The organism is Bacillus suaedaesalsae (genome assembly GCF_016890225.1).
In the GTDB taxonomy this organism is placed as follows: Bacteria; Bacillota; Bacilli; order Bacillales; family SA4; genus Bacillus_BS; species Bacillus_BS suaedaesalsae.
The window spans coordinates 1-44,152 of sequence record NZ_JAFELM010000026.1 but is presented as its reverse complement, the minus strand read 5'-3'; the positions used below and the strand labels follow the sequence as shown (position 1 = coordinate 44,152).

General features: G+C 37.4%; 42 protein-coding genes, 12 tRNA genes, 1 rRNA gene and 1 pseudogene. 48 read left to right on the top strand and 8 right to left on the bottom strand.

Annotated features, from left to right (window positions below; all coding sequences use genetic code 11):
• The 4 genes and pseudogenes from JR050_RS08610 to JR050_RS08595 all read right to left on the bottom strand — a co-directional run.
• Positions 1-1,183 (bottom strand): annotated as a pseudogene (locus JR050_RS08610) (IS1182 family transposase); the annotation flags it as partial.
• Between the two features lie 313 nt (positions 1,184-1,496).
• A complete protein-coding gene (arsC, locus tag JR050_RS08605; protein WP_204203098.1) occupies positions 1,497-1,916 on the bottom strand; it encodes an arsenate reductase (thioredoxin) in 420 nt (139 codons plus the stop codon).
• A 13-nt stretch (positions 1,917-1,929) separates the two neighbouring features.
• A complete protein-coding gene (locus tag JR050_RS08600; RefSeq protein ID WP_204203097.1) occupies positions 1,930-3,225 on the bottom strand; it encodes an arsenic transporter in 1,296 nt (431 codons plus the stop codon).
• An 18-nt stretch (positions 3,226-3,243) separates the two neighbouring features.
• Positions 3,244-3,579, bottom strand: a complete 336-nt coding sequence (locus JR050_RS08595; protein WP_204203096.1) for an ArsR/SmtB family transcription factor — start codon at positions 3,577-3,579, stop codon at positions 3,244-3,246.
• A gap of 622 nt (positions 3,580-4,201) precedes the next feature.
• On the opposite strand from JR050_RS08595, the gene JR050_RS08590 reads away from it, so the two are divergent.
• The 9 genes from JR050_RS08590 (at position 4,202) to JR050_RS08550 (ending at position 14,422) form a co-directional block, all read left to right on the top strand.
• Positions 4,202-5,587, top strand: coding sequence for an L-cystine transporter (locus tag JR050_RS08590; protein WP_204203095.1), 1,386 nt, complete (start codon positions 4,202-4,204; stop codon positions 5,585-5,587).
• A gap of 130 nt (positions 5,588-5,717) precedes the next feature.
• The gene (locus tag JR050_RS08585) at positions 5,718-7,007 is read left to right on the top strand and encodes an MDR family MFS transporter (RefSeq protein WP_204203094.1); all 1,290 of its coding nucleotides are present in this window, start codon (positions 5,718-5,720) and stop codon (positions 7,005-7,007) included.
• A 229-nt stretch (positions 7,008-7,236) separates the two neighbouring features.
• On the top strand, positions 7,237-8,115 hold the full coding sequence (locus JR050_RS08580) for a nuclease-related domain-containing protein (protein ID WP_204203093.1): 879 nt from the start codon (positions 7,237-7,239) through the stop codon (positions 8,113-8,115).
• A gap of 453 nt (positions 8,116-8,568) precedes the next feature.
• Positions 8,569-9,888 (top strand): APC family permease, encoded by a 1,320-nt coding sequence (locus tag JR050_RS08575; RefSeq protein ID WP_204203092.1) that lies wholly within the window; start codon positions 8,569-8,571, stop codon positions 9,886-9,888.
• Between the two features lie 79 nt (positions 9,889-9,967).
• Positions 9,968-10,438, top strand: a complete 471-nt coding sequence (locus JR050_RS08570; RefSeq protein ID WP_204203091.1) for a DinB family protein — start codon at positions 9,968-9,970, stop codon at positions 10,436-10,438.
• 75 nt (positions 10,439-10,513) lie between these two features.
• Positions 10,514-10,840 (top strand): metal-sensitive transcriptional regulator, encoded by a 327-nt coding sequence (locus JR050_RS08565; RefSeq protein ID WP_204203090.1) that lies wholly within the window; start codon positions 10,514-10,516, stop codon positions 10,838-10,840.
• A gap of 11 nt (positions 10,841-10,851) precedes the next feature.
• Positions 10,852-11,058: a copper chaperone CopZ gene (gene copZ, locus JR050_RS08560; protein ID WP_204203089.1), complete on the top strand. Its 207-nt coding sequence runs from the start codon at positions 10,852-10,854 to the stop codon at positions 11,056-11,058.
• 91 nt (positions 11,059-11,149) lie between these two features.
• Positions 11,150-13,561 carry a heavy metal translocating P-type ATPase gene (locus JR050_RS08555; RefSeq protein ID WP_204203088.1) on the top strand — a complete coding sequence of 804 codons (2,412 nt, stop codon included), beginning with the start codon at positions 11,150-11,152 and terminating at the stop codon, positions 13,559-13,561.
• 12 nt (positions 13,562-13,573) lie between these two features.
• Complete coding sequence (locus JR050_RS08550) at positions 13,574-14,422, top strand: hypothetical protein (RefSeq protein ID WP_204203087.1); 849 nt, start codon at positions 13,574-13,576, stop codon at positions 14,420-14,422.
• Between the two features lie 34 nt (positions 14,423-14,456).
• On the opposite strand, the gene JR050_RS08545 is transcribed toward JR050_RS08550, so the two are convergent.
• Entirely contained in the window at positions 14,457-15,683 is a 1,227-nt protein-coding gene (locus tag JR050_RS08545) for an MFS transporter (protein ID WP_204203086.1), read from the bottom strand.
• Positions 15,684-15,823: 140 nt separating this feature from the next.
• On the opposite strand from JR050_RS08545, the gene JR050_RS08540 reads away from it, so the two are divergent.
• The 7 genes from JR050_RS08540 to JR050_RS08510 all read left to right on the top strand — a co-directional run bounded on the left by JR050_RS08540 (position 15,824) and on the right by JR050_RS08510 (position 23,510).
• Entirely contained in the window at positions 15,824-16,774 is a 951-nt protein-coding gene (locus JR050_RS08540) for an AAA family ATPase (protein WP_239454218.1), read from the top strand.
• Complete coding sequence (locus JR050_RS20680) at positions 16,771-17,949, top strand: DUF58 domain-containing protein (RefSeq protein ID WP_204203085.1); 1,179 nt, start codon at positions 16,771-16,773, stop codon at positions 17,947-17,949. Before JR050_RS08540 ends, JR050_RS20680 begins: the two co-directional genes overlap by 4 nt.
• Positions 17,943-19,151 carry a hypothetical protein gene (locus tag JR050_RS08530; protein WP_204203084.1) on the top strand — a complete coding sequence of 403 codons (1,209 nt, stop codon included), beginning with the start codon at positions 17,943-17,945 and terminating at the stop codon, positions 19,149-19,151. The genes JR050_RS20680 and JR050_RS08530 overlap by 7 nt, the downstream gene beginning before the upstream one ends.
• The gene (locus tag JR050_RS08525; protein WP_204203083.1) at positions 19,148-20,044 is read left to right on the top strand and encodes an NAD-dependent epimerase/dehydratase family protein; all 897 of its coding nucleotides are present in this window, start codon (positions 19,148-19,150) and stop codon (positions 20,042-20,044) included. Before JR050_RS08530 ends, JR050_RS08525 begins: the two co-directional genes overlap by 4 nt.
• Positions 20,045-20,195: 151 nt before the next feature.
• Positions 20,196-21,281, top strand: coding sequence for a D-alanine--D-alanine ligase (locus JR050_RS08520; RefSeq protein WP_204203082.1), 1,086 nt, complete (start codon positions 20,196-20,198; stop codon positions 21,279-21,281).
• A 124-nt stretch (positions 21,282-21,405) separates the two neighbouring features.
• Positions 21,406-22,776, top strand: a complete 1,371-nt coding sequence (locus JR050_RS08515) for a UDP-N-acetylmuramoyl-tripeptide--D-alanyl-D-alanine ligase (RefSeq protein WP_204203081.1) — start codon at positions 21,406-21,408, stop codon at positions 22,774-22,776.
• Between the two features lie 29 nt (positions 22,777-22,805).
• Entirely contained in the window at positions 22,806-23,510 is a 705-nt protein-coding gene (locus JR050_RS08510) for an alpha/beta fold hydrolase (protein ID WP_204203080.1), read from the top strand.
• Between the two features lie 9 nt (positions 23,511-23,519).
• Here the strand turns inward: JR050_RS08510 and JR050_RS08505 are convergent, their stop codons facing one another.
• Positions 23,520-24,392: a DegV family protein gene (locus JR050_RS08505; RefSeq protein WP_204203079.1), complete on the bottom strand. Its 873-nt coding sequence runs from the start codon at positions 24,390-24,392 to the stop codon at positions 23,520-23,522.
• A 308-nt stretch (positions 24,393-24,700) separates the two neighbouring features.
• On the opposite strand from JR050_RS08505, the gene cshA reads away from it, so the two are divergent.
• The 4 genes from cshA to JR050_RS08485 all read left to right on the top strand — a co-directional run bounded on the left by cshA (position 24,701) and on the right by JR050_RS08485 (position 29,280).
• Positions 24,701-26,233 (top strand): degradosome RNA helicase CshA, encoded by a 1,533-nt coding sequence (gene cshA, locus JR050_RS08500; RefSeq protein ID WP_239454217.1) that lies wholly within the window; start codon positions 24,701-24,703, stop codon positions 26,231-26,233.
• Between the two features lie 134 nt (positions 26,234-26,367).
• Complete coding sequence (uvsE, locus tag JR050_RS08495; protein WP_204203077.1) at positions 26,368-27,333, top strand: UV DNA damage repair endonuclease UvsE; 966 nt, start codon at positions 26,368-26,370, stop codon at positions 27,331-27,333.
• A gap of 62 nt (positions 27,334-27,395) precedes the next feature.
• Positions 27,396-27,872 carry a PH domain-containing protein gene (locus JR050_RS08490; protein WP_204203076.1) on the top strand — a complete coding sequence of 159 codons (477 nt, stop codon included), beginning with the start codon at positions 27,396-27,398 and terminating at the stop codon, positions 27,870-27,872.
• Complete coding sequence (locus JR050_RS08485) at positions 27,865-29,280, top strand: PH domain-containing protein (protein ID WP_204203075.1); 1,416 nt, start codon at positions 27,865-27,867, stop codon at positions 29,278-29,280. The genes JR050_RS08490 and JR050_RS08485 overlap by 8 nt, the downstream gene beginning before the upstream one ends.
• 79 nt (positions 29,281-29,359) lie before the next feature.
• On the opposite strand, the gene JR050_RS08480 is transcribed toward JR050_RS08485, so the two are convergent.
• Positions 29,360-30,085, bottom strand: a complete 726-nt coding sequence (locus JR050_RS08480) for a rhomboid family intramembrane serine protease (RefSeq protein ID WP_204203074.1) — start codon at positions 30,083-30,085, stop codon at positions 29,360-29,362.
• Positions 30,086-30,190: 105 nt separating this feature from the next.
• Between JR050_RS08480 and acpS the strand changes: the two genes are divergently transcribed.
• The 14 genes from acpS to JR050_RS08410 all read left to right on the top strand — a co-directional run bounded on the left by acpS (position 30,191) and on the right by JR050_RS08410 (position 41,735).
• Complete coding sequence (gene acpS, locus JR050_RS08475) at positions 30,191-30,550, top strand: holo-ACP synthase (RefSeq protein WP_204203100.1); 360 nt, start codon at positions 30,191-30,193, stop codon at positions 30,548-30,550.
• A 79-nt stretch (positions 30,551-30,629) separates the two neighbouring features.
• A complete protein-coding gene (locus JR050_RS08470) occupies positions 30,630-31,640 on the top strand; it encodes a LolA family protein (protein ID WP_204203073.1) in 1,011 nt (336 codons plus the stop codon).
• Positions 31,641-32,054: 414 nt separating this feature from the next.
• Positions 32,055-33,221, top strand: coding sequence for an alanine racemase (alr, locus tag JR050_RS08465; RefSeq protein ID WP_204203072.1), 1,167 nt, complete (start codon positions 32,055-32,057; stop codon positions 33,219-33,221).
• A 286-nt stretch (positions 33,222-33,507) separates the two neighbouring features.
• On the top strand, positions 33,508-33,798 hold the full coding sequence (locus JR050_RS08460; protein ID WP_239454215.1) for an antitoxin endoai: 291 nt from the start codon (positions 33,508-33,510) through the stop codon (positions 33,796-33,798).
• A gap of 4 nt (positions 33,799-33,802) precedes the next feature.
• A complete protein-coding gene (gene ndoA / locus JR050_RS08455; RefSeq protein WP_149221176.1) occupies positions 33,803-34,153 on the top strand; it encodes a type II toxin-antitoxin system endoribonuclease NdoA in 351 nt (116 codons plus the stop codon).
• A gap of 333 nt (positions 34,154-34,486) precedes the next feature.
• Positions 34,487-35,326 carry an RsbT co-antagonist protein RsbRA gene (locus JR050_RS08450; protein WP_204203071.1) on the top strand — a complete coding sequence of 280 codons (840 nt, stop codon included), beginning with the start codon at positions 34,487-34,489 and terminating at the stop codon, positions 35,324-35,326.
• Positions 35,323-35,679, top strand: coding sequence for an STAS domain-containing protein (locus tag JR050_RS08445; RefSeq protein ID WP_204203070.1), 357 nt, complete (start codon positions 35,323-35,325; stop codon positions 35,677-35,679). Before JR050_RS08450 ends, JR050_RS08445 begins: the two co-directional genes overlap by 4 nt.
• A 2-nt stretch (positions 35,680-35,681) precedes the next feature.
• Positions 35,682-36,083, top strand: coding sequence for an anti-sigma regulatory factor (locus tag JR050_RS08440; RefSeq protein ID WP_204203069.1), 402 nt, complete (start codon positions 35,682-35,684; stop codon positions 36,081-36,083).
• Positions 36,084-36,181: 98 nt separating this feature from the next.
• Positions 36,182-37,219, top strand: a complete 1,038-nt coding sequence (locus JR050_RS08435; protein WP_430392871.1) for a PP2C family protein-serine/threonine phosphatase — start codon at positions 36,182-36,184, stop codon at positions 37,217-37,219.
• Between the two features lie 102 nt (positions 37,220-37,321).
• Complete coding sequence (locus JR050_RS08430) at positions 37,322-37,633, top strand: anti-sigma factor antagonist (RefSeq protein ID WP_204203068.1); 312 nt, start codon at positions 37,322-37,324, stop codon at positions 37,631-37,633.
• Between the two features lie 8 nt (positions 37,634-37,641).
• A complete protein-coding gene (gene rsbW, locus JR050_RS08425; RefSeq protein WP_204203067.1) occupies positions 37,642-38,127 on the top strand; it encodes an anti-sigma B factor RsbW in 486 nt (161 codons plus the stop codon).
• Entirely contained in the window at positions 38,093-38,884 is a 792-nt protein-coding gene (gene sigB, locus JR050_RS08420) for an RNA polymerase sigma factor SigB (RefSeq protein ID WP_204203066.1), read from the top strand. The genes rsbW and sigB overlap by 35 nt, the downstream gene beginning before the upstream one ends.
• On the top strand, positions 38,881-39,480 hold the full coding sequence (locus JR050_RS08415) for a PP2C family serine/threonine-protein phosphatase (protein ID WP_204203065.1): 600 nt from the start codon (positions 38,881-38,883) through the stop codon (positions 39,478-39,480). The genes sigB and JR050_RS08415 overlap by 4 nt, the downstream gene beginning before the upstream one ends.
• Before the next feature lie 74 nt (positions 39,481-39,554).
• Positions 39,555-41,735, top strand: coding sequence for a Tex-like N-terminal domain-containing protein (locus JR050_RS08410; RefSeq protein WP_204203064.1), 2,181 nt, complete (start codon positions 39,555-39,557; stop codon positions 41,733-41,735).
• A gap of 22 nt (positions 41,736-41,757) precedes the next feature.
• On the opposite strand, the gene cmpA is transcribed toward JR050_RS08410, so the two are convergent.
• Entirely contained in the window at positions 41,758-41,871 is a 114-nt protein-coding gene (gene cmpA / locus JR050_RS08405) for a cortex morphogenetic protein CmpA (RefSeq protein WP_204203063.1), read from the bottom strand.
• A gap of 98 nt (positions 41,872-41,969) precedes the next feature.
• Between cmpA and JR050_RS08400 the strand changes: the two genes are divergently transcribed.
• The 14 genes from JR050_RS08400 to JR050_RS08335 form a co-directional block, all read left to right on the top strand.
• A complete protein-coding gene (locus JR050_RS08400) occupies positions 41,970-42,425 on the top strand; it encodes a SprT family protein (protein WP_204203062.1) in 456 nt (151 codons plus the stop codon).
• A 158-nt stretch (positions 42,426-42,583) separates the two neighbouring features.
• Positions 42,584-42,658: transfer RNA gene (locus tag JR050_RS08395), tRNA-Asn, on the top strand.
• Positions 42,659-42,661: 3 nt separating this feature from the next.
• A tRNA-Ser gene (locus tag JR050_RS08390) sits at positions 42,662-42,752 on the top strand.
• Between the two features lie 7 nt (positions 42,753-42,759).
• Positions 42,760-42,831 (top strand) — tRNA-Glu (locus tag JR050_RS08385).
• Between the two features lie 63 nt (positions 42,832-42,894).
• Positions 42,895-42,970: transfer RNA gene (locus tag JR050_RS08380), tRNA-Val, on the top strand.
• A 165-nt stretch (positions 42,971-43,135) separates the two neighbouring features.
• A tRNA-Met gene (locus JR050_RS08375) sits at positions 43,136-43,212 on the top strand.
• A 3-nt stretch (positions 43,213-43,215) separates the two neighbouring features.
• A tRNA-Asp gene (locus tag JR050_RS08370) sits at positions 43,216-43,291 on the top strand.
• A gap of 18 nt (positions 43,292-43,309) precedes the next feature.
• A tRNA-Gln gene (locus JR050_RS08365) sits at positions 43,310-43,384 on the top strand.
• An 8-nt stretch (positions 43,385-43,392) separates the two neighbouring features.
• Positions 43,393-43,477: transfer RNA gene (locus tag JR050_RS08360), tRNA-Leu, on the top strand.
• A 5-nt stretch (positions 43,478-43,482) separates the two neighbouring features.
• Positions 43,483-43,568: transfer RNA gene (locus tag JR050_RS08355), tRNA-Leu, on the top strand.
• Positions 43,569-43,632: 64 nt separating this feature from the next.
• A tRNA-Arg gene (locus JR050_RS08350) sits at positions 43,633-43,709 on the top strand.
• 7 nt (positions 43,710-43,716) lie between these two features.
• Positions 43,717-43,793 (top strand) — tRNA-Pro (locus JR050_RS08345).
• Positions 43,794-43,808: 15 nt separating this feature from the next.
• A tRNA-Gly gene (locus JR050_RS08340) sits at positions 43,809-43,882 on the top strand.
• Positions 43,883-44,077: 195 nt separating this feature from the next.
• A 16S ribosomal RNA gene (locus tag JR050_RS08335) occupies positions 44,078-44,152 on the top strand; the annotation flags it as partial.

The following is a 44,152-nucleotide window of genomic DNA, read 5'->3' as shown; positions in this document are numbered from 1 at the left end:
GCATATATCTCTTTAACTTCCTCGTGATGACGAAGATGTTCTGCTTCCTCCACATACGCTTCCCACACATGACGTTGTATAAGCTTTTGATGATTCTACTCTGTGTACATTGAGCAAGTAAAGGACAAGTCGAACAGTAATGTGGGTCAGACTTGTATTGACGATAACCTTCCTTAGTGGTGGTTGAATAGTTTAGTATCTGTCCTTTCGGACATATATAGCAGTCATAGTGCTCATCGTATACGTAATCATGTTTCCTAAAGTATCCTTCTTTTGTTCGTGGGCGTGTATATGGAAATGCCGGTGTAATGTCATTTTCTATTAGATATTGTGCAATGGCAGGTGTTTTATAAGCTGTATCAGCCGCAACTGCTTTTGGTTTACCAATTGACTCTTTCACTTTCTCTACTAAAGACTCAAGAAGATTACTATCATGAACATTTCCAGCTGTAACTGTTGAACCTAATACAAAACCTTTTCTGTCTGCATCTGCATGAAAGGAGTAAGCGAACTGTTTCGTGCGTTCATCCTTAACATAGTATCCACTTTCCGGATCTGTTGTACTTTCTTTGATCTCTTTCATCTCTTCTTGGTCAAATTTATCAGGTGGAAAAGGTGGTTTATCATGGTCTTCACGATCTTTATTAATTTCTTCTTGTAGTCGCTCCTGGTAAGCTCGAGTTTCTTTCCGCACAACTTTCTTTTCGAATTTCCGCTTATTAGCACTAGCTTTTACATGTGTTGAATCAACAAAGACGTGTTCAGCACTAATCAATTTCTTATCAGCTGCTTCTTTTAAGATTCGATAAAAGATTTGTTCAAATAAGTCTGTATCTTTAAAACGTCTTTCATAATTTTTACCGAAGGTAGAGAAGTGAGGGATCTTATCATGAAACCCATAACCTAAAAACCAACGATTTGCCATATTTGTTTCTATTTCGTCTATAGTCTTACGCATTGATCGAATACCGAATATGTATTGGATAAATGCCATTTTTACTAAGATAATTGGGTCAATACTTGGGCGACCAACTTCAGAGTACATATCTTTAACAAGAGGATAAATGAAAGAAAAATCAATTGCCACTTCAAGTTTGCGTACAAGATGATTGGCAGGAACAAGTTCATCTAAGGCTATCATTTCGATTTGATCTCTTTGTATAGAATTATGTTTCGTTAGCATAATGTCACCTCAATTATTATTCTTCTTTTATTTTAAAATAAGAAGATATTATAGAACAGAATGAATTTAAAAACCGATTGAAGTGGAATGGCACTCGACTCCTGCGGGAGGCAGTGGGACAGGTGAGACCCCACAGCCGGAACGGCGAGGAGGCTCACCGCCCACCCCGCGGAAAGCGAGTGCCATGGAGCGGAAATCACCTTGTCTTACAGAAAACTTCATAAAAATAGAAAAAAGACTGCAAACAACTCGAAATAATCGAGTTTGTCTACAGTCTGAAACTACGAGCAATAAGCTCGTAGTTTTTTGTATATTATTCTCCTGTGTCAGCAAAACGCTTAATACGGTCTCCGATATCATCACGGACACGTTGGAACATTGCCCATTTTTCTTCTTCTGTTCCTTCCGCTTTAGCTGGATCATCAAAGCCCCAGTGTACGCGTTTAACGTGTGGTGGTGTTACGGGACAATGATCTGCCGCGTGGCCACAAAGTGTAACAACTAAATCAGCATTATTTAAAACTTCAGGATCAATCGTGTCAGAAGTTTGTGTGGATATATCAATACCAGACTCGTTCATTGCTTTTACAGCATTTGGATTTAAGCCGTGTGCTTCTAGACCTGCACTTTTCACATCCCACTCTTCTCCTAAATGTTTTTTGGCCCACCCCTCTGCCATTTGGCTTCGGCAAGAATTTCCTGTACATAAGAAATAAATCGTTTTTTTAGACATAATTAATTCTCCTTTAAATGAGTAATAACCAAAGATATAGACCAACTAATGTGATGAATAAGGTTGGAACTGTTAATACAATACCTACTTTAAAGTAGTAGCCCCAAGATATTTTAACTCCTTTTGTAGAAAGGACGTGAAGCCATAATAATGTTGCGAGTGAACCGATTGGAGTAATTTTTGGCCCTAAATCGGAACCAATTATGTTAGCGTAAATTAATGCTTCTCTTACGATTCCAGTTGTATTTGTATCTGCAATTGCAAGCGCATCAATCATAACCGTTGGCATATTGTTCATGACTGATGAAAGAATCGCAGCGATAAAGCCCATGGAAATCGTTGCAACAAATAGTCCTTCATCTGCTGCAGCTTGTATTAATTGTGCAAGCAAGTCCGTTAACCCTTCGTTTCGTAAACCGTACACGACAACATACATCCCGATGGAGAAAAATACAATTGCCCAAGGTGCACCTTTTAATACTTGTTTCGTATTAACAGCAGAGCTGCCTCTCGCGATCACTAAAAATGCAATCGCAACAATTCCCGCAATAATAGAAACAGGTATGCCAGTAAATTCACTTGCGAAATATCCAATTAATAAAATACCTAGTACAAACCACGATAGCTTGAACATTCTTTCGTCTTTGATTGCCTCTTTCGGTGCTTTTAAGCTACTTTCATCGAAAGAAGCAGGAATGCTCTTACGGAAATATAAATACAAGACTAGAATACTCGCACCTAATGCGAAAAAGTTCGGTACAATCATTCTGCTCGCATATTCAACGAAACCGATGTTGAAAAAGTCTGCAGAAACAATGTTTACTAGGTTACTTACAACGAGTGGAAGAGAAGTAGTATCTGCAATGAATCCACTTGCCATAATGAAAGGTAAAATCATGCTATCCTTAAATTTAAGTGCTCGAACCATTGCTAGTACGATAGGAGTTAGGATTAGTGCTGCTCCGTCATTCGCGAAAAAGGCAGCCACAATCGCTCCTAGTATTGTAACTAAAAGGAACATTTTCATACCGCTGCCTTTTGCATAGCGAGCCATGTGTAAGGCAGACCATTCAAAAAATCCAATCTCATCTAGTATTAACGAAATGATAATAAGTGCAACGAATGTTAAGGTAGCATTCCAAACTATTCCGGTTACATCGATAACGTCCTGGAATGATACAGCACCAACTAATAACGCTAATAGCGCCCCACCAATGGCAGACCAACCTATCGATAAATTTTTAGGCTGCCAAATGACTAGTACAAGCGTAAGTAAAAAGATAAATATCGCTAATAAAGTAGATACCAATGTGTTCCCCCCTTAATTTTACTGACAGGTTATACGTAATCCCTGTTTTTCTAATTGTTGTAAGCGGTCATCTTGTGAAGGCAGAGATTTTAAAATTTCTTTTAAAAATGGATAATAGTCACTTTCTGTATTAAGAGAGTAAAAAATCCACTGGCCTTTTCGCGTCTCCTTCACTATTCCAACATCCTTTAATTTTCGAAGATGCTGGCTAATAGCGGGTTGACTCGTCTTGAAAATTTCGACAAACTCACACACGCAAAAGTCACTATGATCAAGCATTTTCATCATTGTTAACCTCGTTTTATCACCTAAAAGCTTCAATAAAGTAGCCGCTTGCTCTAATTCAATCTGCATTTCTATCACCTCACAGGATATATAATCAACGACTTATATAATAAAACACTTATATATTATTTTCAACAAGTTTAAAGTGAATTTTATGTAAACTTAGCTTTCCCATAAATAAAAAAGAGTAGAAAATTTTCTACTCTTGAGTGCTAAAACGACTGACTTTCTTACCATGTAATATAAAGTATAGACCAAGTCCAAGTAAGGCTACGGAGGAACATATAAGTAAAGAGGACTAAATCCGAGATTTGCACCTACAATACCTACAATGAATGATCCTAATCGAACCCCAATATCCAAAAGTGATAGAAAAGTGGCGGTTTCTAAACCTCTTCGAATGTATCTGCATTTTGAATCGCGATAGTTTGAAAGCTAGGAAAAGCAGTTCCCCATCCAAGTCCGATAAAAGCGGCTGACAATAAAAATAGGAGAGGTTTATTTTGTCGATCTTTATATTTCTACCGTGAAAAAGACGAAACAATAATAAGCATTTTTATTTAAACTATTATGCTTTTTCGGAACTTTTTAAAGGGGAAGAAAATATGATGAATTAATTCATACTTGACGCATATGATTAGTATGTAATATATTCATCTATGGATTTATTTTAATTTTTGGAGGGGAAATCATGACAGTTACTTGGATTTTAATTAACGTAGCTATTATGCTGTTATTAATCTTTGGTTTATACAAAATGCAGAAAAAACATGTATCATTTTCAAAACGTGTATTTACTGCGCTTGGCCTAGGGATTGTGTTCGGTCTCGTTTTACAATTAATTTACGGAGCAACATCTGAAGTCATTACAGGGTCAATTGATTGGTTTAATATAGTTGGGTCAGGATATGTTAAGTTACTTCAGATGGTAGTAATGCCACTTGTTTTCATTTCAATTGTTGCTGCATTTACGAAGTTAAAGCTTTCTAAAAATATTGGTAAGATTAGTGGGCTAATTATTGCGATATTAGTAGGAACAACAGCAGTATCAGCAGTTGTAGCTATTGGAACAACGTTAGTATTTGATTTAGAAGCAGTTCAGATCCAAGCGGGAGATGCGGAAACAGCACGTGGGGAAGATTTAGAAGTACGTCAAGGTGAAGTTGAAAGCTTAACGTTACCACAACAACTTCTTTCATTACTACCAGCTAATCCGTTCTTAGACTTTACAGGCGCAAGACCAACATCAACGATCGCAATTGTAATTTTCGCAGCATTCATCGGTGTTGCATATCTTGGGGTTAAACGAAAAGAGCCGGAAATAGCAGAGTCATTTGCTAAATTAATAGATACATTGAATACCATTACAATGAGAATCGTTACACTTATTTTACGCTTAACTCCATACGGTGTTTTAGCAATCATGACAAAAGTAACAGCAACAAGTAACTATGAAGCAATTGCAAAGTTAGGAAAGTTTGTCATTGCGTCATATGTAGCTTTGGGAATTATGTTCTTAATTCATTTATTATTATTATCATTCGCAGGATTAAATCCAATCACATACGTGAAAAAAGTATTACCAGTTCTAACATTTGCATTCACATCTAGAACAAGTGCAGGAACGCTGCCGTTAAATGTAAAAACACAAACTGAAGAGCTGGGAGTTCCATCAGGAATTGCAAACTTTGCAGGTTCATTTGGATTAACAATCGGACAAAATGGATGTGCTGGTGTATATCCAGCTATGTTAGCAATTATGATTGCTCCAACTGTAGGAATTAATCCACTTGACCCAGCATTCTTATTCACGGTAATCCTTGTAGTTGCCATAAGCTCCTTCGGTGTAGCTGGTGTTGGGGGCGGTGCGACATTTGCAGCCATCCTAGTACTATCTGCATTAGATTTACCAGTTGCTCTAGCAGGTCTATTAATCTCTGTTGAACCATTAATTGACATGGGCCGTACAGCACTAAATGTAAGCGGAAGTATGACAGCTGGTGTATTAACAAGTAAAGCAACAGGAGAGCTTGATACAACGGTTTACGTTGAGCCAAAGTCAACTGTTGGAGCATAAATAGTATTTAAAAAAATCGGAAGGCTACTAGCCTTCTGATTTTTTATTTATTTGGAATTGTATTTCCAAAAGGAGATAATTCCTATATAATCTCTCTTGTGCTTAAAATAACAACAAAGAGGGTATAACCATGAGATTACGAGATTGGGATATTAATTTAAAGGTTCGATTATACGGAGAGTTTTTAGTTAATGTTATATTTTGGATGTTTTTCCCGTTTATGGCGATATACTTTTCGGATGAATTTGGAAAGGAAAACGCAGGATTGTTGTTGATTGTATCCCAGATCTTTGGTGTCATTGCCAATCTCATTGGCGGATACTGTGCTGACCATTTTGGCAGAAAACGTATGATGGTCATTTCTACGTATGGGCAAGGATTTTCGTTTTTGTTATTTGCATTTGCAAATTCCCCATGGTACGAATCACCAATCATTAGTTTTATCAGCTTCACTATTATTGGAGTATTTGGTTCCTTCTACTGGCCAGCGAGTCAAGCGATGGTAGCAGATGTTGTAGAAGAAAAGGATCGGAACTCAGTATTCGCAATATTTTATACAGGTATTAACATAGCAGTAGTTTTTGGTCCGATTATTGGAGGTATCTTCTTTTTCCAACACCGTTTTGGATTATTATTAGCAGCTGCAATTGTTAGCTTCATCTTAGCAATATTATTGCAAAAAGTTGTGCGTGAAACAGCGCCTATGTTAGTTGATAATACTGAACCCGCCCCACGTGTTACATGGTTCGGTGCAATTAAACAGCAAATACTAGATTACAAGGTTATTGTCCAAGATAAAATTTTTCTATTGTTTATAGTAGCGGGAGTATTAGCGGCTCAAGCGTTTATGCAGCTCGATTTATTAATGGCTGTGTACACAAAAGAACTAGTTCCACTTCAAACACTACTGTCATTTGGAGACTGGAAGTTAGATATTGGCGGAGAAAAAGCATTTGGACTTATCGTCGCATCAAACGGTTTACTCGTTGCACTACTAACTGTATTTATCACTAGGCAGGCAGACAAATTCCGAGAACGAGATGTATTTATAACTTCAGCACTTATGTATGGAGTCGGTATTTTCCTATTCGGTCAAACAACTTGGATATGGATCCTGCTAGTGGCAATTCTAATCTTTACACTTGCTGAAATAATGGTCGTAGGTATTCAGCAAAGCTTCGTTTCCAAGCTTGCTCCGGATCACATGAGAGGACAGTACTTCGCAGCCGCAAGCTTGCGTTTTACAATTGGTCGTACATTTGCACCAATTTCAATTTCATTAACAATGTGGATTGGCTATGACTGGACCTTTGTAATCCTGGCATTCCTATGCGTGGCAAGTGCATTTATTTACTACTTGATGTACCAGCAGTTCGAGAAGAAAAAGAAGAGTGTAGAGTTGGAGAAAGTTTCGGTATAGGGCCCCAGGATAGGGGCTCTTTGTTTTGGGTGGAAATGGTAATTAGTCCGAAAAATACGGAAAGTCGTCCAAAAAAGCTCCAATGTCGTCCGAAAAAATATAGAACTCGTCCAAATAATTGCTAAAGTCGTCCAAATATCATTCAGAGTACGAAATATAGATTAATTTAAGAAGGAAATTCATATGTAATTATCGAATAACATTTCCATTCTAATCTAGGAGGAATAAAATGATTGTAAAAAGGAATGAAAAACCTAGAGTTCTACTACAACTTGAGGCACTTACGAAGAGATTACCCAAGAATCATCCTAAACAAAGTGATATCCAGAAGAATTTGGCTAGAAGGAGGGCGGGTTTCAATGGGGAAAATTCTTTAGATTACTATTTAGACTATCTTTCCAGTGAGAACTATCATATTTTTCACGACCTTAGGCTACACGACGGAGTTCACCATTTTCAAATAGATCTTTTGATACTCACAAAAAACTTCATATTGATTATTGAAGTTAAAAACATATCAGGTGTTCTGAATTTTGATCCAACCTTTAACCAACTTATTCGTTATCATGGTGAAAAAGAAGAATCGTTCCCCGATCCCATTCTGCAGGCGAAACGTCACAAAGCTCAGCTATATACATGGTTATCTTCAAATAAATCACCTCTACTTCCAATTGAAACTCTCGTCTTGATTAGTAATCCTTCTTCAACAATAAAAGTCCTCAATAATTCTCATCTTGTATCCCAATCAGTCATCCGTAGTCCAAATCTTTTAAAGAGGCTAACGAAAATAGAGAGAAAATATAATGTGGAAATACTTACAGGTAAGGAATTAAAGAAACTTTCACGACTACTCATAAAAAAACATAATAGCCTTCATTCTAACATTCTAGAACAGTATGACATTAAAACGAATGAGTTAAATACAGGTGTGTTCTGTTCAGTTTGTAACTACCTGCCACTAAAACGAATATATGGATATTGGTATTGCTCGGCTTGTCGGAGCACAAGCAAAAGTGACAATATACATGCGTTAAAGGAATACGCATTACTAATAAATCCTCTCATTACGAAACGGGAAATGGCAGAATTCTTACATATAGAATACTAGCAACTATGAAGAGGTTAATTAATTCAATGAATCTCACAATTATTGGCCAAACCAAAGCTCGTACCTACAATCTATCAAACTTATAAATTTTTGTTGACTTCACTCGAAATGCCTATTAATATAATATCTAATACGAAAAGATGCTTTAGCACTTAAAAGCGTTTAAGTGCGAATGTGTCTAGAGGGCTTGTAGCTTAGTAACAACTTGAAATGCAGCAGGTAGAGACTGGATGGTTGGTGAAAATCCAGGTAAAAAGTTGTGAAGTTTCACTACGAAGAAAAGCCGATTACTAAGGAGTGGATCACCGTTTTGGTGGTCAAATAGGGTGGTACCGCGGAGAATGCTCTTCGTCCCTAATGTTTATTAGGGATGGGGGGCTTTTTACTTATTTTCGTATGAGACAGTGTTAATTTTTTCCGTAAGAAAATATACCAACATCAGGGGTGAAAGAAATGAAGTTACAAAGAGGTTTAAATAAGTGGCATGGATATGCGTTAATGATTGGCGGGATGGTTGGTTCTGGTATATTTGTAGTAACTGGGGAAGCAGGTGCACAGGCGGGGCCATCTGTACCGTTAGGATATATTGTATTGCTACCAATCTTGCTTGCATCGGCGTTAGGGTATTTAGTGTATTTGAGCACTCCTCTAGGGAATAGCCCAGGTGGTGCATACATTCATATAAGTCGAACCTTTAAAAACTATTTCGTAGGATTTATTTTCATGTGGTTTCAGTATATTGCTTTGCTAGGGGTTATGACAGTTATGTCGATATCATTCGGTGAGTTTGTAGCAAGCTTGCTAGATTTTGATCATCCACTACTTATTGGTACTGCTCTTTTATTATTTTTCTTCTTCTTAAATGTGACAGGCGTTAAATGGTTTGGGAAAATTCAGTTGTTGATGACTGCTATTTTATTTGTTGCGATCCTTTTTCTAGTCATACCAGGTTTGTTTTTTATTGAGTTCAATCATTATAAACCGATGTTTCCATTTGGACTAGAAGGATTTTTAAGTATTTTACCAAGTTTATTTTTCGCGTATTTCGGTTTTGAGCAGTTGGCGCAAGCTGGTGGTGAAATGAAGAATGCGCAAAAGGAATTACCGAAGACTATGATTCGTGGTTCGATTTTAACGATGGTTATTTATTTCTTAGTTTCCTTTGTTGCGTTTGGTGTATTGCCATATCAACAGTTAGCTGCCACGCAAACTGCCATGTCAGATGTAGCTTCAACCTACTTGCCGTCTTATGGCACATGGATTGTAAACATCGGAATACTTATGGCTTTTGCTACAACCTTAAATTCATTAATGATGGTTGTATCTAGAATTTTATTTACCTTCGCAGATGATCGAATCATTCCACCGGTGTTAGCAAAAGTAAGTGAAAGAACAGGTACACCAAATTTGGCGTTAGTAATCAATGTTGTCATCGTACTTATATTACTTTGGACAAATACGATGAACTTTGTCATGATGATTGCTTTGCAAGGAATGTTCTTAATGTATATCGGTCATTCCATTGCCTTAATTGCACTACCTTATAAAAATCCGGAACTTTTTGCGCAAGCTCAATTTAAGCCGTCCAAGGGATTAATACTTATTTGTGGTTTGTTTGCGATTAGTACTTTATTATTTTTCAGCTACAAGATGCTTCTTTCGGTAGGGGACGTTCTGATTGTGTGGACAGTAGTTGGAGCAGTGGTCTATGCATTAGGAAAAAGATCAGGTAAAAAGGCAAACTTCGATTATGAAAAAAAATTATCACTTTAAAAAACAAGGCTTAGTCCTTGTTTTTTGTTTTTCTAGAAACTGGATAATATAATAGGAAAAACGGTGTGGGGGTATATTCGTGAAAAAAACAGACATTATTCTTGAGCATGAGCAACTAGTAGATTGGGTAAAATCATTACATTCCATCAATGAAACGTTCTGGTTTATGCCGTTTTCGGAAGGGAAATGGGGTACAGCAGATGTGATTTCACACTTCATTACGTGGGATCGTTTCATGCAACAGTATCGATTCCCTTATATTGAAAAAGAGTTACCTTTTCCGAAAATCGATATTAATCTTGAAAAGATGAATAAGGATGCATCTGTTTATGCGAGGTCTGGTATTGGAAAAGGAGATTTAATTGAAAAGTATATCGAGACAAGAGGACAAGTAGTCCAAAAATTAAAAGCATTTCCTGAAGAGCTATATATGAAGAAAATAACAGTTGGAAACAAGGAACTAAGCGTGGGAGAATACTTCTTCTCACACCTTGAGCACGATCGTAAACATGTGCAGCAAATAAATGATTTTATAGCTGAGAATAAATAATGGAAAATAAGTTCAACTTATATGTTGCGCAATATACCCTATGGTGGTATATTATTAATGTGAGGAGGGGAAGAAATGGAAGAAAACAAACACGTTGAATGTTGTCATACACATACAGGCGAACGTAAAAGTCACCACTCCGATGAAGTAAAAAAGAATTTAGTAAGTCGTCTCAACCGAATTGAAGGCCAAATTCGAGGAGTAAAAGGACTCATTGAAAAAGATACGTATTGCGATGATGTTATTACTCAGATTTCTGCAATCCAGTCAGCGCTAAATAGTGTTGGTAAAATATTATTAGAAGGTCACTTAAAAAGCTGTGTTGTGGAAAGAATACAGGAAGGCGACGACGAAGTAATTGATGAGTTTTTAGTTACAATACAACGATTAATGAAAAAATAGGAGGAATAGTCATGGAAAAAGTAACATTAAACGTAAAGGGTATGTCTTGCGGACATTGTGTAAAAGCTGTAGAAGGAGCAGTTGGACCAATGGAAGGCGTGAGCAAAGTAAAGGTTAACTTAGAAAATGGAACAGTCGATGTTGAATTCGATGCTTCAAAAGTAACGTTAGCACAAATTAAAGAATTAATTGATGATCAAGGATACGATGTTGCATAATAGGTGCTCTCTCTAAGTAGCACTTTTCTTTTAAATATAAATATACCCCCGCGTGGTATAAAATAGACTCACTTAGTGAGGAGGAAAAAACATGAGCAGTGAAAAAGAAACAACCATGCAAATAACAGGGATGACATGCTCAGCTTGTGCAGTTCGAATTGAAAAAGGATTGAGCAAAATAGACGGTGTACAAAATGCAAATGTAAACTTTGCACTTGAGAACACAACGGTTAAATTTGATCCTTCTGTTACAAATGTAGAAGAACTACAAAAGAAGGTAGAAGCACTAGGTTATGGAGTAGTTAAGGAGAGAAAAGATTTTAATATAACCGGGATGACATGTGCAGCATGTTCGGCTCGAATTGAAAAGGGCCTAAATAAACTAGAGGGAGTAACGAACGCAACGGTTAATTTAGCATTAGAAACAGCCTCAGTTGAATTTAACGGTTCCGAACTAACAGTTCAAGATGTTATCGCACGAGTAGAAAAGCTAGGTTACGGAGCAGCTCTTAAGGAAGAACAAGAAAATCATGGGGATCACCGGCAAGAAGAAATCGAAAAGCAGACGGGTAAGTTTTTATTTTCCATGATATTATCACTGCCTTTACTTTGGGCGATGGTCAGTCATTTCTCTTTTACATCATGGTTATACTTGCCTGAAATGTTGATGAATCCATGGGTTCAACTGTTACTTGCGACACCTGTCCAATTTGTAGTTGGTAAGCAATTTTATGTAGGAGCATACAAAGCACTTCGAAACGGTAGTGCTAATATGGATGTACTTGTAGCATTAGGTACGTCAGCTGCATACTTCTACAGCTTATATTTATCAATTGTTTCCATAGGTTCAAATGAACATATGGTTGAGCTTTATTATGAAACAAGTGCTGTTTTAATTACATTAATTTTACTTGGTAAGCTTTTTGAGGCAAAAGCAAAAGGTAGATCTTCTGAAGCCATCAAAAAGCTGATGGACTTACAGGCAAAAACTGCGACAGTAGTGCGTGACGGAAAAGAAATTGAACTTCCTTTAGAACAGGTAATCGTAGGAGATGTGATTCATGTAAGACCTGGTGAACGAGTTCCTGTAGACGGGGAAATAGTAGAAGGACGCTCTGCATTTGATGAAAGTATGATCACAGGTGAAAGTGTACCTGTTGATAAAACGGCTGGAGACACAGTCATCGGTTCTACAATTAATAAAAATGGATTTATTAAAATGAACGCAACGAAGATTGGAAAAGATACAGCTTTAGCTCAAATTATTAAGATTGTAGAGCAAGCTCAAGGTTCAAAGGCGCCGATTCAACGTTTAGCGGATAAAATATCAGGGATTTTTGTTCCGATCGTAGTGGGGATAGCTGTTCTTACCTTTATTATTTGGTTCGTATGGGTAAGTCCTGGAGACTTTGCGGAGGCTTTAGAGAAGTTAATTGCAGTTCTAGTTATTGCTTGTCCATGCGCATTAGGCTTAGCAACTCCAACGTCAATCATGGCTGGTTCTGGTCGAGCAGCAGAATATGGAATTCTTTTTAAAGGTGGAGAGCATTTAGAATCGACTCAAGGTGTGACAACCGTTGTACTAGATAAGACAGGAACCATTACAAAAGGAGAACCTGAATTAACAGATACCATTATTTTAGCGGATATAGAAGAAGAAGAGTTTTTACGTGTAGTAGGATCTGCTGAAAAGCAATCGGAGCATCCACTTGCCGTTGCGATTGTGGAAGGAATTGCAGCGAAAGGAATAACACTAAGTGATGTATCAGATTTTGAAGCATATCCAGGTTATGGTATTAAAGGGCGAGTAAAAGATTACAATCTATTAGTAGGAACAAGAAAGCTTATGAAGCAACATCAAGTCGAACTTCAAGATGCTGAACGTAAAATGATTGTACTTGAAAGTGAAGGGAAAACGGCAATGCTTGTTGCGATCAATAACAAACTTGCGGGTATTATTGCTGTAGCGGACACGGTGAAAGAAACTTCTAAGCAGGCTGTAAGACGTCTACAAGAGATGGGTCTTGAAGTGATTATGATGACGGGTGATAACGAAAGAACAGCAGGGGCAATTGCAAAAGAAGTTGGTGTAGACCGAGTAGTAGCAGAAGTGTTACCTGAAGGAAAGGCAGATGAAATTAAAAAGCTGCAAGCGGAAGGTAAGAAAGTCGCAATGGTCGGAGATGGAATTAATGATGCACCGGCGTTAGCAGTTGCTGATGTAGGAATGGCGATTGGTACAGGTACGGATGTTGCGATGGAAGCGGCGGATATTACGTTAATTCGAGGTGACTTAAATAGTATTGCGGATGCGATTGAGATGAGTAAAAAGACAATGGCGAATATTAAACAAAACCTATTCTGGGCATTCGGATATAACACACTGGGTATTCCAATTGCCGCGATCGGCCTTTTAGCTCCTTGGTTAGCGGGGGCGGCGATGGCATTTAGCTCAGTATCTGTCGTTCTGAATGCACTACGATTACAAAAGGTTAAATTATAAGGAGAGAAAAACATGAAGAAATGGGTATTATCAGCAGTCGGCTATTTAGTCGTTGTGATACTGGGTTATACAATTTATTCATTTACTGCATCTCCAGAATCTCCAGAAGTTCAAACTAAACATGGAGGACATGGTGAAGAAGTAGCTGGACACGACGCTCATGGATCTGGAGAGGAGAGTGAGGGTCATGGAGAACATGGCTCTCATGATGAAAATTCAGAAAGTGGAGTAGATATTGACTTTATAGCGGATGGAACGCAAATTTCAATACAATTAAAAGACAAACAAGGTCAGCCGCTTAATGAATTAGATGTGAACCATGAAAAATTACTTCATCTTATTGTAGTTGATGAGCACTTAGAGCAGTATTATCATTTACATCCAGAGAAAACGGGTGAAGGTAGTTTTGAGATGAATAAGGCTTTAGGTGAAGGAAGTTATAAAGCATTTGTTGACATTAAACCTACAAATGCAGGTTATCACGTAGAACCTATTGAGTTTACAGTTGGGGAAGCAGAATCGGAACATGGACACAATTCTCTAAAACCTGATACTGTTTTCAATAAAACGGTGGAGGGAATAGAAACAAATCTAGAAGTTAGCTCTTTTAAAGCAGGCGAGGACATTACACTAACATTTTCGTTCAAAGACAATGTTGAACTGCAACCATACTTAGGAGCAATGGGACATGTTGTGATCCTAGATGAAACAGCTGCCAACTTTATTCATGTGCATCCAGTTAGTGATTCCGAAACAAAGTTTCAAACGAACTTCCAAGAACCGGGTATATATAAATTATGGGCAGAATTTCAAATTGATGAAAAAGTACACACGTATCCATTTGTAATTGAAATAAAATAACTAGAAGACTCGTCATCAATTGATGACGAGTTTTCTAGTTAGCTTTTATTGAAGACACAGCTCGTTCAATCTTACTTCCCCGAACTAATGTGAAAGACAGTAGAGAAGAGGTAAATATTAAAATTGAGCCCAGTACATAAACGGCCCTAACTCCAATGAATTCTGCGATAAAGCCCATTAAGAAGATAGATAGTCCAGTAATACTTGAAATTAAAATGCTTTGTGATGCATACACCTTTGGTAAATGTTCAGCGGGAATGTTTAATTGAAAAGCTGTTTGCTGTGCAACATCTCGAATTTGATACGCAGGTCCCATTGCAATACATAAAAGCAATGCCAAAATTGGAATGCTTGTTAGCCCGTAAATTAAGGTGAATATACTAAATAATAGTGAGCCAACTGACATACTGACAATTAAGTTTTTTTGTATGAATCTAGCTAAATATAGTGTTAGAAATCCACCAATAATAGAGCCGATATAATAACTTGCATTAACATACCCCCACCACTCTTCTCCTTGATGTAACGCTTCCTCTACATAAACCAATGTGACTGCACCAATCCAAATTGATCCAGCCATTCCTTCAATAACATCCATTAACGTAATCATTCGTAACGTTTTATTTGTATAAATTAGGTTCCATCCTTGCTTCATTAACCCCCACTTAGATTGTCTTACTTCTGTTTCAGATGGTACTTTAATTGATTTCATTGTCATGAACAAACACAATACAGACAACCAAAGTAGTACTACATTAAATGCTAAAGTAGGATGATGTCCCCATTGAATGACAATAAAACCAGTAAAACTGTATCCAGCAATTTGGACAGATTGTGTTGAGATGGATAGTATACTATTTGCTTTTACAAGAGTTTCCTTTGCAACAACTCTAGGAGTAATGGAATTTAGTAACGGATTTCCCCAACCTTCCATAAAAGAAATTACTAATATAAAAAGAAGAAGAACATAAATGTGGCTAGTAATGGAATTAAAGCCAATTAGTAAAAGTGTCAGGATGATGGCTTTTATCAATTGAAGCATTCCAACTAGCTTGGTGAAAGAGTACTTATTATATAAAAAAGGTGAAGATAGACCAGCAATAAGATTCGCAGCTGCTTTAAATAAAGGAAACAAGGAAGCAATTAAAGCTGATTTCGTTTCTTGATAAATAAAAGTAGTAATCACCATTATGTAGATGACATCAGCTAAGGCAATGCTTGTTTTGGAAAACCAATAGCTATAAAACGGTATAGTTTTCATAGTAACTCCTGAATATTATTTATATAGTACCTATTATACCTCTAGTGGGTAATTTGTGGAAAAAAAAACCATCTCAGTTTCCAGTTATATAACTTTAGTAGTATAATATAATTAAAAAATTCAAAAAACGGGGGATTTACTTGAGTATTCAATCACTTAAACAAGATATAACAAACGCAGTTAGCAAAGTGATAATTGGGAAAGAGGAAGTAACAGAACTATTTTTAATTTCTATGCTCTGCAGGGGGCATGTATTGCTAGAGGATGTTCCAGGGACGGGGAAGACGGTGTTAGCAAAGACGATTTCTAAATTGCTTGGAGGTCAGTTTCGTCGCTTGCAGTTTACTCCTGATGTGTTGCCGAGTGATGTAACAGGCGTTGAGTTTTTTAATCCGAAGGAAAAGCAATTTGAAGTGCGTATCGGTCCAGTTATGACGAACGTGTTATTAGTAGATGAAATCAATCGGGCAACGCCTCGTACACAATCAAGCTTACTTGAAGTGATGGAAGAACGTCAGGTGACAATTGGGAACGAAACGGTTCAACTGCCAGCTCCATTTTTCGTTCTTGCCACTCAAAATCCATTAGAATCTCAAGGGACATTTCCATTACCTGATGCACAACTTGATCGTTTTTTTATGAGCATTCATATGGGATATCCGAATTTTGAGGAAGAATTGCAGATTATGAGAATATATCGAGGCAATGAGCCACTTAAAGAAGTGACATCATATTTCGAGTCATTAGAAGAGTTTGTTAAGCTTCAAGACAAGGTTGCTGAAGTGCTAATTTCTGAAGATATGGAGAAATATCTCCTTACAATAATACATAGAACGAGAGGACATGAATATATCGAAGCAGGTGTAAGTCCTCGTGGAACGTTAGCATTCATGAGAGCTGTCCAGGCAAGAGCATTATTAGAGAATCGCTCATATGTAACTCCAGATGATGTGAAACGAGTAGCTCCTTACGTATTGAGTCATCGATTACAGTTGAACTTAGAAGGAAGCTTACGAATGACGAAGCGTGAAGTGATGGAGGATATATTACAAACGACAGAAGCACCGGTTGAAGTAGGAGCTTCTTCGTGAGAACGTGGGCAAAAGAAATCTTTACATATGAACGAGGAAAGCTACTCCTCGTCTTTGTAGTCTTTCTAACGATTTGGAATTACTTTTTACTGTCGATTCCTCTATCTATTATGCTAGTAAGTCTTCTCGTCTTATTTTTTATATCAAACGTGTATCACAAATATTTCGTTATGGAATTAGGAAATAATAAGAGAATTGTCAGATTATTTCCCGGAGAATTTTCTACACTCACTTTTCATTTAAAAGGCAAAAGTATTGTACCCGTTTATTATGGCAAGCTTTCCTTCCAAGCGAGTAACGCTATTATGCTAGGAAATGCAAAGCAGGTTATTGAGCGAAGAGATATGAATGACTATTTTTACGACGTATCTTCGGGGAGAAACGAATATGAATTTGAGATTCAAGCTGTAAAAAGAGGTAGAGCGGTTTTAAGAGAAATTGAAATTCAAGTATTTGATCCAACATTTCTAGGAAGCTCCAGCTATAAATATAGACCTTTCTATCGAACGGAAATTCTCGTATTACCTGAGCTAAAAGCTGTGAATGGAATTGAAAAACTACTATCAAACGAAGTAGGAAGTAAACCTTCTACTTATTCTTATTTTCAAGATCCGTTGATGATATCAGGTGTTCGTGACTATACGCCGAACGATTCCTTTCAGCAAATACACTGGAAAGCATCTGCAAGAATGGGAACTTTGCAAACAAAGGTGCTTGAAAAGACAACACACCGGAAGTGGACGTTTGTGTTAAATATTTTGGAACAAGGGAGAAATGGCTTGCAGCTCTCAGTAGCAAAGGACTTAGAAAAGCGATTAAGTCATCTTGCCTATTTATTTCAGATGGCAGAAAAACAAGGAGCTACATTTGAGATTTACGTAAACATATTAGCAAGAAATGATTTGCAGCTACTTCATCTCAAAGAAGGCTCTGGGAAAGACCATGTAATAAGAGGATTAGAGCTTTTAGCGAGAATTGATCATATGAGTGCTACGGTTAGAGTAAGTAGTTTTATAAAAAAGATTGATATGAAACTACGACAATCAAGTACTGTTATATTATGTGGTATTTCTAAAGATGAAGTGTTTGAGACAATCCCTCAATTGCAGGGTTATATGCTACCATTCTATGTACTCTCTTCTACTATGGCAGAGGGGGTTATTGAATCATGCTAAAAAAGTATGGAAAAGACTTACTGCTTTTTACATTTATATGTACCTTTGAAATTATAAGCTTATATATAATCTCGCGTATTGTCACAGATACCATTACGTTCATGACCTTATTTCCAATTTATATCATCCCGTTTGTATTAGTGAGATGGTACCAATTGAAAAGTGGTAGTTTACCAGCTTTATATATTTATGTTCCGTTTCTTCAAATATTTATATTATATTTTGCTGGCTTTAGCATCCTAGCGCTCATGATAGTAGGTGTCTTTATCTTTTGGAGAATGATTGTGCATATACGTGAGCCGTATCTCGATAATCAAGGGTTATGGTTAGTTGCTGTACTTGCATCTACTTTTCCGATTCTCTTAGTTAGAAAAGAATTTTTGTTAGATTTCGTGAGTTTATTTTTACTCCTGCTCTTTTTATTTGTTGTCATCACGGTTATGATTCAAATGAAAGGCAATGCATGGGTTATTATGAAAAAAGGATATCGTATTTTGACTCTTTATTTTATTGGAGTCGTTGGTGTATTTTTGTTGCTTTATCATAGTGGTTTGACACTATTAAAAGCAGTGTTTCCGTTTTTCGGGCAAGGTGTCGCTTATTTAGCTAGTTATCCACTCATGTGGCTCCTTTCAACCATTAAAACGAATGAAGATAGCTACAAAGATATTGAGGAAGGTTTAAAAGAATTTCAAGAAGATCCAATGAAAAATATCGATAAGAGTTTTGAAGGCTCGAATGAGTGGCTAATACTTACGTTCACTGTAATAGGTATCATTTTAGTCATTGGGATCGTTATATTTTTCTTACGAAAGAACATTGGTAGCTCTGTTGACGAACCGAATAATGCTTTAGATTCCATTCAAGAGGATGATCATGATTTTTCCTTTTTTAAATCATTACGAAAAGTAACATCTTTCTATAGCCGAACAGGAAAAAATGAAGTTCGCTTGCAATTTCAGAAGCTACAAATCTTCTTAGAAAAAAGAGGCTATGGACGGTTATCCTCTGAGACAGCAGAGGAATGGTTCGGCAGATTAGCGCTCTTAGATGACTATTCTGAATCTGTTTTAGCGACGTATTACAAAGCGAGATATAACTCTAGTCAAATTACGGATGAAGAACTAGCGTCTTATATTAATGGAATAAAAGATATAAAGAAAAAGTTATCGAAGAAAAACGAAGGGGGAAAGAAAAAATGACGCGTGTTTTAGTACTAGGAGGAACGATGTTTTTTGGAAAGCGACTTGTTCAGATTCTTCTAGATATCGGTTATGATGTAACAATTGCAACAAGAGGAAGAACAACTGACCCGTTTGGTGATCAAGTAAAACGAATTATATTAGATCGTGCTGACCAAGAATCTGTTGTTAAAGGATTAGAAAACAAAAAGTGGGATATTATCTATGACCAAACAGCGTATTCTCCGAATGAAGTGAAGGATGTATTGGATGTTGTCGGAAACAATTGCAAACATTATGTTTTCACGTCGACAATGGCAGTATATGAATATGGAAACAAACAAAAGGAGGAGAACTTTGACCCTACGACTTTTTCGTTTGAATTAAAGGATCGTACTCAATATATCGGCATGGAAGGGTATCAAGAAGCAAAACGAGCATGTGAAGCCTATATAGTAGAGCATGCACCTTTTCCTGTCTCGATTGTTCGTTTTCCGTTAGTGATTGGTCCGGATGATTATACAAATCGTTTAGAAGATCTTGTTGTAAAGGTGAAGGAAGGAAAAGAGATTGAGGTTGTTTCACTAGATAACGGTCTTGGATTTATTTCTTCTGAAAAGGCTTCTGAATTTTTGTTCTGGCTTGGAACAAAACAAAAAGAGGGAATATGGAATGCTGCATTAGATGGATTTGTCACACATGGCGAATTACTGAATAAAATTGAAACAACGGTTGGGAAATCTGCCTATGTTATAGAAACGGAAAAGCTTAGTCCAGATACAGCTTCTGCTTATGCAATGAAGGGGAGTTGGTCACTTTCAGCGGACAAAGCGAATGAACAAGGTTTTACGTTTGGGCAATTAGAGGAAGTACTAATGTATCTTCTTCCTTTATATGCTTCAGAGAAGCGTTAGAGTATGTATTGAAACGAGCAGTAAGAATCATATATATTTTTAACATACTGATGTATAATGTTAGGGTAAATTAAAGGTAATTGAATGTGACTGTTCTATACAAATGCTTTAGAAAATAGGACTTCGCATCATCTAGCGAGGGGGAACAACCATGAAAATTAAATTAGGCCTTTTATATGGTGGGAAATCGGCTGAACATAAAGTATCACTGCAAACTGCACTTGCTGTAACAAAAGCACTAGATTTAACGAAGTTTGAAGTGCATCCTATTTACATTACAGATAAAGGTGAGTGGATTCGTGGAGCTGAGCTTCAAGCACCTGCCACAGACGTGAAGGCACTTCAACTTGGAACAAATGACCAAGTCATCTCTCCCGTGTCATTAAATCAAGAGTTATTCCCGGCACAGGTATCGCAAAACAATGGGGCTATTGATGTCATTTTCCCATTGTTACATGGACCGAACGGAGAAGATGGAACCGTACAAGGATTATTAGAACTGATGAACATTCCTTATGTAGGGAACACAGTTCTTTCATCAGCAGCAGGTATGGATAAAGTGATCATGAAAAACTTGTTTGCTCAAGCGGGATTAAAGCAAGCAAAATATGTTTCTTTCATTCGCAAGGAATGGGAGAAAAATAAAGAAAGCTTAACTAACGAAATTGAAGAGAACTTAGGTTACCCATGCTTTGTAAAACCAGCAAACCTAGGGTCAAGTGTTGGAATTAGTAAGTGTAAAAATCGAGAAGAACTAGAAGTGGCTTGTCACGAAGCCTTCCAGTTCGATCGAAAAGTAATTGTTGAAGAAGGTATCATCGGAAGAGAAATTGAAATTGGAATTCTTGGCAACGATGAGCCAGAATGTTCAGTAGCAGGGGAAATTGCCCCTAAAAAAGACTTCTATGATTATAAAGCTAAATACGAAGATGGTGATACCGAGTTAATCATTCCTGCCGATCTTACAGAGGAGCAATACGAGGAGTTAAAAACACTAGCTGTTAAATCGTTTAAAGCAATTGATGGTGCTGGCCTTGTAAGAGCCGACTTCTTCTTAACGAGAGAAGGCGAGTTTTTAATCAATGAAGTAAATACAATGCCAGGATTTACTCCATTTAGCATGTTTCCATTAATGTGGCAAAACACAGGTGTTTCCTATCCGGAATTAATTGAGCGATTAGTGAACCTAGCTCTTGAAAGACACGAAGAAAAGCAGCATATTAAACATACATTCTAATTACTTTATACACCATTTGAAAAAATGGTGTTCTTTTCTTTAGACTAATAAGAAAGACTTCAGCAATGCCTCATGAAATTAACATTGGCACTAGCAAAAGAAGACAGGAAAGGAGTGGGCATTCATGATTATAAGAACGTTAGAACAAATCCAAAAGATGATACGAAATGCAGAATTGGGAGGAGAAGCTACTCTAACGATTCATGGTGTTTCAATCAACGATAAGGATGAGTTAACAGGCAAGTTATTTATTCCGATAAAAGGCGAACGTTTCAATGGACACGATTTCGTAAAGGGTGCGATTGAAAAAGGTGCAGTCGCTGCATTATGGAATAAAAATGAGCCAAACTACCCGAAAGATGTACCACTAATATTTGTAGACGATACGTTAGAAGCACTGCAACAACTTTCGGAATCATATCGTGATGAGCTGGATATAAAAATTGTCGGTGTGACGGGAAGTAACGGAAAAACTTCGACGAAGGATATGGTGTATGCTGTATTATCAACGGTCTTTGCAGTTCAAAAAACAGAAGGGAACTATAATAATCATTTGGGACTTCCGTTAACAATTTTACGAACGGCAGAAGATACTGATGTACTCGTTCTGGAAATGGGGATGAGCAGTCGTGGCGAGATTGAACTACTTTCAAAACTCTCAAAGCCAGATGTTGCGATCATCACGAACATTGGTGAGGCACACTTACAAGACTTAGGTTCTCGTGATGAAATTGCTGAGGCAAAGCTAGAGATTACCGCTGGATTAAAGGATAACGGAACACTTGTTTACGTCGGAGACGAGCCGTTATTACAAGATCGAATTCATCGCTACACAAATGTGAAATTAGTACCATTTGGTCAAGATGAAGTAAATGAATACTACCCTGTACTTGTTAAACAAGAGAAAAACGGTACATCCTTTACAACAAATAAAGGGTCTAAGGAAATTTTTATTCCAGTACTTGGCCGACATAATGTATACAATGCATTAGCCGCAATTGCAGTAGGGCAATTGTTTAATTTGTCATGGGATGACATGATAAAAGGATTATCACAACTAAAAATCACCCAAATGAGATCTGAAATAATACCTGGAAAGAATGGTTCGACAGTCATAAATGATGCGTATAATGCAAGTCCTACTTCTATGAAAGCAGCCATTCAGCTAATTCAAGAGCTAGAAGGCTATAATAGAAGAATCCTTGTGCTTGGAGATATGCTAGAACTTGGAGATTTAGAGGAGCAATTCCATAAAGATACAGGAGCAGCAATTGATCCTACTAAAGTGGAATTAGTATATACATTTGGTGAACGTGGTACATGGATTGCGGAAGGAGCTAAGCATAACTTCTCGGAAGAAAACGTACATTCATTCTTAGATAAAGCAGATTTGATAAGCCACCTTTCAGCACAACTGAAAAATCAAGATGTTGTATTAGTAAAGGCTTCGCGAGGAATGAAGCTAGAGGAAGTAGTGACAGGTTTAAAGGAATAGTTAATCCTTTGAAGGTAAGGTGATTTAACGTGATTGGTTGTCTTTGTATTCACGGTTTTACAGGTTCTCCTTATGAGGTAGAGCCGATTGTAGAGTATTTAAAAGAGAATACAAACTGGAACATCGTCTCTCCTACTTTACCTGGCCATGGAGAAGAGGCGACGCTTGAAAAAGTAAGTTATATGGAATGGATTTCCTTTGTAGAAAAGTCGATGGAAACATTAACAAAAGAATGTGAAACAGTGTATGTCATAGGCTTTTCGATGGGAGGGCTGCTAGCCTCTTATTTAGCAACGAAATATCGAGTAGATAAGCTAGTTTTATTAAGTGCAGCCGCTCAATATATTAATATTAAGCAGCTTGCACTTGATATTCGGGACATCATAAAAGATGGATTAAGAGGACATATCCAGGATAATGTCTTATTTCAACGATATCGTCGCAAGATTGTGGCCACACCACTCTCTGCAACAAGGGAATTCCGTAAGCTTGTTAGATATATAAAGCCACAACTACGGCACGTGGAAATCCCAACACTTATTGTGCAAGGTGTATGTGATGGCATTGTCCCGGTAACAAGTGCTCATTACTTATTTGAAACTATCTGTTCAGAAGAAAAGAAGTTAGTTTTTTTAGCATCTTCACACCACCACGTATGTCACGGACCAGATTATGAACAACTTGAAGAAGAAATTTCACAATTTCTAAATATAAAAGAAAAAAGCTCCTGCTAAAGCAGGAGCTTAAATTTTTTGATTACGACTAATTCCTTTGAAAGAAACAACTAGTCCACCTTCGCCAGCGTATGTACCAATCAAAGGACCCATTTCCGTAAGTATACCTTGTTTGAACGGGTATCTGCTCATAATTTCAGCAAGTACCTTTTTCCCCTTTTCTTCACAATTACTGTGAGAAAGAGAAACAATTTTATTTTCAAAGTCCTTTGAAAACTCTCCAATCGAATCAAGAAAACGATTAAGAGCCTTTTTCTCGCCTCTAACCTTTTCAAACACCTCAATTTTTCCTTCTACATCGACGCGTAAGGAAATTTTTATGTTTAGGACATTAGCGATAGCACCTTTAAAACGGTCTAAACGACCACCTTTTATTACGTTTTCAAGAGTATCTAATAAAATAAATGTATTCACTTTAGAAACTGATTCTTCAGTCATAAGGACAACTTCATCAAAACTTTTTCCAGCTTCAATCATTTCAGCTGCTTCTACCACTAATAGTAGTAATCCAGGTGAACCAGTACTTGAGTTGATTACTTTAATTCTTCGATCTGGTTGTTCCTCTAACAGCATTTCTGCTCCTAATACAGCACTTTCAAATGTACCACTTAATCCTTTTGAAAGGGTGATGACAAGGATTTCGTCTTCTCCTGGAACACGTTTAAATCTCTCAAAAAAATCATAAGGAGAAGGACAGGCTGATTTAGGTAATTCATCGGTTTCTCTCATCATTTTATAAAAATTGTCATTGTCTAAATCAACACCTGCTTTAAAATGCTGATCTCCAAACTGTATATTTAGTGGTACAATTTCAATTCCATATTTTTCTTGAATGTCTTTAGGTAAATCTGAACTGCTATCTGTAATAATTTTAATACCCATGCGCTCACCTACTAATAGTTATTAACAATATGGTTTACATTCTAACATACACAATATGAAGGATAAATAGTTAGTTTGGTTGTGTTATACGATTTATAATGGTATGATGAAGATTAGTGTTTGGAAAATACCACTTTTTACAACTTCCTGCATTCCGAGTTGGGGAATGCTTTTCTTTATATAGGTTAAAAATATATGTGAATTAGTATTACTTTAAAATGGAATTTTATAATAAACGGAACTTGTGAAGAGTCTATTTCCATTTATTGAAATTAAACACGTAATGAATGATAAAGGAGAAATGTTATTTGAGTAAATTTCAAGATTTAGGTATCAATCAGGATTTAATGAACGCAATTAGTAAAATGGGGTTTGAAGAGGCAACTCCAATTCAAGCACAGACAATTCCACTTGCTTTAGAGGGCAATGATGTTATTGGCCAAGCACAAACGGGTACAGGTAAAACTGCTGCGTTTGGTATCCCTTTAATTCAAAAAATTGATGTGAGCCAAGACAAAATTCAAGGTATTGTTATTGCACCAACGAGAGAACTTGCAATCCAAGTATCAGAAGAACTTTATAAAGTTGGTTCTTCTAAACGGGTACGTGTTCTTCCAATCTATGGTGGGCAAGACATTAGTCGCCAAATTCGCTCGCTTAAAACGAAACCACCACACATTATTGTTGGTACACCAGGTCGTCTAATTGACCATATTAACCGCAAAACAATGAAGCTTTCTAATATCCAAACAGTAGTATTGGATGAAGCAGATGAAATGTTAAATATGGGATTCATCGAGGACATTGAAGCAATTTTATCTGAAGTTCCAGGAGATCACCAAACGTTACTGTTCTCAGCCACAATGCCTGGACCAATTCAAAAAATTGCAGAACGTTTCATGAAAAACCCACAAATCGTTAAAGTTAAGTCGAAGGAAGTAACGGTACCAAATATTCAACAATTCTTTGTTGAAGTACATGAGAAACAAAAGTTTGACGTGTTAACTCGCTTACTTGATATTCAATCTCCGGAGCTTGCGATTATTTTCGGTCGTACAAAGCGAAGAGTAGATGAGTTATCTGAAGCATTAAATACTCGTGGTTATGCAGCTGAAGGTATTCATGGTGACATGACTCAAGCAAAACGTATGAGTGTATTACGTCAATTTAAAGAAGGCAGTATTGATATCCTAGTTGCAACAGACGTTGCGGCACGTGGACTTGATATTTCTGGTGTCACTCACGTTTATAATTTTGATATTCCTCAAGATCCAGAAAGCTATGTTCACCGTATCGGACGTACAGGTCGTGCCGGTAAGAATGGACTTGCAATGTTATTCGTTTCTTCAAGAGAAATGGGTCAACTTCGTAACATCGAAAATACAACAAAACGTAAAATCGATAAAATGAAGCCACCAACACTTGATGAAGCACTTGAAGGCCAACAAAAAATGGTGATTGAAAAGTTAACGAGCGCAATTGAAGCTCCAAACCTTTCGTTCTATAAGCGTACAGCAGAGGAGTTATTAGAATCTCATGATTCAGTTTCCATTATTGCTGCTGCTCTTAAGTTAATGACAAAAGAGCCTGATGAGACGCCAATTAAGTTGACATCTGAGCCGCCAGTAGTCGTAAGAGACCGCAAACCAAAAAGTAAAGGTGGATACGGCAGCCGTGATGGCCAAAGAGGCAGAGACGGTGGACGTAACAGAGAAGGCGGAAACAGAGATCGTGATCGTAGAAGCAGCTATAAAGGAAATCGCTCTTCTTCATCATCTTCATCGTCTTCACAAGCATCAAACAACAAACGTCCTCGTCGTGTAGGGACGAAGCAACAATAATTGATTAAAACGCAGCTTAGGCTGCGTTTTTTTGTTTGGAGAATAAGTGTAATTTTCCTTTAAGAAAAGAGGGAATTCCTACACTCCACCTTAAAAACCGGGCATACTAACAGAAAAATGTGAGGTGTTGTCTGGTGACGATTATTAGACTTGGGTATGTAGCGATGAGTGTGCATCTGCAAAATTGCTCTCCATCCCAAACGATGACATATGCTCAGTTTCAGAAGTTAGCAGACCGAGAAGCAGCAATTCGTAAGTTGGAAAGAATTGCAAAATCTAATTTAGAAAATTGCTTACGATTACTAAAACACAATATTGGTCACGATATTACCTTCTTTAGATTCAGTTCTAAATTAATACCATTAGCCAATCATGAAGAAGTGGCAGATTGGAAATATATGAGGCCATTGAAAGAGAAGCTTTCAGAAATTGGAGAGTGGGTTCACAAGCATCAGATGCGAGTTGATTTTCATCCAGACCACTTTGTTATTTTGAATTCACCAGATGTAGATATTCTAAATGCGTCAATTAAAACGTTAAGTATGCATGAAGCGCTTTTAAAAGGAATGAATGTTGACCGTGAACACCGATGTGTATTGCACGTTGGTGGAGGGTATAACGACAAAGAAAAAGCTCTTGAGCAATTTATTCACAATTGGTCCTTCATCCCACAAAGTATACAAAAGATGATAATGCTTGAAAACGATGATGTAACATTTACACTACCTGAGACACTTTATCTATGTGAAAAGTTAGGAATTCCGTTAGTTTTTGATTATCATCATCATCTTGCTCACAATACAGGGGAAGGATGGGAGTCTGAATGGAATCGAGTGATCGGTACTTGGCATTACTCCCCACTTCCGCTAAAGATGCACATTAGTTCGCCAAGGGACGAGAAGGACTTCCGCGCTCATGCCGATTATATTGACATTAGACAATTTCTAGAATTCCTTCATACGATAAAAGGGTCTATTGATCATATTGATTGTATGATCGAAGCGAAGAAAAAAGATGATGCTCTATTTCGACTGATGGAAGAAATCACGAAAGAACCTGGTATAAAAAAAATTAATGATTCTACAATTGAAATTAGGTAATATGTCCCAACTATGAAATCTCTGATATAGTAGAAGTAATGTAATGGATAAGGAGAGTTCATATGAGAAAGGAACCAACGAATTCGTTAAATAAACGAGCGTTAACGGCATGGAGAATATCGTGGAGTATTAGTATGGGTATATTATTGTTACTTGCCATTGCTGTATTAAGTTTTGTTATTATTTTTGACTTTCCGAGATGGATCGGAATTTTGACTGTAATAGCAGTAATCATTTTATCAATCTTTTACATCGTCATTTATCCAAAGTTGCAATGGAAGAAATGGAAGTACGAGGTGCATGAAGCGGAAGTGGATATTCAGCACGGTGTATTTTTAGTAAAAAGAACCTTGATTCCTATGGTCCGAGTTCAGCATGTTGATACCCAGCAAGGACCTCTTCTTCGTAAATTTCGTTTGAAATCTGTGACAATTTCGACAGCGGCAACGATGCATGAGATACCAGCTTTAGATGAAGAGGAAGCAGATTTATTACGAGACCGTATCTCGAGCTTAGCTAGGGTAGATGAAGATGAATAAACCAAAAAGACTACACCCTGTTGCAGCAGTGCTGAGATTTTTACGATCATTGAAAGAATTAGCATTTCCGCTCGTTATATTCTTCTTTGTTGGTGGTAGAGGAGAAGATAAGGTATTTGATTTGATATATGTAGTGGGGGCATTTATTCTCGTTTTCGGAATGCTGATATTCGGTATCATAACATGGCTTCGGTTTACCTATGTCGTTGATGAAGGTGAGTTGCGAATTGAACAAGGCGTGTTTGTTAGAAATAAACGATTTATTCCACTTGAAAAAATCCAAACCATTGATGTGACTTCTGGGGTAATACAAAGGTTGTTTGGGCTTGTTAAGATTCAAGTTGAAACGGCAGGTGGTGGAACAGAAGCAGAAGTAGTGCTTTCAGCTATAACGAAAGATGAAGCAGAAACGTTAAAAGGTTTATTAAAGAATGAATGGAAAATCGAAGAAGTGGAAAGTGAATATTCTAGAGACTTTAAGTTAAGTCATAAAGAACTTCTTGTTATGGCGACTACTTCAGGCGGTGTAGGAGTAGTGTTTGCTGGTATTTTTGCCTTTGTTTCACAGTTTGATGGATTGTTGCCCCTTGATGCGCTATACAATTATGCTGAGAAATTGATTTCTTCAAGCATTACACTAGTCGGATTATTTATTTTATTGGTCGTAGCTGTATCATGGGGAGTTTCCATCGTAAGTACAGCATTGAAATATGGAAAGTTTACGTTATCTCAAAGAGGAAAGGATTTATTTCTTTCAAGGGGTTTATTAGAAAAGCGTGAACTCACCATTCCTTTAAAGCGGATACAAGCAGTTCGTATTCAGGAAAATATGATCCGCCAGTGGCTAGGTTATTCAACGATATACGTAGAAGTTGCAGGTGGTGGAAATGAAGAAAAAGGAGAGTTTTCAACCATTTTAGTTCCAATCATTAAAACAAATATAGTTCATGATTTTATGAAGCAGTTTACGCCGGAATTTGTTTTAGAAGAAAAGGTAGTTCCTGTTCCAGTACGAGCTAGAAAAAAATACATAATAAAGCCAGTCCTTCCAGCGTTGCTTATAACGATCATCCTAATTTATTTTTTAGGTGCGTGGGGACTACTTGGAAGTTTCCTTATAATACTTGGAGCGATAGTAGGCTATGGGATGTATCGTGAGGCAGGTTTCTTAGTAAAAGAAAAACAAATAAAGCTTAGATACAGGTTTATTAATCGTCAAACGGTTTTTGCGAAACGAAATCGGGTTCAAGCCTTGCGCTATGAACAGTCATATTTTCAAAAAGTTGAAAGCTTAGCATCTATTATTATTTGGACACAATCGAAATTAATGGGGAAGCATTTTAGTGTTGTGGATGTAGAGGAAAGTAAAGCGGCCGAACTTTATAAATGGTATTCATATCATGATTAAAGGATATTATCGTTAACATTTTGCTATTCTTAAGGACTTGATTGACAACATAAAAAAGCAACCCTAATGTGGGTTGCTTTTATCTTGAAAAGATACCGATAATGATTAGTACGATTAAAATGATCCAAAAAATTGAGTTGCGGTCTAAGCGGCGTGGTAGTATATTTCGAAAGTTAAAAGTCGGTCGATTAGGATTGGATGAATAAGTGTAAGTTCCTCTTCGCTTAGGAAGTACAAGCGGAGCAATAAGTACACCACCAATAAAACCGAATATGTGACCGACAATATTTATGTTCCCACCTATAAAAGTCATAACGACTCCAATAACTAAAATCGTAACAATAAGTTGTGCATTTGCAGCATCAATCAGTTCTTTTCTAAATACAACCATGTATAAATAAATACCGAAAAGGCCATAAATGGCACCAGATGCACCAAGGTGTTGAAAGTCTGACGGTTCTAAGTAAAATGTTGCGACGTTTGCAATTAAACCCGCACCAACGTAAGCGATTATAAACTTAACTTTTCCTAGTAGTTTTTCAAGGGCTGGCCCAAATAACACTAATGAAAAGGAATTAAATAGTGCATGGCTGAAGCTTATATGAAGTAAAATGGGTGTGAACAATCTCCACCATTCTCCGTACTCAACGAACATATTATATCCGACCATATTCTCAAATAAATATAATCCACCTGGCAGGGCGAGGTTAATCCAAAGCCATAGAAGAAAATGAATGGAGACTAATAATGTTACAATAGGATAAAACCGTATAAATTGCTGGAAGCTTTCAGTGCGTAAAAACATTGTTAACGACTCCCTTTCTGCTCGAATAAACTTGCTTACATCATATCATATGTGTACAACTTACAACTAAATGATTGATTTATGAAAAATGAAAGAAGTGATAACGTGATTCAAGGCATTGGGATCGATATTATTGAATTATCTCGAGTGCAACAGCTCGCAAGTCGAACAGATAAATTTGTTGATCGAATTCTTACACTTAATGAAAAGGAAAAATATGAATCACTTACCGGAAGAAGAAGAATTGAATTCTTAGCAGGAAGATTTTCCGCAAAAGAAGCCTTTTCCAAAGCGGTGGGAACAGGCATTGGAAAAGAAATTAGTTTTTTAGATATTGAAATTTCTCAAGATGAAAATGGTAAACCATACATAGCACGTCCAATCAAGACGGGCGTACATTTATCCATCTCTCATAGTAAGGAATATGCAGTTTCTCAAGTAATTATTGAAAGCTCGTCAAGCTAGTCTGCATATTGTGATACTTTGTCTCATATATTCTAATGCGTATAAATTTTTTAGAATTAGAGACAAAGGGGTTGTAAACATGAGGAAGAAATTAGGTTTATTGATCGTAGCAATGCTAACGGTCCTTGTATTAGCAGCTTGTGGGGAAAAGAGTCAAGAAGATGTAGTAAGAGCTCTTGATACAAAAATGAAAGAAATGCAAGGCTATAAAGCTGAAGCAAAAATGACGCTTCAAACAGGTAGTGAAGAGCAAGTTTATGAAGTGGGAATTTGGTACAAACAGCCACACTATTATCGTGTAGACTTAAAAAATACGCAAAAAGAACAAAGCCAAATGATCCTACGTAATGACGAAGGTGTATTCGTATTAACACCGGCTCTAAACAAGAGCTTCCGCTTCCAAAGCGACTGGCCGCAAAATTCTAGCCAAGCTTATCTTTATGAGTCACTTGTGAAGGATGTTCTAACTGATAAGGATGCAAAATTTAAAGCAACTGAAAAGCACTATGTATTTGAAACTAAAACAAATTATAAGAACAGTAAGTCCATTCCGGTTCAAGAAATTACATTTAATAAAAGTGACTTGACTCCAGTCATGGTGAAAGTAATGGACCCAGACCGCAATCCATTACTACAAGTTGATTTTACAAAAGTAGAAATGAATGCAAAGTTTGATGACAACGCATTTGATATGGAAAAGAACATGACAGGTGCGCAAATGGGTGAAGTTCCAACTATGGCTGGTCAAGATCAACCATTTGAAGTATTATACCCATTCGAAACTTTAGGAACGAAGAAAATTGGTGAAAAAGAATTAGCAACTGAAAATGGTAAGCGTATTGTTCTAACGTATGGAGGAGAAGATAAATCCTTTACTCTTATTCAAGAACGTGCTCGTGTTGCAGATGTGGCTACAACTTCAATGGTAAGCGGTGAGCCTGTAGACCTTGGATTCACAGTAGGAGCGCTAACAGAAAACTCACTTTCTTGGTCATTTAATGGTGTAGAATATATGGTTGCTTCTAATGACCTAACACAAGAAGAATTACAAGAAGTTGCAAGATCCGTTCAAGGTCAATCAATTAAATAATAGAACTACAGAATAAGGCCCAACATCTATATGTTGGGCTTTATTTCAGTTTAAGAAAGTATTAAATATTGAGTATATCTTATGTATTTGTATTCTTAATTCAGCTCCAGCCCCCAGTCCGCCTGAGGCAAATAAAGTGAAACTTCCATCAGCGAATTTCTGATGGTTTGCCTGAACTAATCGCGGTCTTACTGGCGGTTTATATGAAGTACACCCTTTTCTTCTCTCCGGAACAACATTTGCTGTGCCTGTGGCTAAACGGGGCGCCATAAGCTTTTTGTTCTTCGTGACGAACTAACTATTTTCGTGAAATTAGACTATGTTCATTGACATATTGAAATGTGTGTTAAATAATCATCAATATGATATGTTGAGTTTTTCTATAGTTTATATAAATAAAAGGAAGTGTTCACGTTGACGAAGCCTCAGTTCTACCGAGATACGTGGGTAGAGGTTCAATTGCAGGATATATATGAAAATGTACAATCAATGCGACAGTACCTGGATCCTTCAGTGAAAATTATTGGTGTTGTGAAGGCAAATGCATATGGTCATGGAGATGTGCAAGTGGCTAAAACGGCTCTTAAAGCTGGCGCATCCATACTTGCAGTTGCTTTTTTAGATGAGGCAATTTCCCTTCGAAAATCTGGAATTGAAGCACCAATATTAGTATTAGGAGCTACACACTCTGAGGATGCAAATATTGCAATTAAATATAACATTTCAGTCACTGTTTATGAAAAGAAGTGGCTAGAAGAAGTTGTGGGAAATATTACTGACCCTCTTTCCGTTCATATTAAATATGATACTGGTATGAATCGACTTGGTTTAAAAACGATTGACGAATTACGAACTGTTTTAGACTTTGTAAAAGAGGTTTCTAGCATTAAGGTTGAGGGTCTGTACACCCATTTCTCAAGTGCAGATGAAATAGATACAACCTATACGGAGTTTCAATATGAGAACTTTATTGAAGCGGTGGAGTATTGCAGAAATTCCACAAACATACCAATTGTACATTGTGGAAATAGTGCAACAGGATTAAGGTTCCCGACAAGACTTTTTAATGCAGTTCGATTAGGGATTGCGATGTATGGATTGTCTCCTTCTGAAGAGATGAAAGAAATTTTGCCTTTTCCTTTGAAAGGTGCCTTTTCTCTGCATAGCCGATTAAGTCACGTAAAAAAAATTCATGCTGGTGAAAAGGTTAGTTATGGAGCGACATATACAGCGACAGAAGATGAATGGATTGGCACGGTTCCTATAGGCTATGCAGATGGATGGTCACGAAGCCTAAGTATGAGAGAAGTACTGGTAGATGGTAGGCGAACGCCGATTATCGGTCGAATTTGTATGGATCAGCTCATGATCCGTCTTCCTCAAAAATTCGAAGTCGGAACAAAAGTTACATTAATCGGAAAGCAAGATGATGAATATATATCAGTTGATGAAGTTGCGAGCGCTTTAGGGACAATCAACTATGAAATAACATGTATGATTAGCTACCGAGTTCCGCGTGTTTTTATGGATGGAGAAAACATGATTGAAGTTATGAATCCGTTATTGCATCATTTCGATTGAATTATAATTAGGCTGTTTCGTTAAGAACATTGCTTTCAAATATATTCTGAATTTCTAGTGGTGGAATGCAACGACACTAACCCAGCTACAAACAACCAATTTTGCGAAAACATCCTAGTCAATGAACAGCGTGAAAAATAAAAAATCATACCAAATGATGTATAATTACTACTACTTCAAGTAGATAATATGTTAGGATTTGCATTACTGCTTTGCAAAATCAAGCTATTGGTGATATTATTAAGATTGGATTCAATTATGTGTGTGTAGTTGATGGTGGAGGTGTATGTTTGTGTCCGATTCTAGCGCAACAACTACTGAAATTATTGTGCGTTTACCACAACAATTAATAGTAGAATTAGACGGTATTATCAAACAAGAAAATGGCAGTCATAGTGACATCATTTATCAAGCAACGAAAATGTACTTGAGAGAAAGAAAAAAGCGTCATATTCGTGAATCAATGAGACGTGGTTACATGGAAATGGCAAAAATCAACCTGAATATCGCATCTGAAGCATTTCTTGCAGAAGAAGAAGCAGATCACACCGTTGAACGACTAGTTAGCGGGGGGTAATCCTTTGATTGTTAAACGTGGTGACGTGTATTTTGCTGACCTTTCCCCAGTTGTTGGATCGGAACAAGGGGGCGTACGTCCTGTCCTTGTCTTACAAAACGATATTGGGAATCGGTTTAGTCCCACAGTTATTGTAGCTGCAATAACTGCCCAAATCCAAAAAGCGAAGCTTCCTACACATGTAGAAATCGATGCGAAGCGCTATGGATTTGAGCGTGACTCTGTCATCTTACTAGAACAAATCAGAACAATTGATAAGCAACGATTGACAGACAAAATTACGCATTTAGATGACGAAATGATGGATAAAGTAGACGAAGCATTACAGATCAGTCTTGGACTCATCGATTTTTAATATTTATTTAAAAGCTGCACTAGAAATTTTCTAGGGCAGTTTTTTATTTTGTATCGGTGCCATTTAATTGCCTGAAAATCTTTACTACTTTTGAACTAATTTGTCCTATACCCTTCGTTCTATTTTTGGCGCGGTGTGGGTCGAAAACCCAAGTATCATGCGAATTATATGTAAGAGTGCCCTCCAGGAATGGAGAAGTATATTAATTGAAAGAATGTTTCGCCAGTGAAATAATAGATTGTAGATATAGCTTTCAATATCCATGCATAAATAAACAGAGGACACCTAAACAAGCAAGGTTAGGAGTCAAATTGATTCAAGGGGGAGTATAGTATGAACAAGGTATTAATTACACTCATACGAGAAAACCAAGAGGAGATTGTAGGGAGATGGCTTGAGGAGATCAAATCAATCGGCCATGAAAAAGGTTTGAGAATTGTTTCTGACCAATTATTTATTAATACGAGTAGAGAATTTATTGATCTCATTATTGTAAACATTGATCAAACGAACGAAGCCCGTTCAAAGAGCTTAAATGATTTCTCAGAAAGAATTATTAAACTTGGGTGGCAGCTTAGTTATATTACTGAAGGGCTACAAAAATTCCGTGCTATTATACATAACTGGATGAAAGAAAGAGAAATGGATTCAAAAGAACAGATGGATATCATGCTTGAAGTCAATACGTGGATTGATCCTATCGTAAATCATATGGTAAACAACTATGCTGGGTCTTGGGAACATACTGTATCTATGCAAAAAATAGCGCTGCAAGAACTGTCTGCACCTTTAATCCCGATATTCGATAACATCACAATCATGCCGTTAATTGGAACAATTGATACAGATCGCGCAAAACGAATAATGGAAAACTTACTTCAAGGTGTGGTACAACACCGTGCTGAAGTAGTGCTTATTGATATTACAGGTGTACCGGTAGTGGATACGATGGTTGCACATCACATTATTCAAGCGGCGGAAGCAGTAAGGTTAGTAGGGACAAAATGTCTAATTGTTGGGATTCGTCCAGAAATTGCTCAGACAATTGTCAACCTAGGAATTGACTTAAGTCATATCATCACAAAGAACTCACTACGAAATGGCATTGAAGCAGCTTTGGATATGACGAATCGGAAGCTAGTAGAAACTAAGGTGGAGGAGATTCGATTATGAGAATTCCGATACTAAAACTAAAGCAATATTTACTCGTTACGATTCAATGGGAGCTTGATGACCAAACAGCAATGCAATTTCAAGAGGACATTTTAAAGAGAATACATGAAACAGAAGCAAAAGGAATTGTAATCGACTTAACTTCTGTTGACATTATAGATTCTTATATTGCAAAAGTAATTGGCGATGTTGTGAGTATGTCTAACTTGATGGGGGCAAAAGTTGTATTAACCGGAATACAGCCAGCTGTAGCAATTACCCTAATTGATTTAGGTATTCACTTAGATGATGTTCCAACAGCTCTGGATTTAGAAAAAGGACTTGAGAAACTTCAGCAAGAATTGGGGGAATGAGGATGGAAGTCCAATCCTACGTTAAAATCATAACAGAGTGGGACATTGTTGCAGCGCGCCAAATGGGTCGGGAAATTGCGAAGCAACTAGGTTTCGGAAACGTTGATCAGGCGAGAATTGCGACAGCAATATCCGAATTAGCACGAAATATCTATTTGTATGCTGTCAAAGGAAGTATAAACTTAGAAATCGTTAAATCTGGAGAAATGCAAGGTCTAGTAGTAAAAGCGGTAGATGAGGGACCAGGGATAAGTGATATCCGAAAAGTAATGGAGGATGGTTATTCATCTTCAGGTGGACTTGGAGCGGGATTGCCGGGGGTTAAGCGTTTAATGGATGATTTCTCGATTGAATCAGAAGTTGGAAGAGGAACAGAAATTATTGCTGTAAAATGGCTTCGATAAAAATAACGAAATGTTATAAATCCTAGTTTTACTTGAATATAGTAGTGAGGGGAAATTTCCTTTGAGGGAGCAGCAAAATTGAAAAACGCACTTATTTGATGGCTGAAAGGGGGGTGAGGGATTTGTATAAACAACAAAAGATGCTAGATATGTATGAGAACTTGCTTTCAAAATATATCCGAGATTCCAATGAGCAATTGCTTTATAGTGGTCAAAAACTGAGTCGTCAATCAATAGAAAACGATGTAACACCAGAAGAGATAATCTCCATTCATAAATCAGTCATTCAAGAAACCTACCCGGATATTCCGAAAAAGGTCCTGGATTCCTTTGATTTACTACTTGAAGTTATGATCGGTTACGGCCTTGTTTATCGAGAACATTTAGCATTGAAAAATCAACAACAGGAAATCAATAGCGAAATTGAAATCGCAGCAAATGTACAAAGAACATTACTTGGTACGCAAATACCACAAGTTTCAAGTCTAGATATTGGAGCAGTAAGCATCCCTGCCAAGAAAATGAACGGCGATTATTATCACTTTGTTGAAGATGAAACTGGAAGTATTAGTGTTGCAGTTGCAGATGTAATCGGTAAAGGCATTCCTGCTGCGCTTTGTATGTCAATGATTAAATATGCCATGGATAGTTTACCGGAATCACGTAACCATCCTAGCTTTGTGCTTGAAAATTTAAATCGTGTTGTTGAACAAAATGTTGATATCACGATGTTTATTACAATGATTTATGGAATATACGATACAAATACACATGAATTTACATATTCTTCAGCGGGACACGAGCCGGGGTTTTATTATTCGGCAAAGGAAGATTCTTTCCATGATATTGATCCATCAGGACTAGTGCTTGGGATTGATAAATCCATTAAATATAAAGAGTACAAAAAACAGATTGAGCTAAATGACATGATCATACTTTTATCCGATGGAGTGACAGAGACAAAGTCAGAGGGGCGCTTTATCGATCGTAAAGAAATCATTCAACTTATTCGTAATCATATGCACTTATCCGCGCAAAATCTAGTCGATTTTGTATATAAGGAATTAGAGCGTATGCAGGATTTTGAACTTCGAGATGATTTCACTTTAATAATTTTAAGAAGAAAAGGTTTATAAGGGATAAAGAGAGGGTAATTCAACATTATTCGAATGAAAAACCTTTCAGTAGTATAGAAACAAACTTTAAAACGAAGCCGCCTAAGAAAAGGAGTGGAGATTTTGAACCTACAAGTTGAAGTGAAACGAAATGAACAAGAATGTTTTGTAAAAATAATAGGGGAAATTGATGCATATACAGCTCCCGGTCTTAAAAGCGAGCTTGTTCCTATAGCAGAGAAAAAAGGTGTTCAACTTACTTTGGACTTATCAAGTGTGTCATATATAGATAGTACCGGATTAGGTGTTCTTGTTGGTACACTTAAACTAACAAGGAAAAATGATGGAAGCATGCGTTTAATTGGCTTGAACGAGAGAGTCTCAAGATTATTTAAGATTACAGGATTAAACGAGATTATGGATATCCGGGGGTGAGAAGGAAAATGAAACATCACTACGATTATATCGAATTGAAAGTGCCTGCAAAACCGGAGTTTGTGGGTGTTGTCAGACTAACGCTTTCTGGAATAGCGAGTAGAATGGGGTACTCCTATGAAGAGATTGAAGATTTAAAGATTGCTACGTCGGAAGCTTGTACGAATGCGGTTCATCATGCTTATGATGAAAAGGTAACCGGAGATATTATTGTTGGTTTTGGTGTCTACGAAACGAAATTAGAAATTATTGTATCTGATAATGGAAAAAGCTTTGATGTTAATGAAATGAAGGAAGGTATGGGTCCTTACAATCAATCAACCTCTGTTGAAGATTTAACAGAAGGAGGTTTAGGTCTGTATCTCATTGAAACGTTAATGGATGATGTAAAGTTTAAGAGTGATAACGGAATCAGTGTGCTAATGACCAAGCAGCTTCAAAGAGAGCGGGTGGGAAGCGATGAAGGAACAATCGCAACCAACCAACTTGAGTAATGATATAAATGAGTTAATTTCTCAATTTCAACAGACCAATAATGAGGCGATTCAATTACACTTGGTTCAAAAGTACAGACCATTAGTGGAATCAATGGCGCGCAAATATTCAAAAGGACGTAATATGCATGAAGATCTTGTTCAAGTAGGAATGATTGGATTATTAGGTGCGATTAAACGATTTGATCCTAGCTTCGGTAAAGGATTTGAGGCATTTGCGATTCCGACGATTATCGGAGAAATTAAGAGGTTTTTACGTGATAAAACGTGGAGTGTTCATGTTCCGAGGAGAATCAAAGAACTTGGGCCGAAAATTAAAGTGGCGGTAGAAATACTAACAACTGAACTTCAACGTTCACCTAAGGTTGAAGAAATTGCTAAATACTTAGATATCACCGAAGAAGAAGTGCTTGAAACGATGGAAATAGGAAAAAATTATCAAGCATTATCTGTTGATCATCCACTAGAAGCAGATAGTGATGGTGGTACTGTTACTATATTAGATATAGTTGGCAGTCAAGAATCAGGTTACGAGCAGATTGATCGAAAAATCGATTTTGAAAAATCATTAAAAGTACTAAACGAGCGTGAAAAACTAGTTATTCAATATACGTTTCTAGAAAACTTAAGTCAGAAGGAAGCGGGAGAAAAACTAGGGATTTCACAAATGCATGTATCAAGGCTACAACGCAAGGCAATTCAAAAGCTAAGGAATGCCGCAGATACAGATTCAAAAGAGTCGGAGTGTATGTCATGAATGAAGAAGTGGTAACAGAAAACCTCGAGTTGTATATAACCCAACGTTCTAAAGTCGGCCAGTCTTCTTGTGGGGACAGTTATATTACATTATTAGATGATGATTATGCAGTCATCGCTTTAGCAGACGGATTAGGGAGTGGGGAACTAGCTAAAGAATCATCAATAGAAGTTGTTAATACCATTAGACAGTTTCATAATGAGGATGTTCGCTCCTTATTTATCCGATGCAATCAAGCACTAAAAACAAAAAGAGGGGTAGCGCTAGCCATCGCAAAAGTCTATTACACACGTAATGAAATTGTATACTCTTGTATTGGGAATATACGATTCACCATCATTTCTCCAACAGGAAAATCTACATTTCCCCTTCCTAAAGTCGGTTATCTTTCTGGGAAACCGGTAACGCCTAATATACATCGTTTTTCTTATGATCCTTGCTCAGTATTCGTTATGAATAGTGATGGGGTAAAAGCTACTTCTACAAGAGAACTAACCGTACTACAAAATTCACTTCCAGACATGCTTACTTATTTAGAACGTAATATAACAACAAAAGACGATGCGACATTACTGGTTGGAAAAATTAAACAGTGAATAAATGAGTTTAAGTATAAGTTTGTGATAAAATAGGTTCATCCGTTTTAAAATTGCATTTAGGAGTGAATCCAGTGGAAGCTACAGCAGAAAAGCGAACAACTATTATAAAAACAATCTCAGCACAACTGAACATTAAGCAGAAACAAGTACAAAATGTTATAGAACTCTTAGAGCAAGATAACACGGTGCCATTTATTGCGCGTTACCGTAAAGAAATGACTGGTGCTCTTGATGAAGTTGAAATCCGAAACATTATGGACGGATGGCAATACCTGCATAATCTTGAAAAACGTAAAGAAGAAGTCATTCGATTAATAGACGAGCAAGGAAAACTAACAGATGAACTGAAAATCTCAATTGAAAAAGCTGAAAAATTACAGACAATTGAAGATTTATATAGACCTTATAAACAAAAACGCCGTACAAAAGCGACGGTTGCAAAGGAAAAAGGATTAGAGCCCTTAGCATTGTGGATCCTCGAGCTTTCCAATGGAAACGTAGTAGAAGAAGCGAACAAGTATGTAAAAGATGATGTTGCAAGTCCTGAAGAAGCTTTGCAAGGGGCGCAAGATATTATTGCTGAAATGATTTCGGACGAGCCTACTTATCGTCAGTGGATTAGGCAACAAACATTCCAAAAAGGAAAAATCGTCACAAAAGTTAAAGATGAAGAAAAAGACGAAAAACATATTTATGAAATGTACTATACATATGAAGAACCAATTCAAAAGGCGGCTCCCCACCGTGTATTAGCTATGAATCGTGGAGAGAAAGAAGAAATTCTAAAAGTAGCCATTGAAGCACCGAGTGACGTATTTACAAAGTATATGATTGATAAAGTCATTGGTAGAAAGCATTCTTCCTCAAATGAATATGTAATAGCAGCAATAGAGGATGGTTATAAACGATTAATTCAACCATCGATAGAAAGAGAAATTCGCAATGAACTAACGGAAAAAGCTGAAGACCGTGCCATTCATATTTTCTCCGAAAACTTACGTAATTTATTATTACAACCACCTTTAAAAGGCAAAACAGTATTAGGTGTAGACCCTGCTTATCGGACAGGCTGTAAGCTTGCGGTAGTTGATGAAACAGGGAAAGTGTTACATATTGATGTGATATATCCTCACCCACCAGTAGCGAAGGTGAAAGAAGCGACAGAGAAATTTTTGAAGATATTGGATCAATTTAAAATTGAAATGATTGCAGTCGGGAATGGAACAGCTTCGCGTGAAACTGAACAATTTGTGTCAGGGCTTATTAAAGATAGCAAAAAGGACATATATTACTTAATCGTGAACGAAGCGGGAGCAAGTGTTTATTCAGCTTCCGATATAGCTAGAGAAGAGTTCCCTAATTTCCAAGTTGAAGAAAGAAGTGCAGTTTCGATTGCAAGAAGATTACAAGATCCACTAGCTGAGCTTGTGAAAATTGACCCTAAGTCTGTGGGTGTTGGTCAATATCAACATGATGTAACGCAAAAGAAGTTAAATGACTCGCTAACATTTGTTGTTGAAACAGCAGTAAACCAAGTTGGTGTGAACGTTAATACAGCCTCCTCATCATTATTGCAATATGTATCAGGATTAAGTAAAGCTGTTGCAAATAATATTGTTAAAAAACGAGAAGAAGATGGAAAGTTTACTGATCGTAAAGAGTTAAAGAAAATTCCAAGACTTGGGGCAAAAACATATGAACAATGTATTGGCTTCCTTCGTATTCCTGATGGGAACAATCCATTGGATCGTACATCAATTCACCCAGAAAACTATAAGGTTGTAGAGCAACTTTTAAAAAAAGTAAATTCAACTACTGCTGATTTAGGAACTTTGGAATTAAAAGAAAAGTTAGAAGCTCTTAATATAGAAGAAATGGCACAATATTTAGAAGTTGGATCCTTAACGCTTAAGGATATTTTAGAGTCTTTAGCCAGACCTGGAAGAGATCCGCGTGATGAATTGCCTCAACCAATTCTTAAAAAGGATGTACTTAAGTTAGAGGACTTAGCGCAAGGAATGGAATTACAAGGAACAGTTCGAAACGTCGTTGATTTCGGTGCGTTTGTTGATATCGGCGTTAAACAAGATGGTTTAGTTCATATCTCAAAATTAAGTAAAACATTTGTAAAACATCCATTAGACATCGTTTCAGTTGGGGATGTTGTAACGGTATGGGTAGATGACATTGATATGAAAAAAGGAAGAGTGGCACTTACGATGCTTGCTCCAGAATTGCAAACACAATCATAAAACTATAAAGAAGCACATCCTTTCAAGGGTTGTGCTTTTTTCTATAAAAAAACCAACATTGGTTCAACAATTTAATTTGATAGCGATTCTTTTCATAAAAAGCACGTGTCATTTGATTTTTTAACCAAACAGGCATTGTTCATACCTCCTTAATCGTTATAATAAGGATGATACATATTTATGAAAAATCAACATGATGTGTGCATCGACTATGTGTAATGTGGAGTGAACAGGATGACCAATGAACAATTACAACTTCTAGTTGAAGCAATCTCTACTAACCTATTTAATCGACCGTTCGTTCATAAAGCTATATTTAATAAAAGCTTACGGACAACCGGCGGCAGATACTTGCTTCATACCCATAACATTGAAGTAAATCCAAAATACTTTGAAGAATTCGGAGCAGATGAGCTAGAAGGCATAATAAAACATGAGTTATGTCATTACCATTTGCATCTGCAAGGAAAAGGATACAAGCACCGAGATCAAGATTTTAAGCAACTACTAATGAAAGTTGGAGCTCCGAGATTTTGTTCGACATTATCTTCTGCTCAAAAAAGAAGAAGTACTGTAAGTTATGCTTATCAATGTACTAGTTGTGAACTTGTATACCGTAGAAAAAAACGGGTTAATACTATTAAATATGTTTGTGGGAAATGTAAAGGAAAGTTGAAACAAATAGAATGAAAATGGCTTGACTGAAAAAAGTAGATATGATAAATTATAGAAACCGTCGCTTGAGTGGTGACGGCGAAATGAAACTTTTACCTTAATATAACAAGTTGACTTTCGTAATATTCCGTTATATTATAGATAAGTCGTTACACTGAAGAAATCATTACCGTTCCACCATAGCTCAGCGGTAGAGCATTCGGCTGTTAACCGAAGGGTCGTAGGTTCGAATCCTACTGGTGGAGCCATCTGGAGAAGTACTCAAGTGGCTGAAGAGGCGCCCCTGCTAAGGGTGTAGGTCGGGTAACCGGCGCGAGGGTTCAAATCCCTCCTTCTCCGCCAGATATATGGCCCATTGGTCAAGCGGTTAAGACACCGCCCTTTCACGGCGGTAACACGGGTTCGAATCCCGTATGGGTCACTGACTATAATGGAGAGAGAAACTATTAGAGTTCCTTTCTCCATTATTACCTAAACCATAATTGGAGGATTAGCTCAGCTGGGAGAGCACCTGCCTTACAAGCAGGGGGTCGGCGGTTCGATCCCGTCATCCTCCACCATAGTTATTTCGTAAAGCGGAAATAACTTTCAATCTAATATCATCGCCTGGAGCACGCTGAATGATTTTCATTGAATCATCATCAGCATACTGATTGATAAATCGGGATGGTCTTACGTGGCAGATGAGAAATACATTTCAAAAGAATAGGTTGTTTTTTTATTATCGCGGGGTGGAGCAGTCTGGTAGCTCGTCGGGCTCATAACCCGAAGGTCGTAGGTTCAAATCCTGCCCCCGCAACCAAATGGTCCCGTGGTGTAGCGGTTAACATGCCTGCCTGTCACGCAGGAGATCGCGGGTTCGATTCCCGTCGGGACCGCCATTAATATAATAAAGTTATTGGGCTATAGCCAAGCGGTAAGGCATCGCACTTTGACTGCGACATGCGTTGGTTCGAATCCAGCTAGCCCAGCCATTGCTTTTGCGGATGTGGCGGAATTGGCAGACGCACCAGACTTAGGATCTGGCGCCGTAAGGCGTGGGGGTTCGACTCCCTTCATCCGCACCATTTATGCGGTCGTGGCGGAACGGCAGACGCGCTAGGTTGAGGGCCTAGTGGGGGCAACCCCGTGGAGGTTCAAGTCCTCTCGGCCGCACCAAAACTTGGAACTTGCATTTGTGGTGAATACATTCTATTATAAATAAATGTCGTGAAGATATATTGCGCCCGTAGCTCAATTGGATAGAGCGTTTGACTACGGATCAAAAGGTTAGGGGTTCGACTCCTCTCGGGCGCGCCATGATTTACGGGAAGTGGCTCAGCTTGGTAGAGCACCTGGTTTGGGACCAGGGGGTCGCAGGTTCAAATCCTGTCTTCCCGACCATCGTCAGTTTAATATGCGGGTGTAGTTTAATGGTAAAACCTCAGCCTTCCAAGCTGATGTCGTGAGTTCGATTCTCATCACCCGCTCCACTAACATGAATTATTTTGAAATTCACACTTGATAATGAAAAATATTTATGTTATAGTAATTAAGTCGCCTGTGAGCGATGGAGAGTTCTTTGAAAACTAAACAAAACGTCAAGCGTGTTGGTTTCTAACCAACGCAAAATTTTTAAAACTATCTATTATATAGATAGCCAGCAAACAAATGAGCAATCAAACACTTTATTGGAGAGTTTGATCCTGGCTCAGGACGAACGCTGGCGGCGTGCCTAATACATGCAAGTCGAGCGGATTGAT

What these genes read in the sequence shown, in the direction of transcription:
- arsC (WP_204203098.1), bottom strand. Translation starts at nt 1,916, where the DNA reads ATGTCTAAAAAAACGATTTATTTCTTATGTACAGGAAATTCTTGCCGA.
- JR050_RS08555 (WP_204203088.1), top strand. Translation starts at nt 11,150, where the DNA reads ATGAGCAGTGAAAAAGAAACAACCATGCAAATAACAGGGATGACATGC.
- JR050_RS08515 (WP_204203081.1), top strand. Translation starts at nt 21,406, where the DNA reads ATGATTATAAGAACGTTAGAACAAATCCAAAAGATGATACGAAATGCA.
- rsbW (WP_204203067.1), top strand. Translation starts at nt 37,642, where the DNA reads ATGAAACATCACTACGATTATATCGAATTGAAAGTGCCTGCAAAACCG.
- copZ (WP_204203089.1), top strand. Translation starts at nt 10,852, where the DNA reads ATGGAAAAAGTAACATTAAACGTAAAGGGTATGTCTTGCGGACATTGT.
- JR050_RS08585 (WP_204203094.1), top strand. Translation starts at nt 5,718, where the DNA reads ATGAGATTACGAGATTGGGATATTAATTTAAAGGTTCGATTATACGGA.
- JR050_RS08565 (WP_204203090.1), top strand. Translation starts at nt 10,514, where the DNA reads ATGGAAGAAAACAAACACGTTGAATGTTGTCATACACATACAGGCGAA.
- JR050_RS08435 (WP_430392871.1), top strand. Translation starts at nt 36,182, where the DNA reads ATGGCTGAAAGGGGGGTGAGGGATTTGTATAAACAACAAAAGATGCTA.
- JR050_RS08480 (WP_204203074.1), bottom strand. Translation starts at nt 30,085, where the DNA reads ATGTTTTTACGCACTGAAAGCTTCCAGCAATTTATACGGTTTTATCCT.
- cmpA (WP_204203063.1), bottom strand. Translation starts at nt 41,871, where the DNA reads ATGCCTGTTTGGTTAAAAAATCAAATGACACGTGCTTTTTATGAAAAG.
- JR050_RS08575 (WP_204203092.1), top strand. Translation starts at nt 8,569, where the DNA reads ATGAAGTTACAAAGAGGTTTAAATAAGTGGCATGGATATGCGTTAATG.
- JR050_RS08595 (WP_204203096.1), bottom strand. Translation starts at nt 3,579, where the DNA reads ATGCAGATTGAATTAGAGCAAGCGGCTACTTTATTGAAGCTTTTAGGT.
- JR050_RS08460 (WP_239454215.1), top strand. Translation starts at nt 33,508, where the DNA reads ATGTTTGTGTCCGATTCTAGCGCAACAACTACTGAAATTATTGTGCGT.
- JR050_RS08505 (WP_204203079.1), bottom strand. Translation starts at nt 24,392, where the DNA reads ATGGGTATTAAAATTATTACAGATAGCAGTTCAGATTTACCTAAAGAC.
- JR050_RS08415 (WP_204203065.1), top strand. Translation starts at nt 38,881, where the DNA reads ATGAATGAAGAAGTGGTAACAGAAAACCTCGAGTTGTATATAACCCAA.
- JR050_RS08520 (WP_204203082.1), top strand. Translation starts at nt 20,196, where the DNA reads ATGAAAATTAAATTAGGCCTTTTATATGGTGGGAAATCGGCTGAACAT.
- JR050_RS08450 (WP_204203071.1), top strand. Translation starts at nt 34,487, where the DNA reads ATGAACAAGGTATTAATTACACTCATACGAGAAAACCAAGAGGAGATT.
- sigB (WP_204203066.1), top strand. Translation starts at nt 38,093, where the DNA reads ATGAAGGAACAATCGCAACCAACCAACTTGAGTAATGATATAAATGAG.
- JR050_RS08400 (WP_204203062.1), top strand. Translation starts at nt 41,970, where the DNA reads ATGACCAATGAACAATTACAACTTCTAGTTGAAGCAATCTCTACTAAC.
- JR050_RS08545 (WP_204203086.1), bottom strand. Translation starts at nt 15,683, where the DNA reads ATGAAAACTATACCGTTTTATAGCTATTGGTTTTCCAAAACAAGCATT.
- JR050_RS08550 (WP_204203087.1), top strand. Translation starts at nt 13,574, where the DNA reads ATGAAGAAATGGGTATTATCAGCAGTCGGCTATTTAGTCGTTGTGATA.
- JR050_RS08590 (WP_204203095.1), top strand. Translation starts at nt 4,202, where the DNA reads ATGACAGTTACTTGGATTTTAATTAACGTAGCTATTATGCTGTTATTA.
- JR050_RS08490 (WP_204203076.1), top strand. Translation starts at nt 27,396, where the DNA reads ATGAGAAAGGAACCAACGAATTCGTTAAATAAACGAGCGTTAACGGCA.
- JR050_RS08530 (WP_204203084.1), top strand. Translation starts at nt 17,943, where the DNA reads ATGCTAAAAAAGTATGGAAAAGACTTACTGCTTTTTACATTTATATGT.
- JR050_RS08525 (WP_204203083.1), top strand. Translation starts at nt 19,148, where the DNA reads ATGACGCGTGTTTTAGTACTAGGAGGAACGATGTTTTTTGGAAAGCGA.
- JR050_RS08580 (WP_204203093.1), top strand. Translation starts at nt 7,237, where the DNA reads ATGATTGTAAAAAGGAATGAAAAACCTAGAGTTCTACTACAACTTGAG.
- JR050_RS08440 (WP_204203069.1), top strand. Translation starts at nt 35,682, where the DNA reads ATGGAAGTCCAATCCTACGTTAAAATCATAACAGAGTGGGACATTGTT.
- JR050_RS08485 (WP_204203075.1), top strand. Translation starts at nt 27,865, where the DNA reads ATGAATAAACCAAAAAGACTACACCCTGTTGCAGCAGTGCTGAGATTT.
- JR050_RS08445 (WP_204203070.1), top strand. Translation starts at nt 35,323, where the DNA reads ATGAGAATTCCGATACTAAAACTAAAGCAATATTTACTCGTTACGATT.
- JR050_RS08470 (WP_204203073.1), top strand. Translation starts at nt 30,630, where the DNA reads ATGAGGAAGAAATTAGGTTTATTGATCGTAGCAATGCTAACGGTCCTT.